General features: G+C 63.0%; 56 protein-coding genes, 1 pseudogene and 1 riboswitch. Of the genes and pseudogenes, 32 read left to right on the top strand and 25 right to left on the bottom strand.

What is annotated here, in order from left to right; all coding sequences use genetic code 11:
* Positions 1 to 4: 4 nt before the first annotated feature.
* From C8K44_RS21575 to C8K44_RS21560, 4 genes are all read right to left on the bottom strand, one after another.
* Positions 5 to 1267 carry a murein L,D-transpeptidase family protein gene (locus tag C8K44_RS21575; protein WP_109577833.1) on the bottom strand — a complete coding sequence of 421 codons (1263 nt, stop codon included), beginning with the start codon at positions 1265 to 1267 and terminating at the stop codon, positions 5 to 7.
* 225 nt (positions 1268 to 1492) lie between these two features.
* Positions 1493 to 2443, bottom strand: coding sequence for an acetyl-CoA carboxylase carboxyltransferase subunit alpha (locus tag C8K44_RS21570; RefSeq protein ID WP_109577832.1), 951 nt, complete (start codon positions 2441 to 2443; stop codon positions 1493 to 1495).
* A 98-nt stretch (positions 2444 to 2541) separates the two neighbouring features.
* Complete coding sequence (locus tag C8K44_RS21565; protein WP_109577831.1) at positions 2542 to 3453, bottom strand: site-specific tyrosine recombinase XerD; 912 nt, start codon at positions 3451 to 3453, stop codon at positions 2542 to 2544.
* Entirely contained in the window at positions 3450 to 3599 is a 150-nt protein-coding gene (locus C8K44_RS21560; RefSeq protein WP_109577830.1) for a histidine kinase, read from the bottom strand. The genes C8K44_RS21565 and C8K44_RS21560 overlap by 4 nt, the downstream gene beginning before the upstream one ends.
* A 132-nt stretch (positions 3600 to 3731) precedes the next feature.
* On the opposite strand from C8K44_RS21560, the gene C8K44_RS21555 reads away from it, so the two are divergent.
* Genes C8K44_RS21555 through C8K44_RS21545 form a run of 3 tightly spaced genes read left to right on the top strand, consistent with a single transcriptional unit; the run spans position 3732 to position 6381 of the window.
* Complete coding sequence (locus C8K44_RS21555; RefSeq protein WP_109577829.1) at positions 3732 to 4355, top strand: shikimate kinase; 624 nt, start codon at positions 3732 to 3734, stop codon at positions 4353 to 4355.
* Complete coding sequence (aroB, locus tag C8K44_RS21550; RefSeq protein ID WP_109577828.1) at positions 4352 to 5467, top strand: 3-dehydroquinate synthase; 1116 nt, start codon at positions 4352 to 4354, stop codon at positions 5465 to 5467. Before C8K44_RS21555 ends, aroB begins: the two co-directional genes overlap by 4 nt.
* Positions 5464 to 6381 carry a transporter associated domain-containing protein gene (locus C8K44_RS21545; protein ID WP_109577827.1) on the top strand — a complete coding sequence of 306 codons (918 nt, stop codon included), beginning with the start codon at positions 5464 to 5466 and terminating at the stop codon, positions 6379 to 6381. The genes aroB and C8K44_RS21545 overlap by 4 nt, the downstream gene beginning before the upstream one ends.
* 6 nt (positions 6382 to 6387) lie before the next feature.
* Here C8K44_RS21545 and C8K44_RS21540 read toward each other — a convergent pair whose 3' ends face one another.
* Positions 6388 to 6915 (bottom strand): arsenate reductase ArsC, encoded by a 528-nt coding sequence (locus C8K44_RS21540; protein ID WP_109577826.1) that lies wholly within the window; start codon positions 6913 to 6915, stop codon positions 6388 to 6390.
* A 56-nt stretch (positions 6916 to 6971) separates the two neighbouring features.
* A complete protein-coding gene (locus C8K44_RS21535; protein ID WP_109577825.1) occupies positions 6972 to 7274 on the bottom strand; it encodes a BolA family transcriptional regulator in 303 nt (100 codons plus the stop codon).
* Positions 7275 to 7415: 141 nt separating this feature from the next.
* On the opposite strand from C8K44_RS21535, the gene C8K44_RS21530 reads away from it, so the two are divergent.
* From C8K44_RS21530 to C8K44_RS21510, 5 genes are all read left to right on the top strand, one after another.
* On the top strand, positions 7416 to 8042 hold the full coding sequence (locus C8K44_RS21530) for a J domain-containing protein (protein ID WP_109577824.1): 627 nt from the start codon (positions 7416 to 7418) through the stop codon (positions 8040 to 8042).
* A gap of 116 nt (positions 8043 to 8158) precedes the next feature.
* On the top strand, positions 8159 to 9145 hold the full coding sequence (cobS, locus tag C8K44_RS21525; protein WP_109577823.1) for a cobaltochelatase subunit CobS: 987 nt from the start codon (positions 8159 to 8161) through the stop codon (positions 9143 to 9145).
* Between the two features lie 12 nt (positions 9146 to 9157).
* Positions 9158 to 11056, top strand: a complete 1899-nt coding sequence (cobT, locus tag C8K44_RS21520; RefSeq protein WP_109577822.1) for a cobaltochelatase subunit CobT — start codon at positions 9158 to 9160, stop codon at positions 11054 to 11056.
* A complete protein-coding gene (locus tag C8K44_RS21515) occupies positions 11053 to 12072 on the top strand; it encodes an esterase-like activity of phytase family protein (protein WP_109577821.1) in 1020 nt (339 codons plus the stop codon). Before cobT ends, C8K44_RS21515 begins: the two co-directional genes overlap by 4 nt.
* A gap of 47 nt (positions 12073 to 12119) precedes the next feature.
* Complete coding sequence (locus C8K44_RS21510) at positions 12120 to 12491, top strand: nuclear transport factor 2 family protein (protein ID WP_109577820.1); 372 nt, start codon at positions 12120 to 12122, stop codon at positions 12489 to 12491.
* Between the two features lie 136 nt (positions 12492 to 12627).
* Here C8K44_RS21510 and C8K44_RS21505 read toward each other — a convergent pair whose 3' ends face one another.
* Positions 12628 to 13965 (bottom strand): saccharopine dehydrogenase family protein, encoded by a 1338-nt coding sequence (locus C8K44_RS21505; protein ID WP_281063005.1) that lies wholly within the window; start codon positions 13963 to 13965, stop codon positions 12628 to 12630.
* Here C8K44_RS21505 and C8K44_RS21500 point away from each other — a divergent pair.
* Positions 13850 to 14278 carry an Lrp/AsnC family transcriptional regulator gene (locus tag C8K44_RS21500; RefSeq protein ID WP_109577818.1) on the top strand — a complete coding sequence of 143 codons (429 nt, stop codon included), beginning with the start codon at positions 13850 to 13852 and terminating at the stop codon, positions 14276 to 14278. The two genes, C8K44_RS21505 and C8K44_RS21500, sit on opposite strands and share 116 nt — an antisense overlap.
* Before the next feature lie 6 nt (positions 14279 to 14284).
* Here C8K44_RS21500 and C8K44_RS21495 read toward each other — a convergent pair whose 3' ends face one another.
* Both C8K44_RS21495 and rpmB read right to left on the bottom strand, forming a co-directional pair.
* Positions 14285 to 14968, bottom strand: coding sequence for a queuosine precursor transporter (locus C8K44_RS21495; RefSeq protein WP_109577817.1), 684 nt, complete (start codon positions 14966 to 14968; stop codon positions 14285 to 14287).
* 122 nt (positions 14969 to 15090) lie between these two features.
* Complete coding sequence (rpmB, locus tag C8K44_RS21490) at positions 15091 to 15387, bottom strand: 50S ribosomal protein L28 (RefSeq protein ID WP_109577816.1); 297 nt, start codon at positions 15385 to 15387, stop codon at positions 15091 to 15093.
* Positions 15388 to 15702: 315 nt separating this feature from the next.
* On the opposite strand from rpmB, the gene C8K44_RS21485 reads away from it, so the two are divergent.
* Entirely contained in the window at positions 15703 to 16425 is a 723-nt protein-coding gene (locus C8K44_RS21485) for a DUF3108 domain-containing protein (protein WP_245417584.1), read from the top strand.
* 14 nt (positions 16426 to 16439) lie between these two features.
* Positions 16440 to 17342, top strand: coding sequence for an EamA family transporter (locus tag C8K44_RS21480; protein ID WP_109577814.1), 903 nt, complete (start codon positions 16440 to 16442; stop codon positions 17340 to 17342).
* Here C8K44_RS21480 and C8K44_RS21475 read toward each other — a convergent pair.
* A complete protein-coding gene (locus tag C8K44_RS21475) occupies positions 17339 to 17776 on the bottom strand; it encodes a cupin domain-containing protein (RefSeq protein ID WP_109577813.1) in 438 nt (145 codons plus the stop codon). The genes C8K44_RS21480 and C8K44_RS21475 overlap by 4 nt on opposite strands.
* Position 17777: 1 nt before the next feature.
* Complete coding sequence (gene gloB / locus C8K44_RS21470; protein ID WP_109577812.1) at positions 17778 to 18545, bottom strand: hydroxyacylglutathione hydrolase; 768 nt, start codon at positions 18543 to 18545, stop codon at positions 17778 to 17780.
* Between the two features lie 105 nt (positions 18546 to 18650).
* Here gloB and C8K44_RS21465 point away from each other — a divergent pair, with 105 nt between their 5' ends.
* The 5 genes and pseudogenes from C8K44_RS21465 to C8K44_RS21445 all read left to right on the top strand — a co-directional run bounded on the left by C8K44_RS21465 (position 18651) and on the right by C8K44_RS21445 (position 23763).
* Complete coding sequence (locus tag C8K44_RS21465; RefSeq protein WP_109577877.1) at positions 18651 to 19418, top strand: methyltransferase domain-containing protein; 768 nt, start codon at positions 18651 to 18653, stop codon at positions 19416 to 19418.
* Between the two features lie 89 nt (positions 19419 to 19507).
* Positions 19508 to 20311 (top strand): DUF1194 domain-containing protein, encoded by an 804-nt coding sequence (locus C8K44_RS21460; protein ID WP_109577811.1) that lies wholly within the window; start codon positions 19508 to 19510, stop codon positions 20309 to 20311.
* A gap of 17 nt (positions 20312 to 20328) precedes the next feature.
* Positions 20329 to 20750 (top strand): annotated as a pseudogene (locus C8K44_RS21455) (pyridoxal-dependent decarboxylase); the annotation flags it as partial.
* Positions 20751 to 20921: 171 nt separating this feature from the next.
* Positions 20922 to 21827, top strand: coding sequence for a lipid kinase (locus C8K44_RS21450; RefSeq protein WP_281063007.1), 906 nt, complete (start codon positions 20922 to 20924; stop codon positions 21825 to 21827).
* A gap of 130 nt (positions 21828 to 21957) precedes the next feature.
* Positions 21958 to 23763, top strand: a complete 1806-nt coding sequence (locus tag C8K44_RS21445) for an ABC transporter ATP-binding protein/permease (protein WP_109577810.1) — start codon at positions 21958 to 21960, stop codon at positions 23761 to 23763.
* Positions 23764 to 23782: 19 nt separating this feature from the next.
* Here the strand turns inward: C8K44_RS21445 and C8K44_RS21440 are convergent, their stop codons facing one another.
* Positions 23783 to 25327 (bottom strand): MFS transporter, encoded by a 1545-nt coding sequence (locus C8K44_RS21440; protein WP_109577809.1) that lies wholly within the window; start codon positions 25325 to 25327, stop codon positions 23783 to 23785.
* A gap of 136 nt (positions 25328 to 25463) precedes the next feature.
* Here C8K44_RS21440 and C8K44_RS21435 point away from each other — a divergent pair, with 136 nt between their 5' ends.
* Positions 25464 to 26321: a LysR family transcriptional regulator gene (locus C8K44_RS21435; protein WP_109577808.1), complete on the top strand. Its 858-nt coding sequence runs from the start codon at positions 25464 to 25466 to the stop codon at positions 26319 to 26321.
* Between the two features lie 45 nt (positions 26322 to 26366).
* On the opposite strand, the gene metA is transcribed toward C8K44_RS21435, so the two are convergent.
* On the bottom strand, positions 26367 to 27290 hold the full coding sequence (gene metA / locus C8K44_RS21430) for a homoserine O-succinyltransferase (protein ID WP_109577807.1): 924 nt from the start codon (positions 27288 to 27290) through the stop codon (positions 26367 to 26369).
* A 50-nt stretch (positions 27291 to 27340) separates the two neighbouring features.
* Positions 27341 to 27418: riboswitch (SAM riboswitch) on the bottom strand.
* A 151-nt stretch (positions 27419 to 27569) separates the two neighbouring features.
* Between metA and hisC the strand changes: the two genes are divergently transcribed.
* Both hisC and C8K44_RS21420 read left to right on the top strand, forming a co-directional pair.
* On the top strand, positions 27570 to 28682 hold the full coding sequence (gene hisC / locus C8K44_RS21425) for a histidinol-phosphate transaminase (RefSeq protein ID WP_109577806.1): 1113 nt from the start codon (positions 27570 to 27572) through the stop codon (positions 28680 to 28682).
* 3 nt (positions 28683 to 28685) lie between these two features.
* The gene (locus C8K44_RS21420) at positions 28686 to 29621 is read left to right on the top strand and encodes a prephenate/arogenate dehydrogenase family protein (protein ID WP_109577805.1); all 936 of its coding nucleotides are present in this window, start codon (positions 28686 to 28688) and stop codon (positions 29619 to 29621) included.
* A 91-nt stretch (positions 29622 to 29712) separates the two neighbouring features.
* Here the strand turns inward: C8K44_RS21420 and C8K44_RS21415 are convergent, their stop codons facing one another.
* Positions 29713 to 30711, bottom strand: a complete 999-nt coding sequence (locus C8K44_RS21415) for a DUF2125 domain-containing protein (RefSeq protein ID WP_109577804.1) — start codon at positions 30709 to 30711, stop codon at positions 29713 to 29715.
* 54 nt (positions 30712 to 30765) lie between these two features.
* On the opposite strand from C8K44_RS21415, the gene C8K44_RS21410 reads away from it, so the two are divergent.
* Both C8K44_RS21410 and C8K44_RS21405 read left to right on the top strand, forming a co-directional pair.
* Positions 30766 to 31287, top strand: a complete 522-nt coding sequence (locus C8K44_RS21410; RefSeq protein ID WP_109577803.1) for a gamma-glutamylcyclotransferase — start codon at positions 30766 to 30768, stop codon at positions 31285 to 31287.
* A gap of 74 nt (positions 31288 to 31361) precedes the next feature.
* Positions 31362 to 32420: a trifunctional transcriptional activator/DNA repair protein Ada/methylated-DNA--[protein]-cysteine S-methyltransferase gene (locus C8K44_RS21405; RefSeq protein WP_109577802.1), complete on the top strand. Its 1059-nt coding sequence runs from the start codon at positions 31362 to 31364 to the stop codon at positions 32418 to 32420.
* Here C8K44_RS21405 and C8K44_RS21400 read toward each other — a convergent pair.
* From C8K44_RS21400 to ftsE, 4 genes are all read right to left on the bottom strand, one after another.
* Positions 32407 to 33195, bottom strand: coding sequence for a 1-acyl-sn-glycerol-3-phosphate acyltransferase (locus C8K44_RS21400; RefSeq protein WP_109577801.1), 789 nt, complete (start codon positions 33193 to 33195; stop codon positions 32407 to 32409). The genes C8K44_RS21405 and C8K44_RS21400 overlap by 14 nt on opposite strands.
* 103 nt (positions 33196 to 33298) lie before the next feature.
* Positions 33299 to 33907, bottom strand: coding sequence for a YdcF family protein (locus C8K44_RS21395; RefSeq protein WP_245417582.1), 609 nt, complete (start codon positions 33905 to 33907; stop codon positions 33299 to 33301).
* A gap of 185 nt (positions 33908 to 34092) precedes the next feature.
* A complete protein-coding gene (locus C8K44_RS21390; RefSeq protein ID WP_199227166.1) occupies positions 34093 to 35109 on the bottom strand; it encodes an ABC transporter permease in 1017 nt (338 codons plus the stop codon).
* Positions 35102 to 35761 (bottom strand): cell division ATP-binding protein FtsE, encoded by a 660-nt coding sequence (ftsE, locus tag C8K44_RS21385; RefSeq protein ID WP_109577799.1) that lies wholly within the window; start codon positions 35759 to 35761, stop codon positions 35102 to 35104. The genes C8K44_RS21390 and ftsE overlap by 8 nt, the downstream gene beginning before the upstream one ends.
* A gap of 238 nt (positions 35762 to 35999) precedes the next feature.
* Here ftsE and C8K44_RS21380 point away from each other — a divergent pair, with 238 nt between their 5' ends.
* The 3 genes from C8K44_RS21380 to C8K44_RS21370 all read left to right on the top strand — a co-directional run bounded on the left by C8K44_RS21380 (position 36000) and on the right by C8K44_RS21370 (position 37618).
* Positions 36000 to 36596 (top strand): hypothetical protein, encoded by a 597-nt coding sequence (locus tag C8K44_RS21380; RefSeq protein ID WP_245417579.1) that lies wholly within the window; start codon positions 36000 to 36002, stop codon positions 36594 to 36596.
* Between the two features lie 9 nt (positions 36597 to 36605).
* Positions 36606 to 37148, top strand: a complete 543-nt coding sequence (gene hpt, locus C8K44_RS21375) for a hypoxanthine phosphoribosyltransferase (RefSeq protein ID WP_109577797.1) — start codon at positions 36606 to 36608, stop codon at positions 37146 to 37148.
* 68 nt (positions 37149 to 37216) lie between these two features.
* Entirely contained in the window at positions 37217 to 37618 is a 402-nt protein-coding gene (locus C8K44_RS21370; RefSeq protein ID WP_199227165.1) for a response regulator, read from the top strand.
* On the opposite strand, the gene C8K44_RS21365 is transcribed toward C8K44_RS21370, so the two are convergent.
* Positions 37585 to 38529: a DMT family transporter gene (locus C8K44_RS21365; RefSeq protein WP_109577795.1), complete on the bottom strand. Its 945-nt coding sequence runs from the start codon at positions 38527 to 38529 to the stop codon at positions 37585 to 37587. The genes C8K44_RS21370 and C8K44_RS21365 overlap by 34 nt on opposite strands.
* A gap of 286 nt (positions 38530 to 38815) precedes the next feature.
* Between C8K44_RS21365 and C8K44_RS21360 the strand changes: the two genes are divergently transcribed.
* Together C8K44_RS21360 and C8K44_RS21355 are read left to right on the top strand one after the other, a co-directional pair.
* Positions 38816 to 39676 carry a LysR substrate-binding domain-containing protein gene (locus C8K44_RS21360; protein ID WP_109577794.1) on the top strand — a complete coding sequence of 287 codons (861 nt, stop codon included), beginning with the start codon at positions 38816 to 38818 and terminating at the stop codon, positions 39674 to 39676.
* Positions 39677 to 39771: 95 nt separating this feature from the next.
* Entirely contained in the window at positions 39772 to 40398 is a 627-nt protein-coding gene (locus tag C8K44_RS21355; protein WP_109577793.1) for a glutathione S-transferase family protein, read from the top strand.
* A gap of 34 nt (positions 40399 to 40432) precedes the next feature.
* Here C8K44_RS21355 and C8K44_RS21350 read toward each other — a convergent pair whose 3' ends face one another.
* From C8K44_RS21350 to argH, 4 genes are all read right to left on the bottom strand, one after another.
* Complete coding sequence (locus C8K44_RS21350; protein ID WP_109577792.1) at positions 40433 to 43033, bottom strand: TIGR02302 family protein; 2601 nt, start codon at positions 43031 to 43033, stop codon at positions 40433 to 40435.
* A gap of 157 nt (positions 43034 to 43190) precedes the next feature.
* Positions 43191 to 44459, bottom strand: coding sequence for a diaminopimelate decarboxylase (gene lysA / locus C8K44_RS21345; protein ID WP_109577791.1), 1269 nt, complete (start codon positions 44457 to 44459; stop codon positions 43191 to 43193).
* Between the two features lie 30 nt (positions 44460 to 44489).
* Complete coding sequence (locus C8K44_RS21340) at positions 44490 to 44696, bottom strand: lipoprotein (protein ID WP_109577790.1); 207 nt, start codon at positions 44694 to 44696, stop codon at positions 44490 to 44492.
* Positions 44697 to 44767: 71 nt separating this feature from the next.
* The gene (gene argH / locus C8K44_RS21335) at positions 44768 to 46168 is read right to left on the bottom strand and encodes an argininosuccinate lyase (RefSeq protein ID WP_109577789.1); all 1401 of its coding nucleotides are present in this window, start codon (positions 46166 to 46168) and stop codon (positions 44768 to 44770) included.
* A 34-nt stretch (positions 46169 to 46202) separates the two neighbouring features.
* Here argH and C8K44_RS21330 point away from each other — a divergent pair, with 34 nt between their 5' ends.
* The 6 genes from C8K44_RS21330 to C8K44_RS21305 all read left to right on the top strand — a co-directional run bounded on the left by C8K44_RS21330 (position 46203) and on the right by C8K44_RS21305 (position 52663).
* Positions 46203 to 46898 (top strand): TlpA disulfide reductase family protein, encoded by a 696-nt coding sequence (locus C8K44_RS21330; RefSeq protein ID WP_109577788.1) that lies wholly within the window; start codon positions 46203 to 46205, stop codon positions 46896 to 46898.
* A gap of 356 nt (positions 46899 to 47254) precedes the next feature.
* On the top strand, positions 47255 to 48565 hold the full coding sequence (ugpB, locus tag C8K44_RS21325; protein WP_109577787.1) for a sn-glycerol-3-phosphate ABC transporter substrate-binding protein UgpB: 1311 nt from the start codon (positions 47255 to 47257) through the stop codon (positions 48563 to 48565).
* Positions 48566 to 48738: 173 nt separating this feature from the next.
* The gene (gene ugpA / locus C8K44_RS21320; protein ID WP_109577786.1) at positions 48739 to 49623 is read left to right on the top strand and encodes a sn-glycerol-3-phosphate ABC transporter permease UgpA; all 885 of its coding nucleotides are present in this window, start codon (positions 48739 to 48741) and stop codon (positions 49621 to 49623) included.
* A 40-nt stretch (positions 49624 to 49663) separates the two neighbouring features.
* Positions 49664 to 50512, top strand: coding sequence for a sn-glycerol-3-phosphate ABC transporter permease UgpE (gene ugpE / locus C8K44_RS21315; protein WP_109577874.1), 849 nt, complete (start codon positions 49664 to 49666; stop codon positions 50510 to 50512).
* Entirely contained in the window at positions 50512 to 51558 is a 1047-nt protein-coding gene (gene ugpC, locus C8K44_RS21310; RefSeq protein ID WP_109577785.1) for a sn-glycerol-3-phosphate ABC transporter ATP-binding protein UgpC, read from the top strand. The genes ugpE and ugpC overlap by 1 nt, the downstream gene beginning before the upstream one ends.
* 304 nt (positions 51559 to 51862) lie before the next feature.
* Complete coding sequence (locus C8K44_RS21305) at positions 51863 to 52663, top strand: GGDEF domain-containing protein (protein ID WP_109577784.1); 801 nt, start codon at positions 51863 to 51865, stop codon at positions 52661 to 52663.
* A gap of 6 nt (positions 52664 to 52669) precedes the next feature.
* Here the strand turns inward: C8K44_RS21305 and C8K44_RS21300 are convergent, their stop codons facing one another.
* A complete protein-coding gene (locus C8K44_RS21300; RefSeq protein ID WP_109577783.1) occupies positions 52670 to 53551 on the bottom strand; it encodes a 3-hydroxybutyryl-CoA dehydrogenase in 882 nt (293 codons plus the stop codon).
* 111 nt (positions 53552 to 53662) lie between these two features.
* Complete coding sequence (locus C8K44_RS21295) at positions 53663 to 54592, bottom strand: electron transfer flavoprotein subunit alpha/FixB family protein (RefSeq protein ID WP_109577782.1); 930 nt, start codon at positions 54590 to 54592, stop codon at positions 53663 to 53665.
* Between the last annotated feature and the right edge of the window lie 51 nt (positions 54593 to 54643).

Below are 54643 nucleotides of genomic sequence, written 5' to 3'. Positions count from 1 at the left end.
GCGATCAGCTGCCGAACAGCCCGAGCAGCTTGTTCTTGAGCTTGGCGGTGGTGCCGGCCTGTTCGACCGGTGCCGCCTCCGCAGCCTGCGCAGGAGCTTCGGCGGCCACGGGCGATGGCGACGGTATGGTCGCGGTGACAACAGGCTGCGCAGATGCTGCCTTGGCCGCCTTCGCCGCGGCGGCGGCAGCTGCCTTTTGTTCGGCGGCCTTCTTCTTTGCGGCTTCGGCGGCGTCGAGCGCCGCCATGCGGCGACCTGCTTCCGAATCGATGCGGCCCATGCGCTCGGTCACGGTCACCGTGCCGTCATGGTTCATGGACGGTGGCTCGATCGGCACGCGCTCGCCGCGCGCCCGCTTCTTGGTCCAATCCGAGACGATGGCCGCCTCCTTGACGCCGGCGATCGTCGGCTTGGGCGCATCGGCGCTGCCCTTCGAGGCGCTGGCGAAGGCAGCATCATACTTGCTCTGATAGGCCTGGTATGCCGTCTGCAGGCCTTGCGGCTGGGTGAAGGCCGGGCAAGTGCCAGTCGGGTTGAATGCACCCGTGCCTTCGGCGTTGAAAACGTAGCGCTTTTCGCAGACGTCGACCTTCGGCGGCACCTTGGTGATCTCGAAGTGGTCGTAGCCTTCCTTGAGCATCGCCCAGAACTGGTAATTCGGGTCGTTGCGATAGCGCGCCATGTTGGCGGCGGTCATGCGGAACGGAAACGATTGTACCTGGAACTCTGTCTGGCCACCCTTGAAGGCGTCGCGCGCGAAGGCATAGATCTCCTCGATCTGCGCATCGGTCATGGAGAAGCAGCCCGACGAAGAACAAGCGCCGTGCACCATCAGATTCGAGCCGGTGCGGCCGTTGGCACGGTCATAGGTATTGGGGTAGCCGATGTTGAAGGCCAGGTGATAGCTCGAGTTCGGGTTCATCTGTCCCGGGCGGACGGTGTAGAACCCCTCCGGCGACTGGCGGTCGCCTTCGGTGAATTTTGGTCCGAGCTTGCCGGACATCTTGCAGATGTCATAACTGGCGATCAGGTCGTAGCGGCCGTTGGTCTTCTGTTTCCAGACTTCCAGTTTGCCTTCTTCCTTGAACACGCGCGCCAGGACAGGCGAGGTGCGCGTCATGCCCTTGGCGTTCATTTCCTGCACGATCCTGGCCGGCAGCTGCTTGTTGGCATACTGCGGCACGAAATCGTTCACGGAAGATTCCGAACAACCGGCCACCGCGAAAGCGGCCATGAGCAATCCAGCGCGTGCGATATTGGCGATCATCGATAAAGGTCGTCTTCTTCAAATCGGCGACAGCGTAAGCACGCCGTCGACCGGCCCGTCCTGATACTGCCTCGACTCTAAGGCCGTTAACCTTGAAAAATCCTTACCGCAAGTTCCTGGCCCGTCCCACGCACGCAAAGATCACGGCAAGTTCATTGAACGCGCCGAGACGGCTATTTTGTGGCGAAAATGGGCCGTGGCCCATTCAGGCCACAGTTTGCGCGATCACAGGCTGCGGCCGATAGCCAGGTACTTCTCGCGGCGCTGCTCGCGGAAATCGATGTTCGAGCCGGCAAATTCGCTGAACGTCTTGGCAATCAGGTCGCCAGTAGCCGAAATCACCGCTTCCGCGTTGCGGTGGGCACCGCCAAGCGGCTCGGTGATGATCTGGTCGATGATCTTGAGGCCGAGCAGGTCCTGGGCAGTGATCTTCATGTTGGTGGCCGCGTCCTTGGAGCGCGTCGTATCGCGCCACAGGATGGAGGCCGCACCTTCCGGCGAGATTACCGAATAGATCGCATGCTCGAGCATGAAGACGCGGTTGGCCGCAGCGATCGCTATCGCGCCGCCCGAACCGCCTTCGCCGATGACGATGGCGATCGAAGGCACCTTGAGGCCAAGGCTGGTCGAGGTCGACCGCGCGATGGCTTCGGCCTGGCCGCGCTCTTCGGCACCCACGCCTGGATAGGCGCCAGCGGTATCGACCAGCATGACGACCGGAATCTTGAAGCGGTCGGCCATCTCCATCAGGCGCACGGCCTTGCGGTAGCCTTCGGGGCGCACCGAGCCGAAATTATGCTTGAGGCGGCTCTTAGTGTCGGAACCCTTTTCCTGGCCCAGCACAAGCACAGACTCGCCGCGGAAGCGGGCAAAGCCGCCGACCATGGCATTGTCCTCGCCGAAACTGCGGTCGCCGGCGAGCAGGGTGAAGTCGGTGAACAGGCCGTTGATGTAGTCGAGGCAATGGGGGCGGTCGGGGTGGCGTGCCACCTGAACCTTCTGCCACGGCGTCAGCGCCTTGTAGGCGTCACGCAGCGCATCTCGCGAGCGCTTCTCCAGCCGCTTGATCTCATCGCCGACGTCTACAGCCTCGCCGTTCTCGGCGAGCTTCTTGAGCTCGAGGATTTTGCCTTCAAGATCGGCGACTGGCTTTTCGAAATCGAGGTAATTGTACATTGGCGAGCGGACTACCACGCTGAAAAAGGAGGCACTGGGAGCACAAAAACTGCGGCGCCGCGCCAGTGGAACGTGGCACTCACATAGCGATATGGACCCTAATCGGCAAGCGGGTGATGTTCGTTGACCAGTTTCAACAGCCTTTCCTGCAGCACATGCGTGTAGATTTGGGTGGTCGAAATGTCGGAATGACCCAGCAATTGCTGCACGGCGCGCAGGTCCGCACCATTCTGCAGCAGGTGGCTGGCAAAGGCATGGCGCAGCACATGCGGCGATATTTTTGTCGATGCGATGCCGGCGCGAGCGGCAAGCCCCTTGAGGTCTCGGGCAAAAACCTGGCGAGGCAGGTGGCCGCTTTCCGACGCTGCCGGAAACAGGAATGGGCTCTCGGCCTGCTTTGGATCGCGGTTGCGTTCGTCGAGCCAGCATCGCATCGCGGTGCGCGCCTTGGCCGACAACGGTACCATGCGGTCCTTGTCGCCTTTGCCGCGCACAACGAAGAAGCGCTCGTCGCGTAGGGCAACCGTCAGTGGCAGGCTGACGAGCTCTGAAACACGCAAGCCCGTGGCGTAGAGCACCTCGACAAGCGCGTGCATCCGCGTTTTGGCAAGGGCGTCGCTGCCGGCTGGATCGCTGGCCTCCGTCGCTGCCCGGTCGAGCAGCCGGCCGGTTTCTGCCTCGCTCATCGTCTTGGGCAGGGGCCGGTCTTTCCTCGGGCTGTCCAGGATGCCGGTCGGGTCGTCGGCGCGCAGCCCTTCGGCATAGAGGAAACGGAAGAACTGCCTGAGTGCTGAAAGCTTGCGCGCCTGCGAGGTGGCAGCGAAGCCGCGGCCGGCGATGTCGTCGAGATAGCTGCGAATGCCAGCGGAATCGGCGTCGGCGAGGTGTCCGCCCAGATGTTCGGAGGCATCTTCGAGGTCGCGGCGATAGCTTGAAAGCGTGTTGTCGGCGGCACCGCGCTCCGCACTCATCATCTCGAGGAAAGCCTCGATGCGCGCGCCGCTTTTCATTTCTTGGGGGCGAGTTTTTCCGGAGGGATGCGGACTGTCATTTCTGCTTTCTTCGGCTCGACGAACATCACCAGCGCGAACATCGCGCCGTAAGCGATGCCCGCCAGAACCGCGAGCGTGACAAGGAACCGGAAAAGTGTCGGCATCGATGTGTTTGCCCGTCTGTCCTATCCTGTGCCCTTATGGGACGCCATTCCCTGCAATTCAAGGGCGCGTTTGACGCCATGCGCTTGACGCAACGGGGGTTTTCATGTCGATACGCCGGCGAAAGGGACGCCATGACACCCGACGTGCAGACTCCATTTCCCGAAGGCTCCGTAGCTGCGCTGCTCGAAAGGCTCGGCACGCGCTCGATTGTCTTTGTCGGCCTGATGGGGGCCGGCAAGACCGCCATCGGCCGTAAGGTAGCGCAGGCGCTGGGCCTTGCTTTCATCGACAGCGACCACGAGATCGAAAGCGTGTCGCGGATGACCATTCCCGAGCTGTTTGAACGCTACGGCGAGGTCGAGTTCCGCGCGCTGGAGCAGCGCGTCATCGGCCGGGTGCTGGAGAGCGGCCCACAGGTCCTTTCGACCGGTGGCGGTGCTTTCATGAACGCGCAGACGCGGTCGGCTATCGCAGCTCACGGCGTCTCCGTCTGGCTCAGGGCCGATCTCGATCTGCTGATGGAACGCGTCTCCAAGAAGCAGAACCGGCCGTTGCTGCAGAACCCGGATCCGCGCGCCGTGCTCGCCAAGCTGATGGATGAGCGCTATCCGGTCTATGCGCTTGCCGAGCTCACCGTCGCTACCCGGGACGATCGCAAGGAAGCGATCGCCAGCGAGGTCATAGAAGCACTCTGCAATCATCTCGGCGTGCCCGGCAGGATACACGTCTCGGAAGTCTCGGAGGATCACGAATGACAGGCATCGTCACAGTCGAAGTCGGGCTTGGCGACCGCGCCTACGACATCCTGATCGGTCCGGGCCTGATCGCCCGAGGCGGCGAGCTGATCCAGAAGCGCTTGCCCAAGGCGCGCTCGGCGATCGTCACCGATGAAAACGTCGCCGCTGCCCATCTCGAACCGCTGGTGGCGAACCTCGCCGCTACTGGCAACGCGCCTGCGGTGATCAAGCTTCCGGCTGGCGAAAAGACCAAGAGCTTCGATTCGCTTGAAACCGTTGTCGACCAGATCATCGCTGCCCGCCTCGAGCGCGGCGACGCGGTAATCGCGCTGGGTGGCGGGGTTATCGGCGATCTCACCGGTTTTGCTGCCGGCATCGTTCGGCGCGGCATGAATTTCGTGCAGATGCCGACTTCGCTTCTGGCCCAGGTCGATTCGTCCGTCGGCGGCAAGACCGGCATCAACAGCCCACGCGGCAAGAACCTGATCGGCGTCTTTCATCAACCCAAGCTGGTGCTGGCCGACACCGCAGCACTGGACACGCTGCCGCTGCGCGAATTCCGCGCCGGTTATGCCGAGGTCGCGAAATACGGACTGATCGATCGGCCGGACTTTTTCGCCTGGCTGGAGAAGAACTGGCGCGAGGTTTTTGACGGCGGCCCGGCTCGTATCGAGGCCATCGCTCAATCCTGCCGCGCCAAGGCCGACGTCGTCGCCCGCGACGAATTCGAGACCGGCGACCGCGCGCTGCTCAATCTCGGCCATACCTTCGGCCACGCGCTTGAAGCCGCTACCGCCTATGATGGTTCGCGCCTGGTCCATGGCGAGGGCGTTGCCATCGGCATGGCACTGGCGCATCGCTTCTCGGCGCGGCTCAACCTGGCAAGCCCAGACGACGCCGCGCGCGTCGAGGCGCATCTGCGCGACGTCGGCCTGCCCTGGCGCATGGCCGATATTCCCGGCGGCCTTCCCGGTGCCGAGGCGCTTTTCAACTACATCACCCAGGACAAGAAGGTTTCGCGCGGGGCGCTGACCTTCATCCTGACGCGCGGCATTGGCCAGTCCTTCATCGCCAAGGACGTGCCGGCCTCCGAAGTGATCTCGTTCCTCAACGAGAATCACCCGGGATGAGCGAAGCGGGCTGGATCGTTGCGGGAGTTCTGGTGGGACTGGTCCTTGTGGTCCTGGCCTTCCGCGACCGTCTGCTTGCTTCCCTTGGCTATGAGTTGATCGCGCTGACGCCGCAGCGTTCCGCCCATGACGAATTGCGCGGCGCAGTCGATGAGTTCCACCGCGACGGCCATGTGGTCAAGCAGGACCGCGACCAGGTCGGGGGCCTGCTCGACCTCCACGAGCTGGAAGTCTCCGACGTGATGGTCCACCGCACCGCCATGCGTTCGGTCAATGCCGACATCGCCTCCGAAGCGCTTGTCCGCGAGATACTGCAGAGCCCCTATACACGCATGCCCTTGTGGCGCGGCTCGATCGACAACATTGTCGGCGTTGTCCACGCCAAGGACCTGCTGCGGGCGCTCAACGACGTCGAGGGTGACTATTCTCGCGTCGATGTGCCGAAGGTCGCCTCCAAGCCGTGGTTCGTGCCCGACACCACCACGCTTCAAGAGCAGCTCAACGCCTTTTTGCGCCGCAAGCAGCACTTCGCCATCGTGGTCGACGAGTATGGCGAGGTCGAAGGGCTGGTGACGCTCGAAGACATAATCGAGGAAATCGTCGGCGAGATCGCCGACGAGCACGACATCGACGTCCAGGGCGTCAAGCAGGAAGCCGACGGCTCAGTCGTGGTCGACGGCACAGTGCCGATCCGCGACCTCAACCGCGCGCTCGACTGGCACCTGCCCGACGACGAGGCAACGACGATCGCGGGCCTTGTCATTCACGAGACCCAGTCGATCCCCGAGGAAAAGCAGGCCTTCACCTTCCACGGCAAACGTTTCATCGTGATGAAACGCGACAAGAATCGCCTCGCGCGAATCAGGATCAGGCCGGTGGCCGTGGAGGCAGTGGCGCCGCGACGGGCGGACTGAAGAGCTTCAAGCCCCCGGAGGGGTCTTTCCCGTCGCCCCGGCCATCTTTCCAATCTCTTCGAGATGGGAGGTCAGCGCCATGTGGTCGAGGCTGGTCAGGGGCAATGCGAGGAAGGCTCCGATACGGTTGCGCATGTATTTGAAGGCGGTGACGAAAGCAGCCTCCTTTGCGAGATCGCTGCCTTCCGCGTTGCTGGGGTCTTCGATTCCCCAATGCGCATTTGCGGGATGGCCCGGCCAGATCGGGCAGGCTTCGCCGGCGGCGTCGTCGCAGACCGTGAAGATGAAATCCATCTGGGGCGCGCCTTCGACCGCGAATTCGTCCCAGGTTTTCGAGCGAAAACCGTCGGTCGGATAGCCGTAGCTTTCGAGCACTTTGAGCGCCAGCGGACTGACGGCACCCTTGGCTTGGCTGCCGGCGGAGAAGGCGTTGAAATTGGGCGCGCCGTCCTTGCGCAGGATGCCCTCGGCAAGGATCGACCGGGCGCTGTTGCCGGTACAGAGAAAGAGGACGTTGTAAGGCTTGTGGCTCATGGCGAACCCACAGTGCCCGCCTCCTGTGACACTTCTATGACCGCCCCGGCTCCCCCTTACCAGCGTGTCGCTTCGCCGGGTGCTGCCGGCTCGATGGCGAGTGCGTGGAGGCCGGCCTTGAGCTCTGCTGCGAGCGCGTCGTTGACCGCGCGGTGGCGGTCGATGCGGCTCATGCCGGCAAATGCAGGCGCGACGATGCGGATGCGAAAATGCGTCTCGCCCGAGCCGTCGAAGACCGCTTCATGGCCACCGTCGACGTGATGGTGGCCCGCATGCAGGTGGCTTTCGTTGAGCACGGCAAGCCGTTCGGGCGAAAATGCCTTGTTCAGCTTGTCTTCGATGGTCGCCTGTATGGACATCGGTCTCACCTTTCACCACATGTGTCGCCGCGGCTATTGGTGCCTTTGGGCAAAATTGGGCCGCAAATCAGGCGTTAGGGCCAACATCCTTGAAATGTCAATTCTTGTTTCGCCGCGCCAAGAGGCGGTAAATATGATCCGATGAAGCCGTATCCGAAATATTTCGACAAGATCCGCGTCCGGCCCGATCCGGAAGCGGAGGTGAAGTCGCACGCTCCGATCTGCCAGTGGGACGGCTGCAAGCAGCCGGGCACCCACAAGGCGCCGGTCGGCCGCATGAAGGAGGGCGAGTACTTCCGCTTCTGCTTCGACCACGTGCGCGAGTACAACAAGGGCTTCAATTATTTCTCCGGGCTGGCCGATGGCGAAATCGCGCGCTTCCAGAAGGAGGCGCTGACCGGGCACAGGCCGACCTGGACCATCGGTTCCAACGCTGCGGCAGGTTCCGGTGGTGGGGCACGCTCGGCGCCGGACTTCGCCCAGCAGCGGTCTGGCCGCGCCGGCTACTACAACCGCATGCGCGACCCCCACACCATATTTGGCGGGCATGGCACGCCGCGCCAGCGCAAGGCCAAGCCCTTGGAGGCCAAGGCGCTGGAGACGCTCGGGCTTGATTCGAGAGCCACCGGCACCGACATCAAGACGCGCTACAAGGAACTGGTGAAACGCCACCACCCCGACGCCAATGGCGGCGACCGGGGGTCGGAAGACCGCTTCAGGGATGTGCTCCAGGCATATCGCGTGCTCAAGCAAGCGGGATTGTGTTGAGCCAGCCGCGGTCGCGGCCTTTTTCCAACTTTCATCTGGTCGGAAAAGGCTTTAAGACCGCCCCCGAAGAAAATTCGATTGCCGGCGTGGTTTGAAGCCTCGCGCGTGGAGACGCTATGAACAAGGTCGATCGCGACATCACCAACCTGCCAGACACGACAGTGTCGGTGAAAGACACCTTCGGCTTCGATTCGAAGATGGTCGTTCCGGCCTATGCCGCTTCGTCCGAACACGTACCCGACATCGATCCGGACTATCTGTTCGACAAGGCAACCACGATGGCGATCCTCGCGGGCTTCGCCTACAACCGCCGCGTCATGGTGTCGGGCTATCACGGCACCGGCAAGTCGACCCATATCGAACAGGTCGCCGCTCGCCTCAACTGGCCGATGGTGCGCGTCAACCTCGACAGCCACGTCAGCCGTATCGACCTCGTCGGCAAGGACGCGATCGTGGTCAAGGAAGGCATGCAGGTAACCGAGTTCAAGGACGGCATCCTGCCCTGGGCCTACCAGCACAATGTCGCGCTGTGCTTCGACGAATATGATGCCGGCCGCCCCGACGTGATGTTCGTCATCCAGCGCGTGCTGGAATCCTCGGGCCGCCTGACCCTGCTCGACCAGAGCCGCGTCATCCGTCCGCACCCGGCCTTCCGCCTGTTCGCCACCGCCAACACGGTCGGCCTCGGCGACACCACCGGCCTTTATCACGGCACCCAGCAGATCAACCAGGCGCAAATGGACCGCTGGTCGATCGTGACCACGCTGAACTATCTGCCGCACGACAACGAAGTGAACATCGTCATTGCCAAGGCCAAGCACTACCGCGACGCCAAGGGCAAGGAGATCGTCAACAAGATGGTCCGCGTCGCCGACATGACGCGTTCGGCCTTCGTCAATGGCGACCTGTCGACCGTCATGAGCCCGCGTACGGTCATCACCTGGGCCGAAAACGCCGAGATCTTCGGCGATGTCGGCATGGCGTTCAGGCTGACCTTCCTCAACAAGTGCGACGAACTCGAGCGCTCTGTCGTGGCGGAGTTCTATCAGCGCGCCTTCGGTGAAGACCTGCCTGAATCCGCCGCCAACGTCGTACTGGGATAAGAACGGGCTCAGATGGCGGGGCCGGGCGACAACACACGCAACAAGTCGAAGACGGGCTCTGAAGCCGACAGCTTCAAGCGCGCCGTGACCGTGTGCATGCGTGCCATTTCGGGCGACAACGGGCTGGAAGTCGCGTTCGCCAAGGAGCGGCCGGCGCTTGCCGGCAACCGCGCCCGCTTGCCTGAACTGCCCAAGAAGGCGTCGGCCGGCGACATCGCGGTCACACGTGGCCTCGGCGATTCCATGGCGCTCAAGCGCGCCTGCCACGACACCCGCATCCATGCCCGCCTGGCGCCCGAGGGCAAGCAGGCTCGCGCTGTCTTCGACGCCGTCGAGCAGGCCCGTGTCGAGGCGATCGGCAGCCGCGCCATGGCCGGTGTTGCCGCAAACATCACCTCGATGCTCGAGGACAAATACGCCAAGGCAAATCTCGCCGATGTCACCGAGCAGTCGGAGGCGCCGCTCGAAGAGGCGCTGGCGCTGATGGTGCGCGAGAAGCTGACCGGCCAGCCCGTTCCGAAGAGCGGGGAGCGCATGGTCGATCTCTGGCGCGAATGGGTCGAAGACAAGGCCGGCGGCGACCTCGACGGGCTGCTCGGCAGCCTTCAGGATCAGCAGGCCTTCGCCCGCGTCGTCCGTCACATGCTCGCTTCGTTGGAGATGGCCGAGGAATACGGCGACGACCAGGAAACCGAGGATAACGAGGACCAGGACGACGACCAGCCGCAGGGCGAAGAGCAGAGCGAGGAGGGCGGCGAGGACGATTCCGGTTCCGACCAGGCTCAGTCCGAGGATGCCGAATCGTCCGCTGAGGAAGAGCAGTCCGGCGAGATGGAGGCGTCCGACGCCACCTCCGACGAGATGTCCGACGACGACGATGTCGATTCGGAGACGCCGGGCGAGGCGCGTCGCCAAGACAATCCCTTTGCCAACCTGCCCAGGGAAATCGACTACAAGGTCTTCACCACCGCCTTCGACGAGACTGTCGGGGCCGAGGAACTGTGCGACGAAGACGAACTCGACCGTCTGCGCGCTTTTCTCGACAAGCAGCTTGCCAACCTTTCGGGCGTGGTCGGCCGTCTCGCTAACCGCCTGCAGCGCCGCCTGATGGCGCAGCAGAACCGCTCCTGGGACTTCGACCTGGAAGAGGGCTATCTCGATCCCGCGCGTCTCGTGCGCGTCGTCATCGACCCGATGCAGCCGCTGTCGTTCAAGCAGGAGCGCGACACCAAGTTCCGCGACACGGTCGTCACCCTGGTGCTCGACAATTCCGGCTCGATGCGCGGCCGTCCGATCACCGTTGCTGCCACCTGCGCCGACATTCTGGCGCGCACGCTGGAGCGTTGCGGCGTCTCGGTCGAAATCCTCGGCTTCACCACCCGCGCCTGGAAGGGCGGGCAGGCGCGCGAGAAGTGGCTGAAGGACGGCAAGCCGTCAAATCCCGGCCGCCTCAACGATCTCAGGCACATCATCTACAAGAGCGCCGACGCGCCCTGGCGGCGTTCGCGGCGCAATCTCGGCCTGATGATGCGCGAAGGCCTGCTCAAGGAAAACATCGACGGCGAGGCACTGCTGTGGGCGCATCAGCGGCTGATCGCGCGGCCCGAGCAGCGCAAGATCCTGATGATGATCTCGGACGGTGCGCCGGTCGACGACTCGACGCTGTCGGTCAATCCGGGCAACTATCTTGAGCGCCATCTGCGCGCTGTCATCGACCTCATCGAGACGCGCTCGCCGGTCGAGTTGCTCGCCATCGGCATCGGCCATGACGTCACGCGCTACTATCGCCGTGCCGTCACCATCGTCGACGCCGAAGAATTGGCAGGTGCGATGACCGAGCAGCTTGCTTCGCTGTTCGGCGAAGAGCGCGCGCGCGAGACCCGCCGCGGCGGCTTCCGGCACGCGGGATGATCTTTTCCGCGGCCCGATTGCGGCGGTTTGCGTGCGCTGCAACGGCAGCCTTTGCGCTATCGGCTATGCTCAGCGCCTCTTCGCGGGCCGAGCAGCCGGCCATCGAACGGATGGAGATTTCCGCCCGTCCGATCTCGCAGTTCCAGATCGGCCTCGACCAGAAGATGTTCGGTCCGCTCGAATTCGTCGGCGGCCTCGAACTGACCTCGTCGTCGCGCAATTTTGGCGCCTTGTCGGCGTTTCGCTTTCTTGAACCGGGCAGCGATTTTGTCGGAGTCGCTGATACCGGCTTCTGGTTCTTCGGCCGCATCGCCCGCGACCCGGCCTTGCGGCCGACAGGTGTCGAGAATTTCCGCATGGTGCAGATGGTCGACGCGTCGGGCATCGCCTTCGAAAAGAAGTGGCTGGCCGATGCCGAGGGTCTCGCCGTCAAGGACGGCATCGCCACCGTCGGCTTCGAGCGCATGCATCGCGTCGCCCAGTACCAGATCGATCCTGACAACATGAAGCCGCCGCTGTGCGAACTCGATTTCCTGGTGCCGCGCAACGAGCTGCGCCAGAACAGGGGTTTCGAAACTGTTGCCTATTCCGCCGGGAAGGGCGGACTGGTGGTGGTGTCGGAAAAGAGCCTGGATGTGGCCGGCAACATCTTCGCGGCGATCATCGAGGGGCCGCAGAAGGGTGTCTTCACCGTCAAGCGCGACGGCGAGTTCGACATCACGGACGGTGCCTTCCTGCCCGATGGGGATCTGTTGCTGTTGGAGCGCAGCTTCTCGATGGCATCTGGGGTGAAGATGCGGTTGAGGCGCATCGCGTCGGATAGTATCGCCAGGGGCAAGGTCGCCGACGGCCCGGTGCTGCTCGAGGCCAATATGGGCTACCAGATCGACAACATGGAAGGGCTCGATGTCTGGCAGCGCAGCGACGGGGCGCTGATGGTGTCGCTGATTTCCGACGACAACCACTCGATCCTGCAGCGCAATCTCTATCTGGAATTCATCCTGCACGACGATTGAGCGGCGATTTTTCGCTATGGTTGGCACCTGCGATACGGGAGCAAGCCATGTCGTCCGATGTCACCAGCCTCATCGACCGCTATTGCGCGGTCTGGAACGAACCTGACGAGGGGCATCGCAGGGCGCTGCTCCATGCCGTCTGGGCGGAGAATGCCACGTACACCGATCCGCGCGCCGACACTGTCGGTGCCGACGCATTGTTGGCCCATATCGCAAGCATCAGGGCGAGCCGCCCGGGGGCGGCCATCAAGCGCACGACCGCCGTCGATCATCACCATGGCATTGCCCGTTTCGGCTGGCGTGTTGTCGAGGCCGATGGCACGCCGCTGCCCGAAGGGATCGACATCGCCTTCCTGGCACCCGACGAAACGCGCATCGAGCGTATCGTCGGCTTCTTCGGGCCGATGGCGGCGATCTGATCTGCGCGACCCATTGATGCCTGAGGCACGTGCGTTCCCACCGCAGACATTCAGGCAAAAAGAAAGCGAGGGGTCCCTTAACCCCTCGCTGCAAAATCGGACCACCGGGGTATCCTCCCCGTAAGGCGTCCTGAAATCAGGCTGCCAGATGGCTTGTCGCGGCTTGGGCGTAGTTGTGGCCGAAGCGGTTGGCGAGGAAAGCGTCGAGCGCAATGTCTTCCTGGCGGATGAAACCCTGCTGCGGCAGCGCGCCGGAAGCGAGCATGTCGAGAACCGAGCAGATGCCGGATGCAGTGGTGATCTGGATGGCGCTGCGCGTCATCTTGCCCATCTGGCGGCTGTAGATCTTGTTGGCGTAGCTCTCCTGCAGCAGGCGCCCGTTCTTGCGGCCGCTGACGGTGACGAAGATCACCACTACGTCCTGCATGGTGGCGGGCAGGGCGTTTTCCAGGATGTCCTTCAGCACCTCGCGGCGATGGCGCAGGCCGAGATCGTTGAGCAACGCCTTCATGATCGCCGCATGGCCGGGATAGCGGATGGTGCGGTAGTTCAGCGTCCGCACCTTGCCCTTGTAGGTCTCGCACAGCGTGCCAAGGCCACCAGAGGTGTTGAACGCTTCATAGGTGATGCCGTCGAGCGAAAACTCTTCGCGCTCCTCGAGCGGGGGCACTTCGACCAGCGAGCCTTCGACGATCGCCTCGCAGGGCTCGCAGTACTCGTTGATGACGCCGTCGGTGCTCCAGGTCAGGTTGTAGTTGAGCGCATTGGACGGATACTGCGGCAGCGCGCCGACGCGCATGCGTACGCTTTCCAGCGAATCGAAGCGCTTGGCGAGGTCGTTGGCAACGATCGAGATGAAGCCCGGCGCGAGGCCGCACTGCGGGATGAAGGCGCTCTTGGCGGTCGCGGCGAGTTCCTTGACGATGCGGGTCGAGGCGACGTCTTCGGTGAGATCCAGATAGTGCACACCGGCCTTGGCGGCGGCTTGTGCGATGCGCGTGGTGAGGTGGAAGGGGGCTGCAGAGAGCACCGCGAACTTGCAGGCAAGCACTGGGTCGAGCGCGCCGGCTTCGGCGATTTCGACCTTCAGCGTCTGCACGGCGTTGCCTGTCTCCAGCGAATCGAGTGCTGCCTGCGAGCGATCGACCACGGTGACGTTATAGTCGCCTGTTTCGGCCAGCATGTCGGCGATGGTCGAGCCGATCTTGCCTGCGCCTACGACTACGATCTGTTTCATGGTCATGTCCCCTTCGAATGGATTTCGCGCGGATTCTATGTCCGCGTCTCGTCGAAAGGCAGTGTCGGTTTCGCCGAAAAGACGGTATGTATTTGGCAGAACGACGAAGAGTATTGACGAAATGACGACCGATCCCGACCGGGCGCTGCTGAGCCTCCTGCGTGAGAATGCGCGCGCCTCGACCGCCGAACTGGCACGCAAGCTCGGCGTGTCCAGAACCACGGTGCAAAGCCGCATCGAGCGGCTGGAACAGCGCGGCGTGATCTCGGGCTACAGCGTCAAGCTGTCGTCCGACTATGAGAAGAACCTCGTTCGGGCGCACATACTGGTGACGGCTCTACCCAAGGTATCGGCTGCGGTGGAGGCGGTGCTGCGGCGTATCCCCGAGGTGCGCACGCTGCACTCGGTGAGCGGCAATTTCGACATGATCATCGTCGTGGAGGCGCCATCGGTGCGCGATCTCGACGCCTTGATCGACCGAATCGGTGCGCTCGAAGGCGTCGAGCGCACTCTATCTTCGATCATCCTGTCGACGCGAATCGACAGGTAGCGATCGCTAGTTCGCGGCCAAGGCTGGCTGGCTCCAGCGGGCCGCGATGAGGCGATAAGGAATCAGCGCGAAAATGGCGATCAGCAGCTTCACGGTGAGATCACCCAGCGCCCAGGAAACCCAGCGCGGTGCTTCCGTCGACAGCATGCCCAGAAGTGGTGCAGCTTCGACCGCAAAAGCGTCCTCGGGACCGATGAAGGCGAAGGCGGCGGAGAAGGCGATACCAAAGAAGATCGCGGTATCGAACACCGAGCCGACGAGCGTGCCGAAGATCGGCGCGCGCCACCAGCTCTGCCGGCGCAGCCAGTTGAACACGGTGACATCGAGCAGCTGAGCGGTCAGGAAGGCGGCACCGGAGGCGGCGGCTATGCGCGCCAGACGGTCTGCTGCGGTGTCGAAGGGAATGAGGCCGTAGCGGAACAGAAGCGGCGGCGCGACGATCGAGCAGATGACCGCCGTCATGAAGCCGACAAAGACGATCCGCCGCGCCATCTTCGGCCCGTAGCGGCGATTGGCGAGGTCGGTGACCAGGAATGAGAAGGGGTAGGTGAAGGCGCCCCACGTCAGGATATCGGCAAGCGCCAGAGATCCGACCTGTCCCTGCATCGGGAACTGGACGAGAATGTTTGACGCCAGGACGACAAGTGCCATGGCAACCACGAAAGGCAGATAACGTGAACCGGAGTTCATTTTTTTATCCTGGGTAATGGAACCAGCTCGACGGGCAAAGCCCGGGCGGATTGGTCGGAGCCCCCATCGTCCTTGCGGCCGTCAGAGGCTCCAGGCGGTCGTCCCCCGCCTTGATTCGTCGATTAGGCTGCGGCCTGCTCAGCGGTCTTCTTGGCGATCTGCTTCTTGAGCAGACGAGCGCGCTGCGACAGCTCTTCAGCGTCGGCCTTGATCAGGAAGGCGTCGAGGCCACCGCGATGCTCGACCGTACGCAGGGCGTTGGCCGAAATGCGCAGGCGAACGTTCTGGTTCAGCGCCTCGGAGATGAGCGTGACGTTGACCAGGTTCGGCAGGAAGCGACGACGGGTCTTGTTGTTGGCGTGGCTCACATTGTTGCCGGTCATGACGGCTTTGCCGGTGAGTTCGCAAGCGCGGGACATGTTACTTACCTTCAGTTCTGGCGGACCAAGCGACGATAACGCACCAATTAAGGAATGGCGCGCGGTCTCAGTCAGGCGGCCTCATGGAAAAAGTTGGCGTTCCATAGTTGTATTTGGCTGACGCGTCAAGCGTCCCGGTCGTTTCAGGGTGTTGTCCCCAACTCCACAGAATGGCCGGAATTGCTTCTATAACCGATTGCGAGGGATGCGAACAGCCGGAAGCCAGCTTCCGCTGGAGATGAGGTGTTGCTATCAATGCGCCGCTCTGGGTTTGTCTTCCTCGCACTTGCTGTCGTCCTGTCGCCGTCGCAGGTGATGGCCGCCGGCAAGTCGTTTCGTGGCGACTATTCGCTATCCTTCCTGGGCATACCCGTTGCCAAGGCAACTTTCGAAAGCAGCTATGACGGCAATTCCTATGCCGTGAACGGCACCGTGACCAGTGCGGGGCTGGCCGCTTTCTTCGACGACACGCGCGGCACGATCTCGACACGCGGGCGCCTGGGCGATGGCCGCATGCAGCCAAGCGCCTTTCGCGCCGACTATGTCTCGGGCAAGAAGGAATCGCTGGTCGATATCAGGTTTGCCGGCGACCGGGTTACCAGCAGCAAGGTCGTGCCGGCGCCCAAGAAGCGTGGCAAGACCTGGATCCCGCTTGGCGCCGGCGATCTTCGCGGGGTTGCCGATCCGATCGCTGCCACCATCATCCGCGCGCCCAGCCTCGACAAGGTCTGCGGCCGCACGGTGAAGATGTATGACGGCGAGATGCGCGTCGACCTCAAGCTTACGGCAGTCTCGACACGTGAAATGTCGGTTCCCGGATTCAAGGGCCAGACGGTCACCTGTCGCATGGGCTTTCAGCCTGTGTCGGGTTATCGCACGGACAAGCGGGCGCTGACCTATCTCAGGGACCGCAGCCGGATCATGGTGACGTTTGCGCCTGTCGGCGAAACCGGGGTATACGCGCCCATCCACGCCACCATCGGCACGGAGATCGGCACGATCACCGTCAAGGCCAGGCGTTTCGAGGCGACTGATTAGACCGGGAGGGGTGAGTGGGGCGCGCGACTTTGATTGGATTTTCGGCGGTCGCCATGTGGGCGCTGCTGGCGCTGCTCACCGATGCGTCAGGTTCGGTGCCGCCGTTCCTGCTTTCGGCCATCACCTTCGCCATCGGCACCTGCGTCGGGCTTGTTGCCAGGCTGTTCATGGCCAAGCCGGAGAAGTCCGAGAAGATCCCGCCGCAGGTCTGGGTCATCGGCATCGCCGGCCTGTTTGGCTACCACTTCTTCTATTTCACCGCACTGCGTAACTCCCCGGCCGTCGAGGCCAGCCTGATTGCCTATCTCTGGCCGCTGTTCATTGTGCTGGGCTCCGCCCTGATGCCGGGCGAGCGGCTGCGCTGGAACCACATCGCGGGCGCTTTGCTCGGGCTCGCCGGCACCTTCCTAATCGTCACCAAGGGTGGCGGACTGGCTTTCGATCCGCGCTACGCATTCGGCTACGCCATGGCCTTCGTCTGCGCCTTCCTGTGGTCGGGCTATTCGCTTTTGTCGCGCCGCTTTCCATCGGTGCCGACGACCATCGTCACCTGGTTCTGCCTGGCGACGTCGATCCTGTCGTTCGCCTGCCATCTGGCGCTCGAAGAGACGGTGCTGCCGGCCAATGCCGGTCAATGGCTTGCCGTGCTTGGCCTCGGCCTGATGCCGGTGGGCGCGGCCTTCTACGCCTGGGACATCGGCGTCAAGCGCGGCAACATCCAGGTGCTGGGGGCGGCAAGCTACGCCGCGCCGCTGCTGTCGACGCTGGTGCTGATCGTTGCCGGTTTCGCCGAGCCGAGCCTGCGCATCGTCGCGGCTTGCGTGCTGATCACCGGCGGTGCGGTGCTTGCGGCGAAGTCGTTGATCTTTGGCGAGCGCAACGACAATCGTCCCGCCACCGACGGGGCGGGTGCTTAGGCCACCTTTGGCTCCCAACCCGGTTCGGCCAGTTCGAACTTTTCGAATTCGAAGCCGGGCGATACGGTGCAGCCGACGAGCGTCCAGTCGCCCAGGCTGCGCGCCGTCTGCCACCAGCCTGCCGGGACCACGCATTGCGGCTGCTCGCCGGCGGCGAGGTTGATGCCGAGCGTGTAGGCGATGACGCCGCCACCTTCCTGATGCAGCTTGAGTTCGATCGGCGCGCCGGCATGGAAGTGCCAGACTTCGGACGCGTCCCTGACGCGGTGCCAGTGCGACACGTCGTTATGTTCAAGCAGGAAGTAGATCGCCGTGGAATTGCCACGCGCACCGTGCGGGCCGCCATATGGATTGTCGCGAAAGGTCTCCGTATACCAGCCGCCTTCGGGGTGGCGGCGCATACCGAGCATGGCAATGATTTCGGCTGCGTACATGTCAGAAGTTGTCCTTGCGCTTGCGGATTTCGGCGAACACTTCGCTATCGGTGGCCTTTTCCATGCCGAGATGCCTCCTGATCGCCGGGTCAGCCCAGCGCAGGAACGGATTTGTGGCCAATTCCTCGCCGATCGTCGTCGGCAATGTCGGTTTGCCGTCCGACCGCAGCGCGTCGATCTTTTCGGCGCGAGCGCGCAATGCCGCATTGTCAGGATCGATGGTCAGCGCAAAGCGCGCATTGGACTGCGTGTATTCATGCCCGCAATAGACCACCGTTTCTGGCGGCAGGGCGGCGAGCTTCTTCAGCGACTCGAACATCACCGGTGCCGGGCGCTCGAACAGCCGGCCGCAACCCAGCGCAAACAGCGTGTCGGCCGTGAACGCGATCTTCGATCTGGGCAGGTGATAGCAGACATGACCGGCGGTGTGGCCGGGCGTCGAAATCACCTCGATGGTCTCGTTGCCAAAGGGGATGACCGATCCCTCCTCGACGGTGTCGTCGATGCCGGGGATCTTGTCGCGCTCGGCTTCGGGGCCGACGATACGCAGCTTGAAGCGCTGCTTCAGCGCCAGATTGCCCTCGACGTGGTCGCCATGATGGTGCGTCGTCAGGATCATCGACGGCGTCCAGCCGCTACCTTCGATCGCCGACAGGATCGGGCCTTCCTCGGGAGCATCGATGATCGCCGTCTCGCCGGTTTCGCGGTCGTGCAGCAACGCGCCGAAATTATCGGTGCGGCACATGAAAAGCTTGGTCTCGACTGGCATGGCAAAACTCCGTTCCGTCGCGAACGATAGGGCGCGCTTTCCCCCCTGTCACCTCAATTGGCGGCAGTCGTTGAAGTCGTCGTTGCGGGCGTCTACCTTCACGCCATGAATTCCGACATCGTCGACCTTCGCTCATTTTATTCGACACCGCTTGGCCGCCTGGCCGAGCAATCGATCACCATGGGGCTGTCGTCGGTCTGGGCAGGCCTGCCCAACGAGCGCTTGGTCGGTCTCGGCTACACGTTGCCCTGGCTCGACCGTTTCGGGTCAGACGCCGAGCGGGTCTTTGCTTTCATGCCGGCGACGCAAGGCGCGGTCGTGTGGCCGATGCAAGGGCCGTCGGCGACCGCTCTCGTCTTCGACGAGGAGCTGCCGCTTGTCGATTCGTCCATCGACCGGGTGCTGCTCGTCCATTCGCTCGAACATGCCGAGAGCCCGCGCGAGACCCTGAAGGAAATCTGGCGCGTGCTTTCGCCCGCCGGCCGCATCGTCATCGTTGTGCCCAACCGGCGGGGCGTGTGGGCGCGTTTCGAACACACGCCGTTCGGCACTGGCAGGCCGTTTTCTTCCGGCCAGCTCAACGAGCTGCTGCGCGAGGCCAATTTTACCGTCTCGGCATGGTCCGACGCGCTGCATTTCCCGCCGTCGCGGCGCAAATGGATGATGCGCTTCGACCATCTGTTCGAACGCGCCGGCCGCCGGTTGTGGCCTATCTTCTCCGGCGTCATCGTCGTCGAGGCGCAGAAGCGCGTCTATCAGGGCATTCCAGTGGCGCAGCGAGCCTCGCGCCGCGTCTTCGTGCCGGTGCTCACGCCGAGCGGCGCTACGCGCGGATTTCCCGCGCTCAGGCGCGGCGACAAGGGTGGTGGCTGATCGGCAGCTCACGAAGGGGTGAAGCTTGCCCACTTCCATTTGGACGCCTTTGCCGCGACACTCGGCCCATCAACTAGGGTTGTCAGGCGATGCTTGGAGCACTGGCAATTGTCATGTGCATGGGCTGCGAGTTGCCCAGCCCTGCTGTCGTGCCCGCAGCCGGTCTGGCCGTCGATGTCGAGCTGGTGCTTGCGGTCGATGTTTCGCGCTCGATGGATCTGGAGGAATTCACCCTCCAGCGTGCCGGCTACGTCGAAGCTCTACGGCATCCCGATTTCATCGATGCGGTGCTTTCCGGCCAAAATCATCGCGTTGCCATCACCTATTTCGAATGGGCGGGAACGGTGCGCGAAGAATCGGTTGTGCCATGGCAGATCATCGACAGTGCGGAGAGCGCGGCTGCCTTCGCCGAAAGGCTTGAGGCGCGACCTTTCAGCGGATTTCGCGGCACCTCGATCTCGGGTGCCGTGATATATGGCGCGGGGCTGTTCGACCGCAACAATGCCGATAGCTGGCGCCGCGTCATCGATGTCTCCGGCGACGGTCCGAACAATTTCGGCACCCCCGTTACGCGTGCGCGAGATGCCGCCGTGGGAAGGGGCATCGTCATCAACGGGCTGCCGATTCTTATCAGGCCTTCTCGTACGGCGGGTCAGCTGGATCGATATTATGCGGAGTGCGTCACTGGTGGACCCGGTTCGTTCGTCCTGCCGATCCGAGCGGCGTCGGAGTTCGCCACGGCGATCAGGCGCAAGCTTGTCCTCGAAGTCAGTGGCGGAACTGACATTCCGGCAATCGTGAAGGCGGATGCCACAGCTCCTGTCGATTGCATGGCCGGCGAGCGTGACCGGCGTATCTACTCCGATCCTTACTTCCCCGAACTCGACAGATAGCACTGCCTTCGTCAGTGGAAGGCGAGCGTGATCCAAGCCATTTCGTGCCCCAATTGTCGCGGCGCCCACGCGGCTTCGCCACCTGGGCGATCATCCGCCATCTCGGCCGTGAGGGAGTTGCTGCAATGGTCGAGCGGCATTGCCGGGGGCGCGCCTGATCGCCGACCGGCTCCGCAGCGAAAATGCGATCGCAGTGCTGAACGACGTCGTGCTCAACCAGGTGGTCGTGCGTTTCGGCGCAGATGAAACCGCCGAGCGCGGCGACGAACTGACCAGGGCGGCCATCGCGCGCATCCAGCTTGATGGCGCTGTCTTCGCCGGCGGCGCCAAATGGCGCGGTCGCGAGGTGATGCGTATTTCGGTCATCTCGTGGCTGACTGATGAAGCTGCGGGCGTGGCCGCCGCGGATGCCATCGTCGCCAGTTGGCGTGCAGTTCAAGGGGCACCTAGCCCTTGGTTTTGCTGTAATGTTCGGGCCGATCACTTTCGGTTGTCCGGAGCCTTATTCGAGCTGCGGCCTTCAAATCTGCAAGAACCCGTCTTAAATGCGTCGGCAGGAACGAGATCCGCTTCCTCGACAACAACAGGAATTCTTCACCTGACCGACGTCATCCACCAAAAACGCGCTGTCCAGCACTCAAAAGGCAAGCGCGCGATGCTGATCGTCAATCCGCGCGCGCGCCGTGGCGGCGGGTCGATCGACGCCGCCAGGCAGGTGCTTGTCGATGCCGGGCTCGAGATCGAAGAGATGGCGACCAGCAAGGACGAGAACGCCTCCGAGCTGATTTCACGCCATGCCGATCATTTCGACATAGCGATCGTCGGCGGCGGCGACGGAACGCTCAACAATGCGGCGGCCGGGCTTGCCCATACGGGTCTGACGCTTGGCGTCTTGCCCCTGGGCACCGCCAATGATTTCGCCCGCACAATGGGCATTGCGCCGGACCCGGTCAAAGCGGCCGAGATCATCGCCGCCGGCCACCAGACGACAGTCGATCTCGGCGAGGTCAACGGCCATCTCTTCTTCAACGTCGCCAGCATCGGTTTCAGCGCGGAACTCGCGGGCGAGCTAACCGAGCACGCCAAGAAGCGCTGGGGCACGCTCGGCTACGGCATTGTTGCGGCGCGGCTTTTGATGCGTTCGCGGCTGTTTACGGCCTATGTCGACCATGACGACACGACCGAAGAAATCCACACGATGCAGGTCTCGGTCGGCAACGGCCGCCACTATGGCGGCGGCATGACCGTGGAGGAAACGGCCACTGCCGACGACGGCTGGCTCGATTTCTACAGCCTGGAGGTCGATCACTGGTGGCGGCTGCTTCGCCTGCTGCCCAGCCTGCGCAAGGGCACGCAAGGCCAGTGGGACGATGTTCGCGCCTTCAAGACCACCGAAGTGACCATCCGCACCAAGCGCCCGCGCCCGGTCAACACTGACGGCGAGCTGGTCACCTGGACACCGGCGCATTTCCGTATCCGGCCGAAATCGGTGCGCGTTTTCGCGCCCAGGACCTGACGCTAAGCTTGACCGGTTAGCGCCCCGGCTTCGCTCACGGCCTTTCTCAACGAACGCTGATACGTAGCTGTCGTTGAATGGCACTATGGACGCCTCGATTCGAGCGGAGCGGGCCAGTCGGAGGAAGCGCATGCCAGGCAAATCTTTCACCCAAGCCAATCGCGAGCCTCTGGCGCCTGATTTCGACGGTGGGTTTTTCAATCATCTGAAGATGGCACGGCAGGCGCTGGCGTCTTCGCCGGTGCGCAAGACGCTGACCTGGCTTAGTTTGTCGATCCTGGGCGTCATCATTGCCACCTCGGCTGGGCAGATCGTGCTCAACCGCTGGAACAAGCCGTTCTACGACGCGCTGGAAAGGCGAGACCTTGCCGCCTTCCTGGACCAGTTGATGATCTTTGCGGTGATCGCTGGCTGCCTTCTGGTGCTGAATGTCGGCCAGCAATGGCTCAACCAGATGATCCGGCTCAAGCTGCGCGAGGGCCTGACGCTCGATCTGATCACCGAGTGGCTGCGCCCGGGGCGTGCCTTCCGGCTTGCCAATGCCGGTGCTGTCGGGGTCAATCCGGACCAGCGCATGCAGCAGGATGCCGGTCACCTTGCGGACCTGACCACCGATCTGGGCATCGGCCTGCTGCAGGCCTCGATCCTTCTCGTCTCCTTCGTCGGCGTCTTGTGGAGCCTGTCGTCTGGCTTCGTCTTTCATGTCGGCGAAAGCTCGTTCAGCATCCCCGGGTACATGGTCTGGGCCGCCATCATCTATGCCGGCTCGGCCTCGTTCCTGAGCTGGCTTGTTGGCCGGCCGCTGATCACCCAGAACTCCGACCGCTACTCGCGCGAGGCGGAACTGCGTTTTTCCATGGTCCGCATCAACCAGAACATCGATGCGATCTCGCTGGCCCGGGGCGAAGCCGACGAAAGGCGGCGGTTGGAGCTGGACCTCGCGAGCGTCTTGGCCGCGCTGCGGCGCATCTTCGCCACCCAGATCAACCTTGCCTGGGTCACCGACGGTTATGGCTGGTTCACGGTAGTCGCGCCGATACTGGTTGCGGCGCCGGTCTATTTCGCCGGCGATCTCAGCTTCGGTGGGCTGATGATGGCGGTCAGCGCCTTCAATCAGGTCCACGCCTCGTTGCGCTGGTTCATCAACAATGTCGGTGCCATTGCCGACTGGCGCGCGACCCTGATGCGGGTTGGCATGATCCGCAGCGTGCTGGTGGCCGCCGACGTGCTGCACGACAAGGAGGACCGCATCGCCTTCGGCGAAAGCAGTGACGGCAGTCTCGCCTTCGACAATCTGGAGATCGTTTCGCCCAGCGGCTGCACCAGGCTCTCGGAGCCGCATCTCAGGGTCAAGCCAGGCGAACGCGTGCTCGTCGTCGGCGAGGCAGGTGCCGGCAAGACCTTGCTGTTCCGTGCCTTGGCGGGGCTGTGGCCGTGGGGTAAGGGCCGCATCGAACTTCCGGGCGGCAAGCAGGTCGCCTTCCTGCCGCGCGCGTCCTACGTGCCACCCGGCACGCTGCGCGATGTGCTGTGCTACCCCTCGGCTGACCGGCAATTTGCCGAGGCTGAATTCGCCGAAGCACTTCAGGCTGTCGGGTTGGAGCGCCTGACGGGATCGCTCGACCGTGTCGCATCATGGAGCGAGGAGCTGAATACCGACGAGTTGCGGCTTGTCGCATTCGCCAGGCTTCGCCTGCACCGGCCCGACTGGGTGATCATCGACGAGGCGTTCGACACGATCGATGCGGCAGCGCACGAGCGTGTCAGGGCAATGTTCGAAGGCGAACTCGCCGACACCGGCGTCATCTATTTCGGTCCGGCCCGGCAGAGTGGCGGCCTGTTCGACAGGACTGTCCATCTCGCCAAGGACAAGCGTGGGCCGGCGCTCAAGAAGATACGCCTTGAAGGAAGGACGCGGGCCGCGGCCGATGCCTGACGCGGCCCGGTTCGTCGCACTAGGTGGCCGAGGCTTCCGGGCAGCGTTCGGAAGCGCCGGTCGCCTTGCTTGGCCCAAAAATCGCGAAGCTGATGGCAGCGAGGATCCAGACGCCGATGCCGCCATAGAGTGCCGTCCAGCCAAAGCCGTTGACCAGTGCCGCGTGAGCGAGGGCGGCAGGCACGTCCAGGGCGGATGGTGCGCTTTCGGGCGAAACCGCGCCGCCTGCGGCGATGAGTTCCGCCAGCGCCCGCAACTGCCCGGCGTTGGTCGCTTCAGGAAGCGCGTCTGTCAACGTGTAGAGAATGCCTTCGACTAGAACAAAACCCATCACAGCGATGTTGACCGCGAGCGTGATCAGGCGCGCGCTGGCATCGATGCCCGAAGCCATGCCGGCGCGGTTCGCCGACACCGATCCGGTGGTCATGTTGGTGGCAGGCGTGGTCGTCAGGCCAAGGCCTATGCCGGAGATCAAGGCGCCGGCGAGCACGACTGCTCCGGTCGCCTGCTCCAGGCCGCTGCCGAACCACATCACAATGAAGCCGAGACCGATAGTGAACAGGCCAAGCGGGATGATGGTGCGGGCGCTTGTGCGCAATAGCAGATATTGGGCGACCGGGGGCATCACCAGGAATGGAACTGTGTAGGCGAGCAGTGCGAGCCCCGTGGTCGTGCTGTCATAGCCAAGTCCGACGGTAAGATAGATCGGCAGGTAGATCATCAGCGGCCAGTAGCTGAAGTTCATACCGATGCAGCCGACGATCGCGCCGGAAAAATCACGGATCCTGAACACCGAGAAATCGAACATCGGGTGAGCGTGAAAGCGCTCGACCAGGATGAACGCGACGAAGCCGATGATGGTGACGGCGGCAATAGCGAGAGCGGTCGGGCTCATGAAGCCAACATCGGCACCTTGGGTAATGTAGTAGGTCAGCCCGAAGACCGCGACACTTAGAGTGACGATGCCTGGAATATCCAGTTTCTTGGCCTGCGGGTCGTTCGACTCTTCCACGCTGCTGTAGGTGAGTGCGAGGCACAGCAGCGCCAGCGGCGCATGCACGAGGAATACCCACTGCCATGTCGACAGGGCAACGATCACGCCGCCGATCACCGGCCCGAAGCCCAGGCCTATGCCGGACACGACACCCCAGATGGCAAACGCCCTGCTGCGTGCCTTCACGTCCTGGAACTGGTGCGAGAGGATGGCGATCGAACAGATGAACATCGCGCCGCCGGCCAAGCCCTGCAGGAAGCGGCTGATGATCAGTGTCTGCGTGTTGGGGGCGAGCCCGCACATCAGCGACGTTGCGCCGAAAGCGGTGACAGTGATGGCAAACACCAGCCGTCGTCCGAAACGGTCGGCAAGCGTACCCGTCGCCATCAACACCGTCGTGCAGGCGATGGTGTAGGCGTTCATGATCCACTGCATGTCCTTGAAGTCGGCCTGCAGCACATGCTCGAGCGTCGGCACGATCACCGGTACGCTCGATATCTCAAGACCGAACATCAGTGCGGACAGACAGATCGCGCCCAGCGCCAGATTGTCTCTGCTGATCAGGTTCATGCCATACCTCTGGCCGGCGGCAGAGACTCGGGTGCCTTGCCGTTACGTTGCTTTGAGCAATCGAGATAGGTGAAGCTTGAACATATCGAAATGGCATGTATTTCTATTTCAGTGATAACAACTTGGAATAGATGCGATGCTGTGGCTCGATGCTGAAGCGGTGCGGAACTTTGTCATGGTGGCGGAACTGCAAAGTTTCACCCGCGCTGCCGACGCCATGGGTTCGACGCAGGCGGCGGTCAGCATCAAGCTGAAGCGCCTTGAGGAGCGGGTTGGCCGCAAGCTGATCGAACGCACGCCCCGGCGCGTGCGGTTGTCTGCCGAGGGCGCGTTGTTCATCGATTCGGCGCGTGCGTTCCTGGCCGCCCATGACAATGCGGTTGCCGGCCTGTCATGCGGGACGCGTCGTTTTGCGCTGGGCATTGCCGGACATGTCGCCGGGCCGGAGGTGACGACCTTGCTGGCGCGGCTCAACCAGCACGATCCGGCGCTGACCATCGAGGTCCAGGTCGACAATTCGAGCAACCTTCTCGACGCTTTCGACCGCGGCAAGCTGGATGCGGCGATCGTCAGGCGCGAGGATGACCGCCGCGATGGCGAGGTGCTGGGGCCGGAGCATTTTGGTTGGTTTGCGACGCCCGATTTCCACCACCGCCCGGGCGAGCCGATCCGGCTGGCGACGCTGTCGCGGGCCTGTGGCGTGCGCGACGTGGCCACGCGCACGCTCGACGATGCCGGTATTCCTTGGGTCGAGGTGTTCGTCGGCGGCGGCTCGTCGCTGGTCACGGCAGGCGTCGCAGCCGGGCTTGCGACATCCGTCTTTCCCAACAGGCTGGCGCCGCCCGGCACCCTTGAGATCAGCCGCAAGTTTGGCCTTCCGGCGGTGCCGTCGTCGGAAATCGTGCTGCATACGACGCTGACCGACCGCCGGTCTCGCGAGGCGCTGCGGATACTCGCATGCGCCTTCCGCGAACACCGGGCGAATGCGGGGTAGGGCAACAGATCGCGCCCGGATGCCGAGCGCGATCGAGACGACCGTCTAGCGATCCTTGCCGATATTCTCCAGATCGTATGCCGTCGTCTGGTAGACCCGGTTGATCCAGTTGCCGAAAAGCAGATGCGCGTGCGAGCGCCAGCGGTTGAGCGGCCGGCGCTTCGGATCGTCGTCGGGGTAGTATTCATGCGGCACGGCGATGGTCACGCCGGCGGCCACGTCGCGGTCGTACTCTTCCTTGAGCGAGGTTGAGTCGTATTCGATGTGGTTGAACATGTAGAGCCGGTTGCCGGCGTCCTCGGAGAGCAGGCTCGGGCCGGTCTCCTCGGACTCCATCAGCAACTCCAGGCCGGAGCCCTCGGGAATGTCCTGGGCGCGAACCTCCGTCCAGCGTGACACCGGAATGGCAAAATCGTCCGAGAAGCCGGCGAGGTAGGGGGAGGCGGGCGCGTTGTTGTTGTGGCGGAAGACGCCGAAGGCCTTCTGCTCCAGGGTGTGTTTGGGCACGCCATGGAAATGCCATGCAGCCGCCATCGCTCCCCAGCAGATGAAGAACGGCGAGTGCACGTGGGTGGTGGTCCAATCCATGATCTGCTTGAGTTCGTCCCAGTAGGTCACCTCCTCGAACGGCAGCAGTTCCACTGGCGCGCCGGTGATGATGAAACCGTCGAACTTGCGGTTCTTCACCTCCTCCCAGGTCTGGTAGAAGGCAATGAGATGGTCCTCGGACGTATTCTTGGCCTTGTGGGTGCCGATGCGCACCAGCGTCAGTTCCACCTGCAGCGGGCTGGCACCGATCAGGCGGGCGATCTGGGTCTCAGTCCGCACCTTGTTTGGCATGAGGTTGAGCAGGCCGATCTGCAGCGGACGGATGTCCTGGCGCAGCGCTGTCTGCTCGTCCATGACGGAGACGCCCTCTTTCACCAGTACTTCGCGGGCGGGGAGTTGATCCGGAATCTTGATTGGCACTGTGCGAACTCCAAAAAACAAAAACCGGCATTGCTGTCGCAAAGCCGGTTTACGGATCGCAAACGGCCCTTTAGCGACTTGTTTAACGTGGCTGCAAGCCGACCGGCCAAATCACCACGGATCGATGCTTGCTATTACGCCCGGTGGCCGATTGCGTCAACTGCGACCCAAATAGGGCGCCAGAGCTGCCACAATTGCCGGTTTTTCTCGACATTCTGTGCCTCGGGCGGTATTCCCGCTGCGACCTCCGGCCGGAGGCGCCAATCCAGGATTTTCGACATGACCAAGGCACCTGAACAGATTCGGCCCGAACCCCGCGCGGGCATCATGGAAATCGCAGCCTACGTGCCCGGCAAGAGCACAGCCGGCGCTGGTGTCACCAAGGTCCATAAGCTCTCGTCGAACGAAAATCCGCTGGGTGCGTCGCCCCATGCGATCGAGGCCGTGAAAGCACTAGCCGGCAAGATGGAGTTCTATCCCGACGGATCGTCGTCGCGCCTGCGCCAGGCGATTGCCGCCGTGCACGGACTGAACCCCGCAAACATCCTGTGCTCCAACGGCTCCGACGAACTGATCGGCCTGCTTGCGCAGAGCTACCTCTCGCCGGGCGACGAGGCCGTGTACACGGAACACGGCTTCATGGTCTACAAGATCTACACCCAGGCCGCCGGTGCCACGCCGGTCGTTGCCAGGGAGACTGGCGAGAAGGCCGACGTCGACAACATCATCGCGGCAGTGACGCCCAAGACGAAGATCGTTTTCCTGGCCAATCCGAACAATCCGACCGGCACCTACCTGCCGTTCGAGGAAGTGCGCCGCTTGCACGCGGCACTGCCTAGGAACGTGCTTCTCGTGCTTGACGGGGCCTATGCGGAATATGTCCGCCGCAACGACTACGAGTCGGGTGTCGAACTGGTGGCTGGCAACGAAAACGTCGTCATGACGCGCACTTTCTCCAAGATCCACGGTCTCGGTGGCATGCGCATCGGCTGGATCTATGCGCCGGCGCACGTCATCGACGTGCTCGAACGCATGCGCGGCCCCTTCAACGTCAATGCCGCGGCGATCGAGGCAGGTGTTGCAGCCATGCAGGACCGGGCCCATGTCGAGCGTACGGTGGCCCACAACGCCCAGTGGTCCGAATGGCTGATCGAACAGTTCACCGCCCTTGGCCTCCGTGTCACGCCGAGCGTCGGCAACTTCCTGCTCATCCACTTCACCGACGATACCAGGCACGGTGCCGCCGCTGCTGACGACTATCTCAGCGCGCGGGGCTATATCCTGCGCAGGGTCGCCGGCTACGGCTTCCCCAACGCGCTGCGCATGACCATCGGCACCGAAGAGGCCAATCGCGGCGTGATTGCCGCACTCACAGAATTCCTGAAAAGTTGAACCATGTCCGATCCTCTTTTTGAAAAGATCGCCCTCATCGGCATCGGCCTGATAGGGTCCTCGCTTGCCCGGGTCATCCGGCGCGAGGGCCTGGCCCGACACATCGCCATTTCCACCCGCAGCGCTCCTACGCTCGCCCGCGCCGAGGAACTCGGCCTCGGCGACAGCTATTCGACCGACGCCAAGGCTGCGGTGAAGGATGCCGACCTTGTCATCGTCTCGGTACCGGTCGGCTCGTCAGGCGCCGTTGCCAGCGACATCGCTTCGGCGCTCAAGCCGGGCGCGATCCTCACCGATGTCGGTTCGACCAAGGCCTCGGTCATCGCTCAGATGCAGCCATTCGTGCCGCAGGGGGTCCATTTCATCCCCGGCCATCCGCTTGCAGGTACCGAAAAGTCAGGTCCAGACGCGGGCTTCGCCGACCTGTTCGAAAACCGTTGGTGCATCTTCACGCCGCTGCCGGATACTGATCCGGTGGCATTGGAGAAACTGTCGGAGTTCTGGCGCCGCTGCGGTTCCAACATCGACACGATGGACCCCGAGCATCACGACATGACGCTCGCGATCGTGTCTCACCTGCCGCACATCATCGCCTACAACATCGTTGGCACCGCCGACGATCTCGAAGCGGTGACCAAGTCGGAAGTCATCAAGTACTCGGCTTCCGGTTTCCGCGATTTCACGCGCCTGGCGGCGTCGGACCCGACCATGTGGCGCGACGTTTGCCTGCACAACAAGGACGCGATCCTTGAAATGCTGGCGCGCTTCTCGGAGGATCTCGCCTCGCTGCAGCGGGCGATCCGCTGGGGCGACGGCGACAAGCTGTTCGACATGTTCACGCGAACCCGCGCCATCCGCCGGTCGATCATCGAGGCCGGCCAGGAAGTCGATGTGCCGAACTTCGGACGTGAGGCCATCGAGCATCCGGCGAAGAGTTAAGGCAGGAGGGGAATAGGGCAATAGGGCAGTAATGTTTGCCGCACTGGCGCTTTCCTGCTGCCTTACTGCCCCAATGCCCTATTCCCCTAACTCACTTTACCGCCGGCACCATCCCAAGCGAAATGAAGCCAAGCGTGGCGTGGCCCTTGGCGATCTTCAGCGGCAAGGTTGGGGCATCACCAAATAAGGCCAGGCCGGCAAACGCCGACCCTATCTGCTGACGCTGCTCGGGGATGATCTCGGACAGGATTCGCGACAATTCGCGAGGGTTTTGAATCGTCACTTTCAAATCGGCGTCGACGAGCCCGTCTGTATCGATCGACCATGGCCCGCTGAGTGCCACGCCGGAGCTGCCGCCTGACGTCAATGTCATCGATCGGATCGTACCTGACTGGCCGCGCAAGACAGGCTGTCTGCTTTTTACGAGGTCGACGCCATTGTTGAGCGTCGTGTCGGCGCTGCCGTCGAGCTTGGGCAGCGAGCGGCCGTCCGTCACCTGCGGGTCGATGGCGAGCCCGGTGAAAGTGCCGGCAAGGTCGACATTGGCGCCATTGGGGCGCAGATGCATCTGCGTTTCCTCGGCGGTGAACAGCGGTGTCGGCGCGCCGTCGCTGAAGGCGGCCTGGCCGGAGAGCTTGCGCGTTTCCACTGAAAGCCGTTCGGGCAATGGGTTGGCGATGCGGGCGCTGGCGTGCATGAGCTCCCAGTCGAGCTGAAGCTGGGGCATGTCGGGTGCGGTCACGCGCAGCGGCCCGTCGAGTTCGAGCACCGTGCGCATCGGCTGGTAGACTTGGGCTGCGGTACGCAGGTTGCCGGCGCTGGCGGAAATCCTGCGGGCAGCATCCTCATACTCCAGCCTGTCGCAGAACAGGCCGATGCGGAAGGGAAACCCCCTGACGGTGGAGTTCACGCATTCGACCGAGACGCCGTCGCGGTTCAAGCCGGCGATCGTCTTGCGCACCTCGTTCTCGGCCTTTCCGGCAAACCAGAACCAGGCCGCGCTGTAGCCGCCGAATAAAACTACGATGAAAATTGCGAGCCACAGGAAGCGGCGGCTGTAACTCGGTTTCGGTTCGTGGCTTGACGTCATGCTCGGGCTCTCGTTAACGCGGGAAACCCGCGAAACACCAACAGGCTTGGCGATATGGGCGATTTTTGGGTTTTTGGCTATGGCTCGCTGATGTGGCGGCCGGGTTTCGCTCATATCGAGACGCGGCGTGCCCGCCTGATGGGCTTTCGCCGCTCGCTATGCATTCGCTCGTTTGTGCATCGCGGAACCGAACAGAGGCCGGGGCTGGTGCTCGGCCTCGACCGTGGCGGCTCATGCGTCGGCCTTGCTTTCCGCGTGCCTGCTGACCTTGGCGACGAGGTCTTGGCCTATCTGCGCGAGCGTGAGCTTGTCACCAGCGTCTATCTAGAACGCACGCTGCGCATCCGGCTCGATGACGGCAATGTTGCCGAAGCTGTTTGCTACATCGCTGACCGCAGCCACGTCCAATATGCCGGGAAGCTCGACGCGGTCCATGCCGCTGAAATTGTCACAGGAGCGGTCGGCCAATCCGGCCGCAACGAGGACTATGTGGCAAGCACGGTCGAGCATCTGCGCGCGCTCGGCATACGCGACCACTGGCTGGAAGAGGTAGCGCGGTTGGTCAGCCACCAATGAAGCGCTCTCAGCAGCGAAAAATACATGCGCGATTTTCGGCGGTGCCCCGTGCGGACTCGCGCTAAGGATTGGCCATGCTTTTCCAACGCCCTGACGACGACACGCTCTACGATGCCCTTCTCGCGCGCGACGCTGGGTATGACGGCTTTGCCTATGTCGGCGTCAGAACGACGGGCATCTTCTGCCGGCTCACCTGCGCTGCGCGAAAACCCAAGCGCGAGAACGTGCAGTTCTTCGACACGACCGCCGAATGTCTGCATGCCGGTTTTCGCCCCTGCCAGCGCTGCCGGCCGATGACGGGCACCGGCGAGCCGGAACCGCTTGTCGCAACGCTCGTCGATGCGCTTGATCGCGAGCCGGAGCGGCGGTGGCTGGAAACCGACGTCATCGCCATGGGCTTCGATGCTTCCACCGTGAGGCGTGCCTTCAAGAAGCGCTTCGGCATGAGCTTTCTCGAAATGGCGCGGTTGCGGCGCCTCGGACAGGCGACCGAGCGCCTGGCATCGGGCGACAGCGTCATCGACACGCAGATCGAAGCAGGGTTCGATTCCGGCAGCGGTTTTCGCGCCGCGATCACCAGGATGCTTGGCGAAGCGCCGGCCAGGCTGCGCGGCAAGACCATGCTCAAGGCAGACTGGGTCGAAACCCCGATCGGCCCAATGATTGCGATCGCCGACGCGCATGCGCTGCACATCCTCGAATTTCTGGAACGCAAGGCGTTGGCGACCGAAGTGGCCAAACTGCAGGCAGTGACCGGTTCGGCCATCGTCTTCGGTCGCGCCGCACCCATCGACCAGATATCAGCCGAACTCGCCGGCTATTTCGAGGGAAGATCCTCGAGCTTTTCGACCCGGCTTGCGCCGCAGGGCTCGGCCTTCGAGCGAAAGGTCTGGGATGGGCTGCGGCAGATTCCGGTAGGTACAACTGCCACTTATTCAGGCCTCGCTGCCGATATCGGCAATCCCCCTGCCATGCGGGCCGTCGGACGGGCGAACGGCGCCAACCCGATCGCTATCGTCATTCCCTGCCATCGAGTGATCGGTACAAGCGGCGATCTCACCGGCTATGGCGGCGGCCTTTGGCGCAAGCGCTGGCTGCTCGAGCATGAGCGGCGGATGGCTAGCGGACGCTAACGCCCAATTCCTTCAGCCGCTTGACCGCCGAAGGCGGCATGTCCGGCGGGTTGGCTGACGTGGCAACCTCGATCAGGAACGCGTCGCAAGCAGCCTCGGTCTCGGCGACCAGGCGCTTCATGAACTCTTCCTTGTCCAGGCCTGCGGGAATCGGCGGCAGGAAACGCGCCTTGATGGTGCCGGGAAAGCGCAGGAACTTGCGGCGCGGCCAGTACAGGCCAGCAACATGGGCGACTGGCACGACCGGCAGGTTGAGGGCCGAATAAAGTTCGGCGATGCCCCATTTATAGGCCGGCTCGGCTCCCGGCGCGCGGCGTGTGCCCTCGGGATAGATGATCAGCTGGCGGTCGTTCTGCATCTCCTTGCGAGTGGCAATGACCACGGCCTTGAGCGCCACCGAGCGCTTGCCGCGATTGACCGGGATCATCTTCATCTTGGCGACATACCAGCCGAACACCGGGATCCACATCAGTTCGCGCTTGAGGATGTAGAGCGGGTCGCGCAGGTAGGGGAAAAAGGCGATCGCGTCCCAGAACGACTGGTGCTTGGGTGCCAGGATGAACGAGCCCTCGGGCAAATTCTCCTGTCCGGTAATCTCGCTTTTTGTCCCAGCGATCTTGTCCTGCAGCCACAGGCTGCTCCGCGCCCAGAATTTAGGCACGAACCAGGCGCGATGGCGCGGCGACAGGAAGTAGTAGGGCGTCCACAGGATCATCTGGACGACCAGGCTGACATAGAAGACGAAGTTGAATGCCAGCGAGCGGATATAGAGCATTGTTGAGAAGCGCCTGAGGACGGATTTTGCCGTTGGTTACACCAAGCCGTCCAAAAAGGAAAACGGTGCGTAGCTGCTGCAGTGCCTTTAGGGCAGGGGGCGCCTATTCGTCCGCCTGGGCCTGCGCAACAAGCTCGCCATCAGACGAAGGCTTGACGGGCACGATGCCTCGCGCCAGCGCCAGAAGGTACTTGTTGTACTCGGTGAACAGCACGCGCAATGCCTCGGGCTTGGTCAGCCAGCTGCCGTCGTCGAGCTTGGAGTTGACGACCGGATAAGGCTCCAGGTTGGCATGGCGCAGCAGCCGGCCCATTTCCAGCAGGCTGCGGGGCATGTGATAGTTGTTTGTTACCAGAATGACGCGCTGATAGGCGTGGCTCTCGACCCATTTGGCGCTCTCTTCGGCATTGCCGATGGTGTCGAGCGCGGCGCGGTCGATGTCGACGCGGCTGAACAGGGACTTGTCGCTTCGGGTGGCCAGTTGCAGTTGCCGGCGCGTGGCCGCAGGATGCACGCCGCTGATCAAAAGACGTTCGCCCTTGCCTGCCTTCAGCAGGTCGAGCGCGGCGTCCAGCCGCGCTTGGCCGCCGGTCAAGACGATGATGGCGTCTGCCCGGGCAGGATCTGCAGGCGTGCTCAGGCCGCTGACGTGAGTCGCAAAAAGCGCGAAGCCGCCGGTGAAGATGAAGGCTGCGGCAACCAGGATGAACAGTATGCGGCGCAAAAAGATCGTTCTCCGGCGCGGTTTGCGCCCGGCAGGGTAGAATTCGGTTCCTGAAACTGTCCCCGGCGCTGCGAGCACGTTCTGTCCCATCACTAACTCATGGTTAAGCAGGGAATGCGGCTTTTGGAGAGCCCAATTATGCACATTCGGTGACAAATTGACATCATCCGTGATTACATCCCGTCCGGCTGATGCGTGTCGATGTCACCGAGATAGTTGACGACGGTGAAATGCGAGGTTGCGGCGGTCAGCGCCCCGATCACCGCGACGATGACGGCGACGCCTAGATAACCGTTGGCGCCGATGGCGAAGTTGCCGAACAGCGCTGTCGCCTGGTCGGCTTCCGGCGTCGCAAGATTGCGCGAAGACCACCAGGAAAAGACGATGAAGACGATGACCGCCGCAACGCCACCGGCTGCCGCACCCTTCATGCCGGTCAAAAGGAAGTGGCGGCGGAACTCGCGGGCGATGAAGCCAGCCTCCGCGCCGACGAAGTGCAGCACCTCGATGATGTGGCCGTTGCCGGCCATGGCACCACGTGTTGCAAACACCACCGACAAGACGGTCGCGGCCAGCATCAGCACCAGGACGCCGGTACCGATGGTGACGGTGGTGCGCGCCATCGCCACCAGCCGGTCGACCCAGGTGCGATGGTCGTCAAGCGTGGCGGTTGGCACTTTTGGGGTGATCGCCTGGCGCATCGCGGCAAAATCAGGCGGGCTGTTTTCGTCGATGGTCACGATCACCAGCCGCGGCACCGGCAACTCATCGATGTTGAGCCCCGAGCCGAGCCAAGGCTCGAGCAGACGCGCAGTGGCTTGGCGGTCCACGACCTTCGTCGCGCGCACGCCGGCAAATTCGCCGGCGATGCGGGCGGCGGTCTCCAGCGCCGCCTCCATATCGAGGCCGTCGGCCGGCTTGATCTGGATCGTTGCCTCGCGCGAAATCTGGTTTTCCCAGACCGACGCCGTATCGCGTACCAGCGTGACCGCGCCGAGCGTCAGGCACGACAGGAAGGTCATTATGGCGATGACCAGCACCAGCGCGCGGCCGGCCACATTCTGCGACGGCACGATGGGGGCCGTCTTGCGCTGCGTTCGTGGCGGCGGCTGCTGCTGCAACGGCGTATCTTCGAACTCGTCTTCGAAGTCTTCGTCGTGAGCGCGGGCGTCGGCGGGGGCTTCAGTCATAGATGTCGAGCTTTCCGCCGGCGAGAATCATGCGCCGGGCGTCGACCTGGTCCATCAGCCCGAGGTCGTGGGTAGCGATCACCACGGCGGTGCCGAGGCGATTAAGCTCGATGAACAGGCGCAGCAGGCGCCGCGCGAGTGGCGGATCGACATTGCCGGTCGGCTCGTCGGCCAAAAGCACCTCGGGCTGCTCGATCAGTGCGCGGGCAATAGCTGCGCGCTGCTTTTCGCCACCAGACAGTACCGGCGGCAAAACGTGCATGCGCTCGCCCAGTCCGACCCATTTCAGCAGCTCGGTGACGTCGGTTCGGTAGCTTGATTCCTCGCGCCCGCGCACGCGCAGCGGCAGCGAGACGTTCTCATAGGTGGTCATGTGGTCGAGCAGGCGAAAATCCTGGAACACGATGCCGATACGCCTGCGCATCAGCGGCAGTTCGGTGCGCGAGATACGGGAGCGGTCCTTGCCGAAGACGCTGATTAGCCCGCGCGTCGGTTTGAGCGACAGGAAAAGCAGGCGCAGCAAGGTGGTCTTGCCCGCGCCGGAAGGCCCGCTCAGAAACTGGAACGAGCGCTCGGGAATGTGGAAGGAGATGTCACGCAGGATCTCCGGTCCCATTCCGTATCTGAGGCCGACATTCTCGAAGCGGATCACGTGCTGCAGACCTTGAACTTGCGAATCCACGGAGATTCATCGGGACCCTGGCTGCCCGTTTCTACGAAACGACCATGGGTCCGCATGGTTAATGGACGGTTAAATTTCCGTCCGGGATGGGACCTGAAAGCCCCTCGATGGCGAAGCATTAACCATTTCCGTTTACCCCCTCTCGGCAAAATGTCTAAGGGGTCTGATGGCTGAGCAGCGGAAAGCACGCCCGGTTTCCGGCGAAATAATGACCGCGGAAGGCCGCGACACATTCGCCCAGCAGTCGTGCGTGGCCCAAGCCGACATCATCGACGCCGATTTCGAGGTCGTGGCACCGTCGCACACTCCAGGCGAATCACCTGCCGACCAGCCCGTTTTCGCCAGGTATGCAGCGGATGCGGGCGGAATGGAGATGCTGCGATCCGCTTGCATGGCTGGCGTCAAGCCTCGCGGGCGTGGCGGTCCTGTTCTTTGGGTTGCCGGTATCTCCTTGGCGGCAATGGTTTTCTGGGTTTCGGGTGGGCATGCCATCGTGCGCGCGGCAGGCTTTCCGCCGTCCTGGCAGGCACGGCAACTGCAGATAACCGATGTCATTTCGCGCATCGACAGCTCCGGCCACAAGCCTGTTTTGCTCGTTGATGGCGCAGCGTTCAACGACGGTAGAAGCCCCGTATCCTTGCCGCCGATCGATATTGCAGTGGTCGGAAATGACGGCAAAATCCTGCGCTACAGGCTGGGGACAGGGGCCGCCGCGGTGGCTCCGGGCGCAAGATGGGCCTTTTCGAGCCGGCTCGACGTGCCTATGAACGGGATAAAGACCGTCACGGTCGCTTTCTCGGAATAGGATACTGTCATGCCAGTCGTGCGCGACAAGGAAATCGAAGTGCTGTTCTCCGCCTCGGCGATCGCTCGGCGCAATCTCGAGCTCGCCAAGGACATTGCGGCACACGAATACACCGACCTCCTGGTCATCTCGGTGCTCAAGGGCTCGTTCATCTTCGCCGCCGATCTCATCCGGGCGATGCACGATGTCGGACTGTCGCCGGAAGTCGAGTTCATCTTCATCTCCAGCTATGGCGCGGGCACGACCAGCGGCGAGGTCCGCGTGCTGCGCGACATCGACAACGAGGTCGCAGGCCGCGACGTGCTGTTGATCGACGACATTCTGGAGTCGGGCAAGACGCTGAAGTTCACTCGTGAGCTGATGATGTCGCGCGGCGCCAAGAGTTGCTCGATCGCCGTGCTGCTTGACAAGCGCATGCGCCGCAAGACCGATCTCAATGCCGATTATGTCGGTTTCGATTGCCCGGACTATTTTGTCGTCGGCTACGGCATGGACGTGGCGCACGCCTTCCGCGAACTGCCTTTCGTCGGGGTGGTCAAAGGCGAAGCCTAATTTTTTTTTGATGGCTTGCGTCTTCGACTTTCAGAAATCGTCAACCAGTCGCGGCAAATATCGCGGCCATGGCAAAACTTCTGATCGTTGAGGACGACGAGTCCGTCCGCACCCTCGCTGCCCGCGCGCTCGAACGCGCTGGCCATAGTGTCGATGTCGCCTTCGACGGCGCGCATGGGCTCGACTGCATCCACGCCGAACTCGGCATCTATGACCTTGTTGTCTCCGATATCCGGATGCCGGAGATGGATGGCATCGAGATGGCGCAGGCGGCAGCCCGTTCCTATCCCGGCCTGCCGATCCTATTGATGACCGGCTATGCCGACCAGCGCGAGCGTGCCGAGGAACTCGACGCCATCATCATCGATGTCGTGCAGAAGCCCTTCACGCTGGCCGACATCCGCGACCGCGTCTCGCTGGCGCTGGCAAAGACGAATCAGTCGATGGCTGCACTCGCCGGCGCAGCCTGACGCGCTCTTGCGCCGGCGTTCAGCGCGAAGATGCCGGCGCCCACGATCAGCAGCGCCCCGACAACGGTGCCGCTGTCGGGGATTTCTGCGAAGAACAGGAAGCCCCAGAGCGGTGCCCATAGCAGGCCGGTGTATTCGAACGTCGCTGCCTTGTTGGCCGGTGCCAGCCTGTAGGCTTGGCCAAGCAACACCATGCCGACCGCTGCAATCACGCCGCAGGCACCCATCATCAGGAAGTCGCCCAGGCTTGGCCAGACCCACGGCCGCATCAGGAAGTCGAGGCTTGGGTGGCCGGTCTTGTGGAAGCCGGTGGCGGAGAAGATCGCCGATATGGCTACTGCGCCGATGAGATAGGCGGCGTTCTGGTAGAAGGCCATGGTTGTGGCGCTCTCGGCGACGCCGATCTTGCGCGCCATCAGTTGCGAGAAACCGTAGAGGAACGCCGAGACCAGCGACAGCAGTGCCGCCCATTCGAAGATACCAGCCCCCGGACTGACCATGACGATCACGCCGAGCAAGCCGACGGCGCCCGCGGCAAGGCTTTGCCAAGGCACCCGTTCGCCGAGATAAGGGCCGGCCATGGTCATGATCAGCAGCGGCGCCAGGAAAAACAGCGCGGCCGCATCGGCGATAGGCAGGGCAGGGATCGCCAGATAGTAGGCGCAGTAGGAAATGAACAGGATCGAAGAGCGCGTGGCGAGGAAACGCCAGTTGGGCGAGGCGAGCGCTGCCAGGCCGACATCGCGATGCACCATCACAAGCAGGATCGGCAGCGCCACCATGGCGCGAATCAGCAGCGCTTCGCTCACCGGATAGGTTCCGGCAACGGCCTTGATCAGCGCGTCCTGGATCGAAAACACCAGCACGCCAAGGCAAAGGCACAAGATGCCGAGAAGTGTTCTGTTGGGCATGGTGTCCGTGTGGCTGTCGTATGAGATCTTGGGGTCAGTTCTATCTTGGGTCGGGGCCGGGCGAGAGCGCTTGTCGCGCCGTCCTGTTGGGCCAGTGGTTCGGCCAAAAAAATACCCGCCGGCAATGTTGCGGCGGGTGAAAGTAAGGACGGTACTACCAGTCCGTAGCCGCATCTGACGGCCACCTTCCAATGGGTAGCCGACTATTCATCGGCGTTTGACACGATGCAAACGAATTGGAATTATGACAGCGATTAGATTTTTTGATGACTGATGGTGCACGGCCATGAGCGCCCGTCTCGACAGCGAGTTGCTGCGTACCTTCCTGGCGGTGGCCGAGACCGGCAACTTTACCCGCGCGGCCGGGACAGTCGGGCGTACGCAGTCGGCAATCAGCATGCAGATGAAGCGGCTCGAAGAGATTGTCGGGGACAGCCTTTTCGAGCGCGGCGCCAGAGGCGTCTCGCTCACCGAACGCGGTGCCGATCTCGTCGGCAATGCCCGCCGCATCGTCGCTTTGCTTGAGGAAACGGAGTCGTCGATGCGGACGCCGCCGCTCGGCGGACCGGTTCGGATCGGCCTGCCGGAAGAGTACGGGCAGCCCGTCCTGTCGCGCGCGCTGGGGGCTTTTGCGAAGCGTCACTCTCAGGTCGAGGTAACCGTCCGGTTCGGCTATTCGGTCTCCCAACTGGCGGCGCTCGTGGCTGGAGAGCTTGATCTGGCCGTGGTCTTCGAGTGGCAAAAGTCATCGGGCGTTGAAGTGCTGATGAACGATCCCACCGTCTGGGTGACCTCCATCCATCATCACCTGCACCTCGAACGGCCGCTGCCGATCGCCATGTACACGCGCCATGGGTGGACTCGAGAATATGCGCTCCGCTCGCTCGAACGGCGCGGGATCGACTATCGGTTCGCCTACACCAGCGACACCACCAACGGACTTTCCCTTGCCGTCACCGCCGGTCTGGCGCTGGCGCCCATGGCGCGTAGCAACATACCCGAAGACTGCCGCGAGCTGACGGAAGCCGAAGGCTTCGGGCAGATCGATACCAGCAGGGTCGTGATGCACCGCAATCCGCGTGCCAACAGCGAAGCCGTCCACGCGATGGCCGACGCCATCCGCGATGCCTTTCATCAGCGGCGCTGATCTCGAGGCTGATTGGACTCCTTGCCAATCCTGCTGACAAAATGGTGTCAGGAGGGGTGGTGCTATCCGAGGGTATCCAAACGAGGAGGAAGCCGATGATCACCTTTTACCACGCGCCCTGGTCGCGCGCGTCCAACATGCTGTGGCTGCTGGAGGAGCTTGGAACGCCCTACCAGATCGAGAGGGTCGACATCCGTGCGCCTGGCGGGGTATCGGAAGACTATCGCTCGATCCAGCCCAACAAGAAGGTGCCGGCGATAGACCATGACGGCGTCGTGGTCACCGAGCGCGCGGCGATCTGCACCTATCTCTGCGACGCCTTTCCCGAAGCAGGGCTCGCGCCCGCCATCGGCGACAAGATGCGCGCGCCTTATCTGACCTGGCTCGTTTATGCCGATTCGGTGTTCGATCCCGTCCTGGCGGCAAAGGCGCATGGCCACGAATTCATGGGCAGCGGTTATTCCTATGGCTCGTTCAGCGAGATGGTCGCCAATATCGAAAAAACACTGTCGTCGCGGCCCCACATTGCAGGCGACCGCTTCACGGCGGCCGACACGCAGATGGGCGGTGGCATCAACTTCGGCATGCGTGTGCTGAAGACATTGCCCGAGAAGCCGGTCTTCCTCGAATATGTCGAAAGGCTTGCGGCGAGGCCGGCGTTCCAGCGGGCGACCGAGAAGGATTTCGAGATGGCGCAAGCGGCGGGCATGGTTACGGGCTGAGGCCGGGAGCCCCGGACAGGCGCGCCGCTGATAGCTACTTCAGCTCCAGCAGGCGCTCGAGATAACTCCGCTCCAGCTCGGGACTCAGCGCGTTGCCGAGCCGCTTGCGGATGGCGTCGAGGATCTGGCGCGCGCGCTGCACGTCGATCTCGTCCGGCACCTTCACCGAATTGCCGAAGTCGGGACCGGTGGTGGCGCGCGGTCGGCCGAGCGGGTCGCGGTCGGCGTTCTGCTGGCGGCCACCTTCGCCGTTGCCGCCCTGGTCGCCCTGCATGGCCTGCATCTGTTGCATCATGTCCTGGGCGCCCTTGCGCAATGCTTCCAGCGCCCGGCCCTGATGCCCGACGGCGCGGTCGCCTTCGCCCTTGCCGAGCGCGCCTTCGGCCTGGTTCATCGACTCGCCAGCTTCACCAAAACCCTGTCCCGGCTTGATGCCCATGCCCTCGAGGCCCTTCATCAGCGCCTCAAGGTCCTTTTCCAGCTGGCCCTGGCCTTCCTGCAACTGCTTCAGCGCGTCGGCGAATTCCTGCGGGGTCATCGACTTGCCCTGCCGGCCCTGGCCCTGCTGGTCTTGGCCTTGCTGTCCAGAGCGATCCTGCTGGCCGGGGTCGCGATTGTCGCCAAAGGGGTCGGACTGTTCGTCGCCGGGCTGCTGCCCGCGCTGCATCTGGTCGAGGCGGAATGTCTCGTTCATCGTCTCCTGCTGGCGCCGCATGATCTCGCCAAGCTTGTCCATCTGCTGGCGCATCTGGGAGTTCTGCTGGCCCTGCTGGCCTTGCTGCGGCCGCCCTGCCTGAAGATTGTTCATCATGTCCTGAAGCTGGGACAGAAGCTCCTTGGCCTGGTCGCGGTTGCCCGACTTGGCCAGGTTCTCGATCTGGTCGAGCATGCGTTGCAAGTCGCTCTGCCGCAGCTCCTGACCTTGTTGTGACTGCGCCGACTGCTGGTTCTGCTGGGCGCGTTGGGCGAATTCGCGCAGGAACGAGTCCATTGCCGAGCGCAGTTCGGCCATCAGCTTGTCGATCTCTTCGTCGCTGGCACCGCGCTCCAACGCGTCCTGCAAGGCCTGTTGCGCCTGGCGCAGGCGCTTTTCCGCCGCCGAAAGGTTGCCGTCCTCGATGCCGAGCGCGACCTGCCAGAGATAGCTGACCACCTCGCGCAACTGGTCGTCGGATCCGGCCATCTTGAGGCGGGTGCGGGCGCTCATCAAGGCGAGATAATGCGAGAGATTGTCGATCGTGTCTTCCGGGCGCAGCGTGATCGCATCCATCAGGTCAAGCACGCGCGGCTTGACGTTGGCGTCGAGCGCCAGCAGCCGCCGCTGTTCGATCACTGCCCGGGCAAGCGGGTTGGCAAACGGCCTTTCGGGCATGATGAACGTCTTGGTTTCGCTTTCGGCTTCCTGGCCGGCATCGTCCACCGCATGCAGCGTGAGTTTCACGGGCGCTCCAGCCCAGACGTGTTCCGTCAGGTCCCGCGTGGCCTTGACCGGCTTCTTGGCCGCGCCGCGACGGGGCAGCGTCAGTGGCATTTCAGGGGCGCCATAGAGCGGGCGGGCGTTTGGCGACTGGACTTCTTCCAGGGCGAATTCGCCCTTGGCGGACGCCGCGCCATAGTCGTCTTCGATGTTGTAGTTGAGTTCCAGCGTGCCATTGACCGCGCGCTTTGGCTCGCCGACGAAGCTGATCGTCGGCGGGTTGTCCGGAATGACGGTAAAGCCCCAGCTGTCGAGCTCGTCGCCGTCGGACTTCAGCGTCATCCTGCCTTCGGCAACCAGCTTGTCGGAAAACTGCCTGACGGTGGCGGCCGGGCCGGTCGCGGCGGGCCTGGCGGGATCGGCTGCCGGTCCCATTGGCGCGATGTCGCGCGCAGCACCCGATGCGTCGGTGAAGGCAAGCGTTTCCTCACCTGAACCGCCGGTGACGCGCAGCGACAGTTCGCTGCCCTCGGGCACGCTGATGACGGGCATATCGGGGCTGGCATCGGCGGCCAGGAAGATCGGTGCCTTGCCGGTATAGGTCGGCGGCGTCACCCAGGCGTCGATGCGCGGGGCAACCGCGTCGCGTGTAGCATGCGCTTTGAACGCATCGCCGAGGCGGCCGCCCATGGGGCCGAAAGAGAAGGCAAAGGCGCAGACAAACAGCAGCGCCGCCGCCGCGCGCAGCGCCCATGGGTCGCGTTCCGGAACGCGGGTCTGTGGCAGGTCGCCGCCAAGCGTGCCCAGCCTCTCGGCCATGCGCTTCTGGTGCTCGCGCCACAGGGCATCGGCAAAATGGTCAGGCTTTCCCGAGGGGCGGTCGGTCTGGGCCTGTACAGGCGTGTGGAGAAGCTCGTTGGCCCGTTCGAGGCGGCTGTCGATCGCGGCCCATGACGGCAGGCGGAAAAAACGAAGCGGATAAAGCGAGGCCAGCCCGGCGAGCCCAAAGGCAACCGTCAGCGCAAGCCGCGCCATGTCGGGCATCAGCCGGAACAGGCCGAGCCAGGACAGGGAGACAAAAAGGCTTGCGACAATGACCAGAGGCAGCACCAGCGGCCAGCCGCGCTCGACGATCATCGCAGCGCCGATGGCCAGGCGTGTCCTGCCCAGGCTGGCGTTGATGTCGCGATGCAGCGCTGATCTGGTTTGTTCCGTCATCGGCCCTTCCGCTTGGGTGGCGCGGGATGCGGCCCACCTGCCTATGGCAGAATACCATCAATCACGGCGAAGGCGAGGCGGCCAACGCAAACGTGAAGTGCAGTAATTGCGCTGTACATCCCGTTGGATGTGCAAGGAACGCTGGTGCCGCGGCTCGTCAGGCCAACCAGTCGGGCACGGAATCGAGCCCGATCAGTTCCTCGTAAGTCTGACGCTTGCGCACGACATGGAAGCGATCGCCGTCGACGAGCACTTCGGGCACCAGCAGACGGGTGTTGTAGGTGCCTGCCTGGACCGCACCATAAGCGCCGGCAGTGCTCACCGCGATCAGGTCGCCCGACTGGAGCCTCGGAAGGTCGCGGTCGAGGCCGAGGTAGTCGCCGGTCTCGCAAACCGGCCCAACGATATCGACCATCATGCGCGGCGCATCGGCCGGCGTCTGCACCACTGGGCGGATGTCGTGGAAGGCGTCATACAGCGTCGGCCTGATGAGATCGTTCATCGCTGCGTCGACGATCAGGAAGTTCTTCGCGTCGCCCTCCTTGACGAAGATTACCTCGGAGACCAGCACGCCGGCGTTACCGACGATCAGCCGGCCAGGCTCGAACATCACCTTGAGGCCGAGCTTGCCGACATGCTTGTGTACGATCGCGGCGTAGGCATCAGGCAGCGGCGGAGGCGAATTGTCGGTCTTGTAGGGAATGCCAAGCCCGCCGCCGAGGTCGACATGTTCGATGGCATGGCCGTCGGCCTTCAGCGTCGCGACCAGTTCGACCAAAAGCGCAAAGGCGTCGTCGAAGGGCTGCAGTTCGGTGATCTGGCTGCCGATATGCATGTCGATGCCGGCAACCTTGAGGCCGGGCAGGGCGGCCGCGCGAGCATAGACTTCGCGAGCGCGCTGGCGTGGAATGCCGAACTTGTTTTCGGCGAGACCGGTCGAGATCTTCTTGTGGGTCTTTGCGTCAACGTCGGGATTGATGCGCAGTGACACCGGCGCAGTCTTGCCGTTGGCCACGGCCCTCGCCGAAAGCAGCTCGAGCTCGGGTTCGGATTCGACGTTGAAGCACAAGATGCCGGCCTGCAGCGCGAAATCCATCTCGCGTGCCGTCTTGCCGACGCCTGAAAAGACGATCTTGCTGGCTGGAATGCCGGCGGCGAGGGCGCGTCGCATCTCGCCTTCCGACACCACGTCCGCACCTGCGCCGAGCCTGGCCAGCGTCTTCAGCACCGCCTGGTTGGAATTCGCCTTCAGGGCGTAGCAAACCAATGAGTCGAGGTTGGCGAAGGCCTTGGAAAAGACGTTGAAATGGCGCGTCAGGGTCGCTGTCGAATAGCAGTAGAACGGCGTGCCGACTGCCTTTGCAATGTCGGTCAGCGCCACGTCTTCGGCGTGCAGGACGCCGTCACGATAGTCGAAATGGTTCACGGCAACAGGCTTTCGAAAACAGGGCGCCGCTCAGAGCAGCGGATCGAGGATGAAAGGCTTGTCAGCGACCGGTGGCTGTGGCGCGGGCCCGACCGGCTGACCGGCCTTTTGTGCATCCTTTTGGGCCTGCACGGCGGCCTCATAAGGCGTGTCGAGACCGCTCTTGCGCCCACAGGCCGAAACCAGGCCGACCGCCGCGATAAGCCCGAGCGTCATCACAATCTTGCCAGCGGTCATCGATCCATCCGTCCGAGAAATTTTCCCCGCCGCTTGTAGCGGAGATTTTTGGTCATTGCACCCCGGCTCGATCAAGCTTTTGCGAGGCGCTTTTTCCAGTAACGGATCTGTTTCTTCACCTCGGCAGGAGCGGTGCCGCCAAAGGATGTGCGGCTCTTCACAGAGTTCTGCACCGACAGGACCGAAAAGATGTCGGCCGTGATGCCGGGATGGATCGATTGCAGGTCTTCAAGAGCGAGCTTTTCCAGCCCGAGCTTCTTCTGCTCCGCCAGCGCCACGGCACGGCCGGTGACATGGTGCGCCTCGCGGAAGGGCAGGCCGAGGGTGCGGACCAGCCAGTCAGCGAGGTCGGTCGCGGTCGAATAACCCGAGCCGGCGGCCTTCTTCATCGCCTGGTCGTTGATCGTCATGTCGGTGACCATACCCGACATCGCCGCCAGCATCAGGTCGAGCGTTTCGGCGGCGTCGAACACCGCTTCCTTGTCTTCCTGCATGTCCTTGGAATAGGTCAGCGGCAGGCCCTTCATGACGGTCAACAGGCCGATCAGGTGGCCGTTGACGCGGCCGGTCTTGGCGCGCACCAGCTCGGCGGCGTCGGGGTTCTTTTTCTGCGGCATGATCGACGAGCCGGTCGAATAGCTGTCCGACAGGCGCACGAAGCCGAATTGCGGCGTCGACCAGATGACGATTTCTTCAGCCAGGCGCGACAGGTGCGTGGCGCAGATGGCAGCCATCGACAGGAATTCGAGCGCGTAGTCGCGGTCCGACACGGAGTCGAGCGAATTGCGGGTCGGTTCGCGGAAGCCAAGTGCTGCTGCCGTCTTGTGCCGGTCGATGGGGAAGCCGGTGCCAGCGAGTGCGGCTGCGCCAAGGGGGCTCTCGTTCATGCGCTCGATGGCGTCGCGGACGCGGGAAAGGTCGCGTGAAAACATCTCGACATAGGCCATGCAGTGGTGGCCGAAGGTGACTGGCTGGGCGGTCTGCAGATGGGTGAAGCCGGGCATGACGGTCGCGGCATGCTGCTCGGCGCGTTCGAGGAAGGCCGCGATCAGCCCCTTGAGCGCTTCGGCGACACGGTGGAACTCGTCCTTGACCCAGAGCCGGAAGTCGACCGCCACCTGGTCGTTGCGCGAGCGTGCGGTGTGCAGGCGCCCGGCGGCAGGGCCTATCAGCTCGGCCAGTCGCGACTCGATGTTCATGTGGATGTCTTCGAGACGGGTCGAGAAGGCAAATTTGCCGTCTTCGATTTCTCGCAGGATCGTGTTCAGCCCGTGAGCGATTTTCTGTTGATCGCCAGCCGAAATAATGCCCGTTTCCGCCAACATTTCAGAATGGGCAACGGATCCTCTTATGTCTTGGGCGTACAGCTTCTTGTCGAAGCCGATCGAGGCGTTGATCGCCTCCATGATCGCGGCCGGGCCCGAGGCAAAACGTCCGCCCCACATCTGGTTGCTGGCCTTCTTGTCGCTCATCGTGATAACCGGGCTCCGGAGAAAATTGGTTTAGATGTCGGACCGCAGAAAAATGTTTCCCGCCCCACGCCATATTGTAGTTGCCGCCGTCGCGGGCGTGCTCGCCGGCGCGGTCGCGGTATATGTCAGCACCACCCTTTCTGGCAACAAGACGCCGTCGCCGACAGTGGCAGCCGACACAAGTGCGCAAGCCAGCGCCGACGACAAGCTGTGCGCCGCCAAGGCCGATGCCGCCAAGGCGATCGGCGCTGCGGCCACCGGCCACGTGGCGGCGATGTTGCCCGCCGATCCGCCGCAGTCGCTCAAGACGCTCGCCTTCAACGATCCCCAGGGCAAGCCGATGACGGTCGCCGACCATGGCGGGCGCACGCTGCTGGTCAATCTGTGGGCGACCTGGTGCGCGCCATGCCGCGCCGAAATGCCGGCGCTCGATGCGCTCGAGCGCGAAATGGGCGGCGAGAATTTCGAGGTGGTGGCGATCAATGTCGATACCGGCGACGATACCAAGCCCAAGAAGTTCCTCGAAGAAATCAACGTCTCCTCGCTGGGCTACTACCGCGACAACACGCTCGGCGTGTTCAACGATCTCAAGAAGCGTGGTCTGGCGCTCGGCCTGCCGGTGACGCTGCTGATCGACGGCGAAGGCTGCCTGCTTGCCAACATGAACGGGCCGGCGGAGTGGGCGAGCCCCGACGCCAAGAAGCTGATCGAGGCCGCGCTCGCCAAATAGCGGCGAGAGTTTCCACACACGTTTAACCTGTTGCGCCTGCAATTCATGATTGCGTGGTTTGAGACAAGACTTTCGCGGCTTTCGTCCGCGAAGGGTGTCCGGCGGCATGCCCGTTCCATTTCCAGCCTTTCGTGAGCCGGCGCCGCCCATAGTTGAGGCGAGTCTAATTCTCGGCAAGTTTCTTTCGTTTCTTATGAAAACGAAAACATGTCTCAAGGTTGTGGCGAAAGCGAAATCGAAGCGAGCCGAATGCGACCTTCATATGATCGCTACAAAACTGTTGTCGCGCTGTCATAATCCGACAATACTGCTCCTCGCGGAACTAAACATTTCGCCAACCAGAACGGGAGCGAGACATGAAGACCCTGGGCTTCGCGGCCGGAGTTGCCGCCACCATTACATTGCTATCCAGCACCTCCGCCTTCGCAGTCACCGAGATTTCATGGTGGCACGCCATGACGGGCGCGAACAACGAGGTCGTCAACCAGCTGTCCGACGAGTTCAACAAGAGCCAGAGCGACTACAAGATCGTTCCGGTTTTCAAGGGCACCTATCCCGAGACGCTGAACGCCGGCATCGCCGCCTTCCGCGCCAAGCAGCCACCTGCCATCATGCAGGTCTTCGATGCCGGCACGGGCACGATGATGGGTGCCGAAGGCGCCATCAAGCCGGTCGCCGAGATCCTGTCGATGGGCGGCCAGGCCTTCGACAAGAGCCAGTATCTGCCGGGTATCGTCGCCTATTATTCGAAGCCGGACGGCACCATGCTGTCGTTCCCCTACAACTCGTCGTCGCCGATCCTCTACTACAACAAGGACATCTTCCAGAAAGCCGGCCTCGACGTCGACAACCCGCCCAAGACCTGGGACCAGGTCTGGGACGCGGCCAAGAAGATCAAGTCGAGCGGTGCCGCGCCCTGCGGCTTCACCTCGACCTGGCTGAGCTGGATCCACACCGAGAATTTCGCCGCCTGGAACAACCTGTCCTACGGCACCAATGAAAACGGCATCGGCGGTACCGACGTCGAGCTCAAGATCAACGCTCCTGCCTTCGTCAAGCACTTCCAGGAGCTTGCCGATCTCGCCAAGGACGGCACCTTCAAATATGGCGGCCGCACCTCCGAAGCCAAGCAGATCTTCCTCGCCGGCGAATGCGGCATCTTCACCGAATCCTCGGGCGGTCTCGGCGACATCGTCAAGTCGGGCATGAACTACGGCACCGGCCAGCTGCCTTACGAGGCAGACGCCGCGGGCGCGCCGCAAAACACCATCCCGGGCGGCGCTTCGCTGTGGGTCTTCGCCGGACTGCCCGAAGAGCAGTACAAGGGCGTAGCCGCCTTCTTCAACTTCCTCTCGCAGACGCCGATCCAGGCCCGCCTGCACCAGGTATCGGGCTACCTGCCGGTCACGCTCGCTGCCTATGAGGAAACCAAGAAGTCGGGCTTCTACGACAAGAACCCGGCCCGCGAGATCCCGATCAAGCAGATGATGGGCAAGGCCCCGACCGAAAACTCGAAGGGCGTGCGCCTCGTCAACCTGCCGCAGGTCCGCGACATCGAGAACGAAGAGCTCGAAAAGATGCTCGCTGGCCAGCAGACCGCCCAGCAGGCGCTCGATAACACCGTCGCGCGCGGCAACAAGGCGATCCAGGAAGCGATCGGCAACTGATCTCGGTCGTCTGCTCGGAATTGCCCCTCACCCTTACCCTCTCCCCGTGAAGAACGGGGAGAGGGGGCGTCCACGTTCCCGCTTGTCCCTTCTCCCCGTTGTTTACGGGGAGAAGGTGCCGGCAGGCGGATGAGGGGCAGCATCAACGTCTGACGTCTGACTCGAGGCCCTCATTGTCCCCACGCGTCGTCTTTCCCAACAAGATCCTGCCCTACCTGCTGGTCGCCCCGCAGCTGGCGATCACGCTGGTCTTCTTCTACTGGCCGGCCAGCCAGGCGCTGCGCCAGTCGATGCTCAGGGAAGACCCGTTCGGCCTGTCATCGAAATTCGTCTGGTTCGACAATTTCAAAAAGGTGCTGTCGGACCCCAACTACCTCAACTCGATCCAAGTCACGGCAATCTTCTCCATTTCCGTGGCCGCCGTCGCCATGGGTACAGCCCTGCTGCTCGCCGTCATGGCCGAGAAGGTGGTGCGCAGCCGTGGCCTCTATCGCACGCTGATGATCTGGCCCTATGCGGTGGCACCCGCCATCGCCGGCATGCTGTGGCTGTTCCTTTTCAACCCGTCGATCGGCTCGCTTGCTTATGGCCTGCGTTGGCTCGGCATCAACTGGGATCCGTTGCTCGACGGCTCGCAGGCGATGGCGCTCGTCGTCGCGGCCGCGTCGTGGAAGCAGATCAGCTACAACTTCCTGTTTTTTGTCGCCGGGCTGCAGGCGATCCCCAAGACGCTGATCGAGGCTGCCGCCATCGATGGCGCGAAGCCGTTCAAGCGCTTCTGGACGATCGTCTTTCCGCTGCTTGCGCCGACCACATTCTTCCTGCTCGTGGTCAACACGGTCTATGCCTTCTTCGACACCTTCGGCATCATCCACGCGGTCACCGGCGGCGGGCCGGGCAAGGCCACCGAGACGCTGGTCTACAAGGTCTACAATGACGGTTTCGTCAATCTGATCCTCGGCGACTCAGCGGCGCAATCAGTGATCCTGATGATCATCGTCATCGCGCTCACGGCCATCCAGTTCCGCTATGTCGAAAAGAAGGTGCACTATGGCTGAGCCGAAGGCGCTTCCGCCCGCAAGCGGGCACGACAAGCTCATGATCGGCCAGTCGAAGGCAGGCATCTACATGGCGCATGCCATCCTGATCCTCGGCATCCTGATCGTGGCGTTCCCGATCTACTACACCTTCGTCGCCTCGACCCATTCGCTGCAGACCATCCTGCGCCCGCCGCTGCCATTGCTCCCAGGCGACCGGTTCCTCGAAAACTACTCCGAGGCGCTGTTCGGTGGCGTTGGTCGTATCGGCGGAGTCAGCGTCGCGACCCTGCTCATCAACACCACCATCGTCGCTTTCGGCATCGCCATCGGCAAGATCATCATCTCGATCTTGTCGGCTTATGCGATCGTCTTCTTCCGGTTCCCTGGCCGCATGTTCTTCTTCTGGCTGATCTTCATCACGCTGATGCTGCCTGTCGAGGTCCGCATCCTGCCGACCTACAAGGTGATGGTCGATCTCGGCCTGATCGACACCTATACCGGGCTGATCGTGCCGCTGATCGCGTCGGCCACCGCGACGCTCCTGTTCCGTCAGTTCTTCCTCACCATTCCGGGCGAACTGGTCGAGGCCGCACGTGTCGATGGCGCCGGACCCTGGCGCTTCTTCTGGGATATCCTGTTGCCTTTGTCGCGGACCAACATCGCGGCCCTGTTCGTCATTCTGTTCATCTACGGCTGGACGCAATATCTCTGGCCGCTTCTCGTCACCAACCGCAACGACATGAACACCATCGTCATTGCGCTCAGGAAGATGATCTCGTTCGCCGACGCCGATACCGAATGGCATCTGGTGATGGTCACTTCCATGCTGGCCATCGTGCCGCCCATCCTGGTCGTTGTGCTGATGCAGCGCTGGTTCGTCCGCGGCCTCGTCGATACGGAGAAATAATGGCAACCGTCGATCTCAAGGACGTTCGCAAGGTCTATCCAGGCGGTGTCGAAGCGGTAAAGGGCGTCTCCATCGCCATTCCCGACAAGGCGCTGTGTGTGCTCGTCGGCCCTTCCGGCTGCGGCAAGTCCACGCTACTGCGCATGATCGCTGGGCTGGAAACCATCTCGGCCGGCACCTGCTCCATCGACGGCAAGGTGGTCAACACCATCGGCCCGACCGAGCGCGACATCGCCATGGTGTTCCAGAACTATGCGCTCTATCCCCATATGAAGGTCTACGACAACATGGCCTACGGCCTGCGCAATCGCGGCATGCCCAAGGACGAGGTCGACAAGCGGGTGCGTGGCACCGCCAAGACGCTGGAGCTCGAACACCTGCTCGAACGCCGCCCGCGCGAGCTGTCGGGCGGCCAGCGCCAGCGCGTCGCCATGGGCCGCGCCATCGTGCGCAATCCCAAGGTCTTCCTGTTCGACGAGCCGCTGTCCAACCTCGACGCCAAGCTTCGCGGCCAGATGCGCGTAGAGATCAAGAACCTGCAGCGCAAGCTCGGCGTCACCTCGGTCTATGTCACGCATGACCAGCTCGAGGCGATGACGCTGGCCGACGTTCTGGTGGTGATGAATGCCGGGCTGATCGAACAGCAAGGCGCACCGCTCGACATCTACGAGAAGCCCTCCTCGACCTTTGTGGCTTCTTTCATCGGTGCGCCGCCGATGAACCTTCTGCCCCTGCGAAGCGGCCAGCTTGAAGGCGCAGTCACGCTTCCGGCCGTTGCCGACAACGCGGCGACTCTCGGCTTCAGGCCGGAGGATTGCGAGGTAGGCGCCGACGATGCCGCCCTCGACGGCGGACTCCGGCTCATGGCAAACGTCGCTGGCGTCGAGCCGGTCGGAGCCGAGAGCTTTCTCTACTGCGATGCTGCCGGCGGGCGGATCGTGGTGCGCGTGCCCGGCCGCACAGAGGTGCGCATCGGCGACCAGTTGCCGATATTTGCCCGACGCGAAAAGCTGCATTTCTTCGGCAGCGACGGCAAGCGGGTTTAGGCCTGGGCTGCCCGGTCGTGCGTCCTTCGACACGCTCAGGATGAGGGCGGTTGGTGCTGGCGCCCCCGTTTGGAGAGTCCGGCTCGGTATCCTCGGGCAGTGCCAACGGGTCTTGCGCTGCGATTCCGAAGATGCGGTCGGCGCAAGCGACCCTCATCCTGAGCGTGTCGAAGGACGCACAACCGGGCACACACACCGCATCGTGCAACTGATCGCGTCATTGCTCGCATTTGCACCCGAGTGATAACCTCCTGTTCATGCGGCCCGACGGAAGATCGTGGCCGGTTCAAGGAGGTGACGGCACTTGCGGGCATCGTTGAAGAAGTTGTCGCCACGCGCCTGGCTGCAGCTCGCCGGCTGGACGGTGTTCGGCACGCTCGGCTGCGTCGCGGTCTCCCTTGCCGTCACCTATGTGCTTTTCCGCAACACCAGCGCCGAAGTCTTCGATCTCGTGCTGATCGAAGCCACATTAGTGCCGATCCTTCTGGCGGCACCTTTGTTCTTCTACCTGACGCTCAAGCTGCGCGAGCTCGCGATCGTCAACCACAAGCTCGTGGTCGCGGCGTCAACCGATGCGCTGACGGCCTGCCTCAACCGAGGAGCATTTTCGACCCGTGTCGACGACGTGCTCACCCGCGAAATCGCGCGCCGCGGTCGACGATCAGTGGGAGCACTGCTGGTCATCGACGCAGATCACTTCAAGTCGATCAACGATCGCTTCGGCCACGCCGAAGGCGACGAGGCGCTGCGTATCATCGTGGCCGCCATCCAGCCATGCCTGCGTGCCGACGACATGTTGGGCCGGCTCGGGGGTGAAGAGTTTGCCGTATTCTTGCCGGGGGCTTCACCGGTTAATGCTGCCGATATCGCCGAGCGGATCCGCCGGTCGGTGGCCGAGGCTTCGTTCCAGCCTGGTGGCCGCGATCACCGGCTGACTGTCAGTGTCGGCGGCGCGGTGTTCGAACGTCCCGTCGGCTTCGCGGAGCTCTTCCGCATCGCCGATCTCAATCTTTACGAAGCCAAGGGCGCCGGGCGCAATCGCGTTGAACTCGCGCCGATGCCGCCTGACCGGACACCGGCATGGTATCAGCCCCAGCTGAACTGAACTTCGTCAGCGCGTCGGAACCGGGTGTTCGCCGCGATAATCGTAGAAGCCACGACCGGTCTTGCGGCCGAGCCAGCCGGCTTCGACATATTTCACCAGCAGCGGGCAGGGGCGATACTTCGAGTCCGACAAGCCGTCATGCAGCACCTGCATGATCGACAGGCAGGTGTCGAGGCCGATGAAATCGGCAAGCTGCAGCGGTCCCATCGGATGGTTGGCGCCGAGCTTCATCGCCGTGTCGATGGCTTCCACCGTGCCGACGCCCTCATAGAGCGTGTAGATGGCTTCGTTGATCATCGGCAAGAGGATGCGGTTGACGATGAAGGCCGGGAAGTCTTCCGACACGGTCACCGTCTTGTCGAGGTTGCGGACATAGGCCTTGGCCGTCTCGAAGGTCTTGTCTTCGGTGGCGATACCGCGCACCAGCTCTACCAGCTTCATCACCGGAACCGGGTTCATGAAGTGGATGCCGATGAAGCGCTCGGGACGGTCGGTCTGCGCGGCGAGGCGCGTGATCGAGATCGACGAGGTGTTGGTGGCCAGGATCGCTTCGGGGTTCAGCTGCGGGCAAAGCTGCGCATAGATCTTGCGCTTGATGGTCTCGTCTTCGGTCGCCGCCTCGATGACGAGGTCCGCGCTGGCGAGGTCGGCCATGGCAGGCGCCGACGAGATGCGGCCCATGGCGTCCTTGCGGGCCTGGTCTTCGAGCTTGCCCGAAGCGACCTGGCGCGCCAGGTTGCCGTTGATGGTTGCGATGCCCTTTTCGATGCGCTCCGGTGACACGTCGTAGAGCAAAACGCTGTAGCCAGCCAACGCGGAAACATGTGCGATGCCGCCGCCCATCTGGCCAGCGCCGACAATACCGATCGTCTCGATCTTACCCGTCATCACACCTATCCCGTCGAAGGCTTTTTTAGTTTTGTGCAATGCAAACTAAATGGCCGGGGTAGCACTCGTCTACCCCGGCCATCATATTTTAATACGGCACGCGTTGGGGCGTCAAAGCGCCTTTTCGAGTTCCGGCAGGACGACGAAAAGATCACCCACGATGCCGTAGTCGGCGACCTGGAAGATCGGGGCTTCCTCGTCCTTGTTGATGGCGACGATGACCTTCGAGTCCTTCATGCCGGCGAGGTGCTGGATCGCTCCCGAAATGCCGCAGGCGATGTAGAGGTCGGGCGCCACAACCTTGCCGGTCTGGCCGACCTGCCAGTCGTTGGGGGCGTAGCCGGCGTCGACGGCAGCGCGTGAAGCGCCGACGGCGGCACCGAGCTTGTCGGCGACAGGCAGGATGACTTCCTGGAACTTTTCCGACGAACCAAGCGCGCGGCCACCCGAGATGATGATCTTGGCCGAGGTCAGTTCCGGGCGGTCGCTTTCCGACAGCTTGTTTTCAACGAAGGTCGAGAGGCCGGGGTTGGCTGCAGCCGAAACCGTCTCGACTGCGGCCGAACCGCCTTCAGGGGCTGCCTGGAACGAGGCCGTACGAACGGTGATGACCTTCTTGGCGTCGGTCGCCTGCACCGTCTGGATGGCGTTGCCTGCATAGATAGGACGCTTGAAGGTGTCCGGGGCGACGACCTCGATGATCTCCGAGACCTGGGCGACATCGAGCAGCGCCGCAACGCGCGGGGCGACGTTCTTGCCCGTCGAGGTGGCGGCGGCGACGATGGTGTCGTAGTTGCCGGCGAGGCCGACGACGAGCGCTGCGGTCGGCTCGGCCAGACGTTCGGCCAGTTCTTCGGCTTCGGCCAGCAGAACCTTGCGCACGCCCTTGAGCTTGGCGGCCGCATCGGCGGCTGCCTTCGCACCCTTGCCGGCCACCAGGACGTCGATGTCGGAACCGATCTTCTGCGCTGCCGACAGCGCCTTGGCGGTCTGGTCGGAGAGCGAAGCGTTGTCGTGTTCGGCGATGAGGAGAATTGCCATGTCTTTGATCCCTTTCCGCTTCGCTTACAGCACGCCGGCTTCGTTCTTGAG

Source organism: Aminobacter sp. AP02 (genome assembly GCF_003148805.1).
Lineage (GTDB): Bacteria > Pseudomonadota > Alphaproteobacteria > Rhizobiales > Rhizobiaceae > Aminobacter.
This window is presented reverse-complemented; position numbering and strand designations above follow the sequence as displayed.

Excerpts from the sequence above, each read along its gene's own strand:
- C8K44_RS21400 (WP_109577801.1), bottom strand. The coding sequence starts at position 33,195 with ATGCTCTATATCCGCTCGCTGGCATTCAACTTCGTCTTCTATGTCAGC.
- C8K44_RS21560 (WP_109577830.1), bottom strand. The coding sequence starts at position 3,599 with ATGCCGACACTTTTCCGGTTCCTTGTCACGCTCGCGGTTCTGGCGGGC.
- C8K44_RS21295 (WP_109577782.1), bottom strand. The coding sequence starts at position 54,592 with ATGGCAATTCTCCTCATCGCCGAACACGACAACGCTTCGCTCTCCGAC.
- C8K44_RS21570 (WP_109577832.1), bottom strand. The coding sequence starts at position 2,443 with ATGTACAATTACCTCGATTTCGAAAAGCCAGTCGCCGATCTTGAAGGC.
- aroB (WP_109577828.1), top strand. The coding sequence starts at position 4,352 with ATGACAGGCATCGTCACAGTCGAAGTCGGGCTTGGCGACCGCGCCTAC.
- gloB (WP_109577812.1), bottom strand. The coding sequence starts at position 18,545 with ATGCCAGTCGAGACCAAGCTTTTCATGTGCCGCACCGATAATTTCGGC.
- ugpB (WP_109577787.1), top strand. The coding sequence starts at position 47,255 with ATGAAGACCCTGGGCTTCGCGGCCGGAGTTGCCGCCACCATTACATTG.
- C8K44_RS21540 (WP_109577826.1), bottom strand. The coding sequence starts at position 6,915 with ATGAGCCACAAGCCTTACAACGTCCTCTTTCTCTGTACCGGCAACAGC.
- C8K44_RS21565 (WP_109577831.1), bottom strand. The coding sequence starts at position 3,453 with ATGAAAAGCGGCGCGCGCATCGAGGCTTTCCTCGAGATGATGAGTGCG.
- C8K44_RS21535 (WP_109577825.1), bottom strand. The coding sequence starts at position 7,274 with ATGTCCATACAGGCGACCATCGAAGACAAGCTGAACAAGGCATTTTCG.
- ugpC (WP_109577785.1), top strand. The coding sequence starts at position 50,512 with ATGGCAACCGTCGATCTCAAGGACGTTCGCAAGGTCTATCCAGGCGGT.
- C8K44_RS21420 (WP_109577805.1), top strand. The coding sequence starts at position 28,686 with ATGTCCGATCCTCTTTTTGAAAAGATCGCCCTCATCGGCATCGGCCTG.
- argH (WP_109577789.1), bottom strand. The coding sequence starts at position 46,168 with ATGAGCGACAAGAAGGCCAGCAACCAGATGTGGGGCGGACGTTTTGCC.
- C8K44_RS21415 (WP_109577804.1), bottom strand. The coding sequence starts at position 30,711 with ATGACGTCAAGCCACGAACCGAAACCGAGTTACAGCCGCCGCTTCCTG.
- C8K44_RS21440 (WP_109577809.1), bottom strand. The coding sequence starts at position 25,327 with ATGAACCTGATCAGCAGAGACAATCTGGCGCTGGGCGCGATCTGTCTG.
- C8K44_RS21555 (WP_109577829.1), top strand. The coding sequence starts at position 3,732 with ATGACACCCGACGTGCAGACTCCATTTCCCGAAGGCTCCGTAGCTGCG.
- C8K44_RS21355 (WP_109577793.1), top strand. The coding sequence starts at position 39,772 with ATGATCACCTTTTACCACGCGCCCTGGTCGCGCGCGTCCAACATGCTG.
- cobS (WP_109577823.1), top strand. The coding sequence starts at position 8,159 with ATGAACAAGGTCGATCGCGACATCACCAACCTGCCAGACACGACAGTG.
- C8K44_RS21370 (WP_199227165.1), top strand. The coding sequence starts at position 37,217 with ATGGCAAAACTTCTGATCGTTGAGGACGACGAGTCCGTCCGCACCCTC.
- C8K44_RS21350 (WP_109577792.1), bottom strand. The coding sequence starts at position 43,033 with ATGACGGAACAAACCAGATCAGCGCTGCATCGCGACATCAACGCCAGC.
- C8K44_RS21545 (WP_109577827.1), top strand. The coding sequence starts at position 5,464 with ATGAGCGAAGCGGGCTGGATCGTTGCGGGAGTTCTGGTGGGACTGGTC.
- hisC (WP_109577806.1), top strand. The coding sequence starts at position 27,570 with ATGACCAAGGCACCTGAACAGATTCGGCCCGAACCCCGCGCGGGCATC.
- C8K44_RS21515 (WP_109577821.1), top strand. The coding sequence starts at position 11,053 with ATGATCTTTTCCGCGGCCCGATTGCGGCGGTTTGCGTGCGCTGCAACG.
- C8K44_RS21475 (WP_109577813.1), bottom strand. The coding sequence starts at position 17,776 with ATGTACGCAGCCGAAATCATTGCCATGCTCGGTATGCGCCGCCACCCC.
- C8K44_RS21405 (WP_109577802.1), top strand. The coding sequence starts at position 31,362 with ATGCTTTTCCAACGCCCTGACGACGACACGCTCTACGATGCCCTTCTC.
- C8K44_RS21330 (WP_109577788.1), top strand. The coding sequence starts at position 46,203 with ATGTCGGACCGCAGAAAAATGTTTCCCGCCCCACGCCATATTGTAGTT.
- C8K44_RS21380 (WP_245417579.1), top strand. The coding sequence starts at position 36,000 with ATGACCGCGGAAGGCCGCGACACATTCGCCCAGCAGTCGTGCGTGGCC.
- C8K44_RS21485 (WP_245417584.1), top strand. The coding sequence starts at position 15,703 with ATGGCCGCCGGCAAGTCGTTTCGTGGCGACTATTCGCTATCCTTCCTG.
- rpmB (WP_109577816.1), bottom strand. The coding sequence starts at position 15,387 with ATGTCCCGCGCTTGCGAACTCACCGGCAAAGCCGTCATGACCGGCAAC.
- C8K44_RS21300 (WP_109577783.1), bottom strand. The coding sequence starts at position 53,551 with ATGACGGGTAAGATCGAGACGATCGGTATTGTCGGCGCTGGCCAGATG.
- cobT (WP_109577822.1), top strand. The coding sequence starts at position 9,158 with ATGGCGGGGCCGGGCGACAACACACGCAACAAGTCGAAGACGGGCTCT.
- C8K44_RS21495 (WP_109577817.1), bottom strand. The coding sequence starts at position 14,968 with ATGAACTCCGGTTCACGTTATCTGCCTTTCGTGGTTGCCATGGCACTT.
- C8K44_RS21410 (WP_109577803.1), top strand. The coding sequence starts at position 30,766 with ATGGGCGATTTTTGGGTTTTTGGCTATGGCTCGCTGATGTGGCGGCCG.
- hpt (WP_109577797.1), top strand. The coding sequence starts at position 36,606 with ATGCCAGTCGTGCGCGACAAGGAAATCGAAGTGCTGTTCTCCGCCTCG.
- C8K44_RS21460 (WP_109577811.1), top strand. The coding sequence starts at position 19,508 with ATGCTTGGAGCACTGGCAATTGTCATGTGCATGGGCTGCGAGTTGCCC.
- C8K44_RS21365 (WP_109577795.1), bottom strand. The coding sequence starts at position 38,529 with ATGCCCAACAGAACACTTCTCGGCATCTTGTGCCTTTGCCTTGGCGTG.
- C8K44_RS21465 (WP_109577877.1), top strand. The coding sequence starts at position 18,651 with ATGAATTCCGACATCGTCGACCTTCGCTCATTTTATTCGACACCGCTT.
- C8K44_RS21505 (WP_281063005.1), bottom strand. The coding sequence starts at position 13,965 with ATGCGGCTTTGCACCGTGGTTCTGGACACGCCGAGCTTGCGTGCCAGT.
- C8K44_RS21340 (WP_109577790.1), bottom strand. The coding sequence starts at position 44,696 with ATGACCGCTGGCAAGATTGTGATGACGCTCGGGCTTATCGCGGCGGTC.
- C8K44_RS21390 (WP_199227166.1), bottom strand. The coding sequence starts at position 35,109 with ATGACTGAAGCCCCCGCCGACGCCCGCGCTCACGACGAAGACTTCGAA.
- C8K44_RS21510 (WP_109577820.1), top strand. The coding sequence starts at position 12,120 with ATGTCGTCCGATGTCACCAGCCTCATCGACCGCTATTGCGCGGTCTGG.
- C8K44_RS21445 (WP_109577810.1), top strand. The coding sequence starts at position 21,958 with ATGCCAGGCAAATCTTTCACCCAAGCCAATCGCGAGCCTCTGGCGCCT.
- C8K44_RS21500 (WP_109577818.1), top strand. The coding sequence starts at position 13,850 with ATGACGACCGATCCCGACCGGGCGCTGCTGAGCCTCCTGCGTGAGAAT.
- C8K44_RS21575 (WP_109577833.1), bottom strand. The coding sequence starts at position 1,267 with ATGATCGCCAATATCGCACGCGCTGGATTGCTCATGGCCGCTTTCGCG.
- C8K44_RS21435 (WP_109577808.1), top strand. The coding sequence starts at position 25,464 with ATGCTGTGGCTCGATGCTGAAGCGGTGCGGAACTTTGTCATGGTGGCG.
- ugpE (WP_109577874.1), top strand. The coding sequence starts at position 49,664 with ATGATCGGCCAGTCGAAGGCAGGCATCTACATGGCGCATGCCATCCTG.
- C8K44_RS21360 (WP_109577794.1), top strand. The coding sequence starts at position 38,816 with ATGAGCGCCCGTCTCGACAGCGAGTTGCTGCGTACCTTCCTGGCGGTG.
- C8K44_RS21530 (WP_109577824.1), top strand. The coding sequence starts at position 7,416 with ATGAAGCCGTATCCGAAATATTTCGACAAGATCCGCGTCCGGCCCGAT.